Source organism: Actinomycetospora atypica (assembly GCF_042653685.1).
Taxonomy (GTDB): domain Bacteria; phylum Actinomycetota; class Actinomycetes; order Mycobacteriales; family Pseudonocardiaceae; genus Actinomycetospora; species Actinomycetospora atypica.
Map to the genome: position 1 here is coordinate 113,460 of NZ_JBHSIV010000009.1, position 55,122 is coordinate 168,581.

59 protein-coding genes and 1 riboswitch (1 of these 60 cut by a window edge) are annotated in these 55,122 nt (G+C 74.2%); of the genes, 20 read left to right on the top strand and 39 right to left on the bottom strand.

The genetic code is table 11. From position 1 onward, the window contains the following. Positions 1-332, bottom strand: the beginning of a protein-coding gene (locus ACFPBZ_RS11030; protein WP_378036090.1) for a glutathionylspermidine synthase family protein. Its footprint begins 835 nt before the window's first position; only the first 332 of its 1,167 coding nucleotides appear in the window; its start codon is at positions 330-332; the stop codon falls past the left edge of the window. Positions 333-336: 4 nt separating this feature from the next. Next, on the bottom strand, positions 337-1,107 hold the full coding sequence (locus ACFPBZ_RS11035) for a hypothetical protein (RefSeq protein WP_378036091.1): 771 nt from the start codon (positions 1,105-1,107) through the stop codon (positions 337-339). Between the two features lie 85 nt (positions 1,108-1,192). Between ACFPBZ_RS11035 and ACFPBZ_RS11040 the strand changes: the two genes are divergently transcribed. Both ACFPBZ_RS11040 and ACFPBZ_RS11045 read left to right on the top strand, forming a co-directional pair. Next, complete coding sequence (locus ACFPBZ_RS11040; protein WP_378036092.1) at positions 1,193-2,419, top strand: septum formation family protein; 1,227 nt, start codon at positions 1,193-1,195, stop codon at positions 2,417-2,419. Further along, positions 2,420-2,767 (top strand): metallopeptidase family protein, encoded by a 348-nt coding sequence (locus tag ACFPBZ_RS11045; RefSeq protein WP_378036093.1) that lies wholly within the window; start codon positions 2,420-2,422, stop codon positions 2,765-2,767. A gap of 8 nt (positions 2,768-2,775) precedes the next feature. Here ACFPBZ_RS11045 and ACFPBZ_RS11050 read toward each other — a convergent pair whose 3' ends face one another. From ACFPBZ_RS11050 to ACFPBZ_RS11060, 3 genes are read right to left on the bottom strand one after another with little or no spacing between them, the layout of a single operon-like run. Further along, a complete protein-coding gene (locus ACFPBZ_RS11050; protein ID WP_378036094.1) occupies positions 2,776-3,423 on the bottom strand; it encodes a histidine phosphatase family protein in 648 nt (215 codons plus the stop codon). An 11-nt stretch (positions 3,424-3,434) separates the two neighbouring features. Then, positions 3,435-4,385 carry a prephenate dehydratase gene (gene pheA / locus ACFPBZ_RS11055; RefSeq protein WP_378036095.1) on the bottom strand — a complete coding sequence of 317 codons (951 nt, stop codon included), beginning with the start codon at positions 4,383-4,385 and terminating at the stop codon, positions 3,435-3,437. Positions 4,386-4,388: 3 nt separating this feature from the next. Continuing rightward, positions 4,389-5,351 (bottom strand): hypothetical protein, encoded by a 963-nt coding sequence (locus ACFPBZ_RS11060; protein WP_378036096.1) that lies wholly within the window; start codon positions 5,349-5,351, stop codon positions 4,389-4,391. A 123-nt stretch (positions 5,352-5,474) separates the two neighbouring features. Here ACFPBZ_RS11060 and ACFPBZ_RS11065 point away from each other — a divergent pair, with 123 nt between their 5' ends. Continuing rightward, a complete protein-coding gene (locus ACFPBZ_RS11065) occupies positions 5,475-6,290 on the top strand; it encodes a DUF2470 domain-containing protein (RefSeq protein WP_378036097.1) in 816 nt (271 codons plus the stop codon). A gap of 20 nt (positions 6,291-6,310) precedes the next feature. Here ACFPBZ_RS11065 and ACFPBZ_RS11070 read toward each other — a convergent pair whose 3' ends face one another. Both ACFPBZ_RS11070 and ACFPBZ_RS11075 read right to left on the bottom strand, forming a co-directional pair. Continuing rightward, positions 6,311-6,652, bottom strand: coding sequence for a DUF3817 domain-containing protein (locus ACFPBZ_RS11070; RefSeq protein ID WP_378036098.1), 342 nt, complete (start codon positions 6,650-6,652; stop codon positions 6,311-6,313). Continuing rightward, entirely contained in the window at positions 6,649-7,113 is a 465-nt protein-coding gene (locus tag ACFPBZ_RS11075) for a hypothetical protein (RefSeq protein ID WP_378036099.1), read from the bottom strand. Before ACFPBZ_RS11075 ends, ACFPBZ_RS11070 begins: the two co-directional genes overlap by 4 nt. 116 nt (positions 7,114-7,229) lie before the next feature. Here ACFPBZ_RS11075 and ACFPBZ_RS11080 point away from each other — a divergent pair, with 116 nt between their 5' ends. From ACFPBZ_RS11080 to ACFPBZ_RS11090, 3 genes are all read left to right on the top strand, one after another. After that, entirely contained in the window at positions 7,230-8,039 is an 810-nt protein-coding gene (locus ACFPBZ_RS11080; RefSeq protein ID WP_378036100.1) for a CPBP family intramembrane glutamic endopeptidase, read from the top strand. A gap of 93 nt (positions 8,040-8,132) precedes the next feature. Beyond that, positions 8,133-9,317, top strand: a complete 1,185-nt coding sequence (locus ACFPBZ_RS11085) for an arginine deiminase (protein ID WP_378036101.1) — start codon at positions 8,133-8,135, stop codon at positions 9,315-9,317. A gap of 231 nt (positions 9,318-9,548) precedes the next feature. Continuing rightward, positions 9,549-10,487, top strand: a complete 939-nt coding sequence (locus ACFPBZ_RS11090) for a DUF5914 domain-containing protein (protein ID WP_378036168.1) — start codon at positions 9,549-9,551, stop codon at positions 10,485-10,487. Here the strand turns inward: ACFPBZ_RS11090 and ACFPBZ_RS11095 are convergent, their stop codons facing one another. Then, positions 10,488-11,225, bottom strand: coding sequence for a class I SAM-dependent methyltransferase (locus ACFPBZ_RS11095; RefSeq protein WP_378036102.1), 738 nt, complete (start codon positions 11,223-11,225; stop codon positions 10,488-10,490). 225 nt (positions 11,226-11,450) lie between these two features. On the opposite strand from ACFPBZ_RS11095, the gene ACFPBZ_RS11100 reads away from it, so the two are divergent. Together ACFPBZ_RS11100 and ACFPBZ_RS11105 are read left to right on the top strand one after the other, a co-directional pair. After that, positions 11,451-12,815, top strand: coding sequence for a ferric reductase-like transmembrane domain-containing protein (locus tag ACFPBZ_RS11100; RefSeq protein WP_378036103.1), 1,365 nt, complete (start codon positions 11,451-11,453; stop codon positions 12,813-12,815). 21 nt (positions 12,816-12,836) lie between these two features. Next, positions 12,837-13,397 (top strand): ferritin, encoded by a 561-nt coding sequence (locus tag ACFPBZ_RS11105; RefSeq protein ID WP_378036104.1) that lies wholly within the window; start codon positions 12,837-12,839, stop codon positions 13,395-13,397. Between the two features lie 4 nt (positions 13,398-13,401). On the opposite strand, the gene ACFPBZ_RS11110 is transcribed toward ACFPBZ_RS11105, so the two are convergent. From ACFPBZ_RS11110 to ACFPBZ_RS11225, 24 genes are all read right to left on the bottom strand, one after another. Beyond that, entirely contained in the window at positions 13,402-14,319 is a 918-nt protein-coding gene (locus tag ACFPBZ_RS11110) for a DUF4328 domain-containing protein (RefSeq protein ID WP_378036105.1), read from the bottom strand. A 7-nt stretch (positions 14,320-14,326) separates the two neighbouring features. After that, positions 14,327-14,647, bottom strand: a complete 321-nt coding sequence (locus ACFPBZ_RS11115) for a rhodanese-like domain-containing protein (protein WP_378036106.1) — start codon at positions 14,645-14,647, stop codon at positions 14,327-14,329. A 72-nt stretch (positions 14,648-14,719) separates the two neighbouring features. Then, entirely contained in the window at positions 14,720-16,369 is a 1,650-nt protein-coding gene (locus ACFPBZ_RS11120) for a solute symporter family protein (protein ID WP_378036107.1), read from the bottom strand. Next, positions 16,366-16,725 carry a DUF485 domain-containing protein gene (locus ACFPBZ_RS11125; RefSeq protein ID WP_378036108.1) on the bottom strand — a complete coding sequence of 120 codons (360 nt, stop codon included), beginning with the start codon at positions 16,723-16,725 and terminating at the stop codon, positions 16,366-16,368. The genes ACFPBZ_RS11120 and ACFPBZ_RS11125 overlap by 4 nt, the downstream gene beginning before the upstream one ends. Before the next feature lie 158 nt (positions 16,726-16,883). Next, entirely contained in the window at positions 16,884-18,602 is a 1,719-nt protein-coding gene (locus tag ACFPBZ_RS11130) for a sodium/solute symporter (protein ID WP_378036109.1), read from the bottom strand. A 4-nt stretch (positions 18,603-18,606) separates the two neighbouring features. Next, positions 18,607-19,443 (bottom strand): DUF485 domain-containing protein, encoded by an 837-nt coding sequence (locus ACFPBZ_RS11135; RefSeq protein ID WP_378036110.1) that lies wholly within the window; start codon positions 19,441-19,443, stop codon positions 18,607-18,609. Continuing rightward, a complete protein-coding gene (locus tag ACFPBZ_RS11140) occupies positions 19,440-20,300 on the bottom strand; it encodes a LytR/AlgR family response regulator transcription factor (protein ID WP_378036111.1) in 861 nt (286 codons plus the stop codon). Before ACFPBZ_RS11140 ends, ACFPBZ_RS11135 begins: the two co-directional genes overlap by 4 nt. 131 nt (positions 20,301-20,431) lie before the next feature. Beyond that, entirely contained in the window at positions 20,432-20,770 is a 339-nt protein-coding gene (locus ACFPBZ_RS11145; protein ID WP_378036112.1) for a hypothetical protein, read from the bottom strand. 17 nt (positions 20,771-20,787) lie between these two features. Further along, the gene (locus ACFPBZ_RS11150) at positions 20,788-21,534 is read right to left on the bottom strand and encodes an ESX secretion-associated protein EspG (RefSeq protein ID WP_378036113.1); all 747 of its coding nucleotides are present in this window, start codon (positions 21,532-21,534) and stop codon (positions 20,788-20,790) included. Then, positions 21,531-22,802, bottom strand: a complete 1,272-nt coding sequence (locus ACFPBZ_RS11155; protein WP_378036114.1) for a hypothetical protein — start codon at positions 22,800-22,802, stop codon at positions 21,531-21,533. Before ACFPBZ_RS11155 ends, ACFPBZ_RS11150 begins: the two co-directional genes overlap by 4 nt. A 32-nt stretch (positions 22,803-22,834) precedes the next feature. Further along, positions 22,835-23,761 carry a S49 family peptidase gene (locus ACFPBZ_RS11160; protein WP_378036115.1) on the bottom strand — a complete coding sequence of 309 codons (927 nt, stop codon included), beginning with the start codon at positions 23,759-23,761 and terminating at the stop codon, positions 22,835-22,837. A 23-nt stretch (positions 23,762-23,784) separates the two neighbouring features. After that, positions 23,785-24,987 (bottom strand): histidine kinase, encoded by a 1,203-nt coding sequence (locus tag ACFPBZ_RS11165; protein WP_378036116.1) that lies wholly within the window; start codon positions 24,985-24,987, stop codon positions 23,785-23,787. An 85-nt stretch (positions 24,988-25,072) separates the two neighbouring features. After that, positions 25,073-25,933 carry an Fpg/Nei family DNA glycosylase gene (locus ACFPBZ_RS11170; protein ID WP_378036117.1) on the bottom strand — a complete coding sequence of 287 codons (861 nt, stop codon included), beginning with the start codon at positions 25,931-25,933 and terminating at the stop codon, positions 25,073-25,075. Positions 25,934-25,951: 18 nt separating this feature from the next. Further along, positions 25,952-26,410 (bottom strand): hypothetical protein, encoded by a 459-nt coding sequence (locus ACFPBZ_RS11175; protein WP_378036118.1) that lies wholly within the window; start codon positions 26,408-26,410, stop codon positions 25,952-25,954. Between the two features lie 19 nt (positions 26,411-26,429). Further along, positions 26,430-27,275, bottom strand: a complete 846-nt coding sequence (locus ACFPBZ_RS11180) for an alpha/beta fold hydrolase (protein ID WP_378036119.1) — start codon at positions 27,273-27,275, stop codon at positions 26,430-26,432. A gap of 5 nt (positions 27,276-27,280) precedes the next feature. Continuing rightward, positions 27,281-27,694 carry a helix-turn-helix domain-containing protein gene (locus tag ACFPBZ_RS11185; RefSeq protein ID WP_378036120.1) on the bottom strand — a complete coding sequence of 138 codons (414 nt, stop codon included), beginning with the start codon at positions 27,692-27,694 and terminating at the stop codon, positions 27,281-27,283. Positions 27,695-27,708: 14 nt separating this feature from the next. Then, a complete protein-coding gene (locus tag ACFPBZ_RS11190) occupies positions 27,709-27,999 on the bottom strand; it encodes a hypothetical protein (RefSeq protein WP_378036121.1) in 291 nt (96 codons plus the stop codon). A gap of 94 nt (positions 28,000-28,093) precedes the next feature. Continuing rightward, positions 28,094-28,306 (bottom strand): hypothetical protein, encoded by a 213-nt coding sequence (locus ACFPBZ_RS11195; protein WP_378036122.1) that lies wholly within the window; start codon positions 28,304-28,306, stop codon positions 28,094-28,096. A gap of 193 nt (positions 28,307-28,499) precedes the next feature. Then, positions 28,500-30,278: a PHA/PHB synthase family protein gene (locus ACFPBZ_RS11200; RefSeq protein WP_378036123.1), complete on the bottom strand. Its 1,779-nt coding sequence runs from the start codon at positions 30,276-30,278 to the stop codon at positions 28,500-28,502. A 127-nt stretch (positions 30,279-30,405) separates the two neighbouring features. Beyond that, positions 30,406-31,287 (bottom strand): methyltransferase domain-containing protein, encoded by an 882-nt coding sequence (locus tag ACFPBZ_RS11205; RefSeq protein WP_378036124.1) that lies wholly within the window; start codon positions 31,285-31,287, stop codon positions 30,406-30,408. A gap of 223 nt (positions 31,288-31,510) precedes the next feature. After that, positions 31,511-32,128: a hypothetical protein gene (locus ACFPBZ_RS11210; protein ID WP_378036125.1), complete on the bottom strand. Its 618-nt coding sequence runs from the start codon at positions 32,126-32,128 to the stop codon at positions 31,511-31,513. 72 nt (positions 32,129-32,200) lie between these two features. Next, complete coding sequence (locus ACFPBZ_RS11215; protein ID WP_378036126.1) at positions 32,201-33,229, bottom strand: aldo/keto reductase; 1,029 nt, start codon at positions 33,227-33,229, stop codon at positions 32,201-32,203. Between the two features lie 28 nt (positions 33,230-33,257). Continuing rightward, positions 33,258-34,625: a purine-cytosine permease family protein gene (locus ACFPBZ_RS11220; protein ID WP_378036127.1), complete on the bottom strand. Its 1,368-nt coding sequence runs from the start codon at positions 34,623-34,625 to the stop codon at positions 33,258-33,260. A 16-nt stretch (positions 34,626-34,641) separates the two neighbouring features. Further along, positions 34,642-34,737: riboswitch (TPP riboswitch) on the bottom strand. Between the two features lie 73 nt (positions 34,738-34,810). Beyond that, positions 34,811-36,142 carry a DUF1996 domain-containing protein gene (locus ACFPBZ_RS11225; RefSeq protein WP_378036128.1) on the bottom strand — a complete coding sequence of 444 codons (1,332 nt, stop codon included), beginning with the start codon at positions 36,140-36,142 and terminating at the stop codon, positions 34,811-34,813. 448 nt (positions 36,143-36,590) lie between these two features. Between ACFPBZ_RS11225 and ACFPBZ_RS11230 the strand changes: the two genes are divergently transcribed. Continuing rightward, positions 36,591-37,202 (top strand): response regulator transcription factor, encoded by a 612-nt coding sequence (locus ACFPBZ_RS11230; protein WP_331628612.1) that lies wholly within the window; start codon positions 36,591-36,593, stop codon positions 37,200-37,202. A gap of 161 nt (positions 37,203-37,363) precedes the next feature. On the opposite strand, the gene ACFPBZ_RS11235 is transcribed toward ACFPBZ_RS11230, so the two are convergent. From ACFPBZ_RS11235 to ACFPBZ_RS11255, 5 genes are all read right to left on the bottom strand, one after another. Then, on the bottom strand, positions 37,364-37,579 hold the full coding sequence (locus tag ACFPBZ_RS11235) for a hypothetical protein (RefSeq protein ID WP_378036129.1): 216 nt from the start codon (positions 37,577-37,579) through the stop codon (positions 37,364-37,366). A 109-nt stretch (positions 37,580-37,688) separates the two neighbouring features. Next, positions 37,689-38,579: an alpha/beta hydrolase gene (locus ACFPBZ_RS11240; protein ID WP_378036130.1), complete on the bottom strand. Its 891-nt coding sequence runs from the start codon at positions 38,577-38,579 to the stop codon at positions 37,689-37,691. Positions 38,580-38,628: 49 nt separating this feature from the next. Beyond that, positions 38,629-39,294 (bottom strand): peptide-methionine (S)-S-oxide reductase MsrA, encoded by a 666-nt coding sequence (gene msrA / locus ACFPBZ_RS11245; RefSeq protein ID WP_378036131.1) that lies wholly within the window; start codon positions 39,292-39,294, stop codon positions 38,629-38,631. 19 nt (positions 39,295-39,313) lie between these two features. Beyond that, positions 39,314-40,105, bottom strand: a complete 792-nt coding sequence (locus tag ACFPBZ_RS11250; RefSeq protein ID WP_378036132.1) for a PIG-L deacetylase family protein — start codon at positions 40,103-40,105, stop codon at positions 39,314-39,316. A 21-nt stretch (positions 40,106-40,126) separates the two neighbouring features. Then, on the bottom strand, positions 40,127-40,966 hold the full coding sequence (locus ACFPBZ_RS11255) for a hypothetical protein (RefSeq protein WP_378036133.1): 840 nt from the start codon (positions 40,964-40,966) through the stop codon (positions 40,127-40,129). Positions 40,967-41,202: 236 nt separating this feature from the next. Between ACFPBZ_RS11255 and ACFPBZ_RS11260 the strand changes: the two genes are divergently transcribed. Then, positions 41,203-42,483, top strand: coding sequence for a class I SAM-dependent methyltransferase (locus ACFPBZ_RS11260; protein ID WP_378036169.1), 1,281 nt, complete (start codon positions 41,203-41,205; stop codon positions 42,481-42,483). A gap of 142 nt (positions 42,484-42,625) precedes the next feature. After that, positions 42,626-43,384, top strand: a complete 759-nt coding sequence (locus ACFPBZ_RS11265; RefSeq protein WP_378036134.1) for an SDR family NAD(P)-dependent oxidoreductase — start codon at positions 42,626-42,628, stop codon at positions 43,382-43,384. Here ACFPBZ_RS11265 and ACFPBZ_RS11270 read toward each other — a convergent pair. Next, positions 43,344-45,161 carry a TM0106 family RecB-like putative nuclease gene (locus ACFPBZ_RS11270; protein WP_378036135.1) on the bottom strand — a complete coding sequence of 606 codons (1,818 nt, stop codon included), beginning with the start codon at positions 45,159-45,161 and terminating at the stop codon, positions 43,344-43,346. The two genes, ACFPBZ_RS11265 and ACFPBZ_RS11270, sit on opposite strands and share 41 nt — an antisense overlap. 160 nt (positions 45,162-45,321) lie before the next feature. On the opposite strand from ACFPBZ_RS11270, the gene ACFPBZ_RS11275 reads away from it, so the two are divergent. The 8 genes from ACFPBZ_RS11275 (at position 45,322) to ACFPBZ_RS11310 (ending at position 53,118) form a co-directional block, all read left to right on the top strand. Next, the gene (locus tag ACFPBZ_RS11275) at positions 45,322-45,984 is read left to right on the top strand and encodes a DUF6474 family protein (RefSeq protein WP_378036136.1); all 663 of its coding nucleotides are present in this window, start codon (positions 45,322-45,324) and stop codon (positions 45,982-45,984) included. Positions 45,985-46,336: 352 nt separating this feature from the next. Further along, on the top strand, positions 46,337-47,332 hold the full coding sequence (locus ACFPBZ_RS11280) for an IclR family transcriptional regulator (RefSeq protein ID WP_378036137.1): 996 nt from the start codon (positions 46,337-46,339) through the stop codon (positions 47,330-47,332). After that, a complete protein-coding gene (locus ACFPBZ_RS11285) occupies positions 47,329-48,015 on the top strand; it encodes an ABC transporter permease (RefSeq protein ID WP_378036138.1) in 687 nt (228 codons plus the stop codon). Before ACFPBZ_RS11280 ends, ACFPBZ_RS11285 begins: the two co-directional genes overlap by 4 nt. A 10-nt stretch (positions 48,016-48,025) precedes the next feature. After that, positions 48,026-49,090, top strand: a complete 1,065-nt coding sequence (locus ACFPBZ_RS11290) for an ABC transporter ATP-binding protein (protein WP_378036170.1) — start codon at positions 48,026-48,028, stop codon at positions 49,088-49,090. Further along, entirely contained in the window at positions 49,087-49,890 is an 804-nt protein-coding gene (locus ACFPBZ_RS11295; RefSeq protein WP_378036139.1) for an ABC transporter permease, read from the top strand. Before ACFPBZ_RS11290 ends, ACFPBZ_RS11295 begins: the two co-directional genes overlap by 4 nt. Positions 49,891-50,003: 113 nt before the next feature. After that, the gene (locus ACFPBZ_RS11300) at positions 50,004-51,023 is read left to right on the top strand and encodes a glycine betaine ABC transporter substrate-binding protein (protein WP_378036140.1); all 1,020 of its coding nucleotides are present in this window, start codon (positions 50,004-50,006) and stop codon (positions 51,021-51,023) included. 129 nt (positions 51,024-51,152) lie between these two features. Then, on the top strand, positions 51,153-52,112 hold the full coding sequence (locus ACFPBZ_RS11305; protein ID WP_378036141.1) for a glycine betaine ABC transporter substrate-binding protein: 960 nt from the start codon (positions 51,153-51,155) through the stop codon (positions 52,110-52,112). Positions 52,113-52,140: 28 nt separating this feature from the next. Next, positions 52,141-53,118: a glycine betaine ABC transporter substrate-binding protein gene (locus tag ACFPBZ_RS11310; protein ID WP_378036142.1), complete on the top strand. Its 978-nt coding sequence runs from the start codon at positions 52,141-52,143 to the stop codon at positions 53,116-53,118. A gap of 36 nt (positions 53,119-53,154) precedes the next feature. On the opposite strand, the gene ACFPBZ_RS11315 is transcribed toward ACFPBZ_RS11310, so the two are convergent. Continuing rightward, positions 53,155-53,868, bottom strand: coding sequence for an NAD(P)H-binding protein (locus ACFPBZ_RS11315; RefSeq protein ID WP_378036143.1), 714 nt, complete (start codon positions 53,866-53,868; stop codon positions 53,155-53,157). A gap of 165 nt (positions 53,869-54,033) precedes the next feature. Between ACFPBZ_RS11315 and ACFPBZ_RS11320 the strand changes: the two genes are divergently transcribed. After that, on the top strand, positions 54,034-55,062 hold the full coding sequence (locus ACFPBZ_RS11320; protein WP_378036144.1) for an NAD(P)-dependent alcohol dehydrogenase: 1,029 nt from the start codon (positions 54,034-54,036) through the stop codon (positions 55,060-55,062). Positions 55,063-55,122 lie beyond the last annotated feature (60 nt).

The window sequence follows — 55,122 nt, forward strand, 5'->3', positions numbered from 1 at the left end:
CCGTCGTAGCGCAGGTCGAAGCGGCCGTAGAGGTGCGGGTCGTGCCGCCTCCACGAGGCCGCGACCTGCTCCCAGCACCACTCGGGCAGGGCGAAGTCGCGGAACCGCTCGGTGGTGACCACGTGGTCGACCGCCTCGAGACACATCGAGTGCAGCAGTTCGACGTCGGCCTCGAGCGAGAGGACCTCGGCCATGTCGAACACGTAGTGCACCGACTCGTCCCAGTAGGGGCGGACGCCGTTGCGGCCGGGGGCGGGCGTGCCGAAGACGAGTCCCTGCTCCTCGGTCTTGCGGCGCCAGTCGGGGCGGGGGGTCGAGCGTTCCCGGTGCATCCCCCTAGCTTCCCGACGAGCTGGAGCCGCCGGACGAGGACCCGCCGGAGGACGACCCGCCGACCCCGAGGCCGCCGCGGCTCACCGTCCCGGACGACGACGTGCTGCCGATGCTGGAGCCCGAGGTGCCCCGCAGGCTCGTCCCGCTGGCCGGCGGAGCGACGGTGCCGCCGCGCGCGACGCTGCCGACGGGCGCGTTGGAGCCGTAGTTGTAGTGGTACTGCCCGCCGCCGAACCCGCCGAGGAAGATCGGCACGAACGTCCCGCCGGAGTAGTAGCCGCCCTGCTGCACCCCGGTCGAGCACTGCTCGTCGGGGACGACGACGCCGGCCTGGTCGACGCACTGGGCCGTGGTCTCGTCGTCGCCGGAGGACGCGGCGTAGGCGATCGCGACGACCGCGACGATCCCGACCGCGACCCCGCCGCCGATCAGGAGGCGCTTGCGGGTCTTGGACTTGCGCTGCGCGGCGGCCGCGGCCGCCTCCTCCTGGGCCCGACGGCGGCGCTCGGCCTCGTTGCGCGCGCGCTTCTCGGCGACCGTGGGCTCGCGCGGCGTCGTGGTCTCGGGGTCCTGGTAGCGGATGCCGCCGCGACGCTTCTCGACCTCGGCGGCGTCCTGGTGGACCGTCGGGTCGTCGGGGGTGTCGCTGCCCCGGGCCCACTCGGGCGAGGTGGAGCCGGCCCCGGACTCCGTCGGCGTGCCCGCGGGCGGCGTCGGGGCGTCCCCGTCGGCAGCATCGGGCCGGCGGTGCGACCCGCCCGTCTCGTCACTCATGGTCCCTCACTCCTCCATGACACCACCGGTCCCGTCGTCCCCCCGTCAAGGGACGAGTTCCGGCACGCGGCATGATGTCAGGACCATGCTCGTACGGGAACGTCAGTCCTCCGGGGGAGGACGCCGCGACGACAACGATCCGGACGCCGGCCGGCGCCTGCTGGCGCGGCGCGGGGTGGTCGGTGTCCTCGTCGGTGCCCTGATCATGCTCCTCGCCGCGACGGCGCTCGCGGCCACCGGCACCAACCTGGGCTTCCTGGGCCTGACCGCCGACGAGGGCGCCAGCGGCGGTGGCGGCGGCCTGCTCGGCGGCGCGAGCACCGGCGCGGCCGCCGACCGCGACGAGCTGCCGACCACGCCCGGGTCCTGCCTGACCTGGTCGGCGGCCGACGGCTCGGACGTCTCCGGCGTCGCCTGCGCCCAGCCGCACCTGTTCGAGACCGCGGGCCCGGTGCAGGCCGTGCAGCCCGAGGGCGCCCCGTTCCCGCCCGACGAGGCCTGGCAGCAGCTCGTGACCACGCAGTGCGCCCCGCTGGTCCAGGGCTACCTGGGCCGGGCGCTCGACCCCACCGGCCGCTACAAGGTCGGCGCTCTCAAGCCGACGCAGACCGCGTGGGACGACGGCGACCGCACCGTCCGCTGCGGGCTGCAGGCCCCGGGCCGCTCCGGCGCGCTGTTCTCCTCCACCGGCAAGGTCGCCGACGCCGACCAGGCCGTCGTCTTCGCGCCCGGCACCTGCCTCGGGCTCGCGGGCAAGGAGGTCTCCGACCCGGTGTCGTCGTGCACGCGGACGCACGCCGCCGAGGTGGCCGGGACCGTCGACCTGGGGACGAAGTTCGCGAACGCGCTGCCCTCGGTCGACGACCAGGACAACTTCCTGCAGCCCGAGTGCACCCGGGTCGCCCAGGAGGCGGTCGGCGCGCAGAAGCTCGCCGATTCGAAGCTCACCGTCTACTGGACGAACGTCAACCAGGCCTCCTGGGACGCGGGGACGCGCCGGGTCAGCTGCAACATGGGCTCGCTGCTCGCCGACGGCTCCGGCTTCGCCCCGCTCACCGGCGCGGTGAAGGACGGCGTGACGATCGGCGGCGAGGCCCCGGCCACCACCGACCCGCTGCCGCCGCCCGGGGCGCCCGCCGAGGCCCCGGCCTCGTCGTCGGCCGCCGCCCCCACTACTGACGCCCCGGCCCCGGCCGCGCCGGTGCTCCCCGTGCAGCCGAACCTCCCGGTCCCGCTGCCCCTGCCGGGCCTCGGCGGGCAGCAGTCGCCCGTGCCGAGCACCGCGCCGCCGCCCGCCGCCGCCGAGAACTGAGTGGACGGGGTCGACCCGCAGCGCTTCGAGGAGCTCGTGGGCGAGGCCCTCGACGAGCTCCCGGCCGAGCTGCTGCGGGCGATGGACAACGTCGTCGTCCTGGTGGACGACCGCCATCCCGACGACCCGGAGCTGCTCGGGCTCTACGAGGGCGTCGCGCTCACGGAGCGGACCAGCGACTACGGCGGCGTGCTGCCCGACCGGATCACCCTCTACCGCGGCGCCCTGGTGGCGATGTGCGAGGACGAGGACGACCTGCGCGAGGAGGTCGCGGTGACCGTCGTGCACGAGATCGCGCACCACTTCGGGATCGACGAGGCGACCCTGCACCGGCTGGGCTGGGGCTGAGCCCGGGGTCAGCCGCCGCCGGTGGCGTCGTGGGACGAGGCGAGCCCGCCCGGGGCCTCGCGGCGCCACGCCAGCAGCCGCCACCCGTCGGGGGTCGCGGCGAACTCGAGGCGCCCGCAGTTGTCGAGGTGGTCGTCGCCGTCGGGGGTGTCGGCGTCCGGCCCGGCCAGGGCGTGCCCGACGAGGCGCAGCACCGCCCCGTGGCTGACCAGGACGGTGGTGCCCTCCGGGGCGCGGTCGCGGAGCTCGTCGAGCGCGGGCAGGTAGCGGTCGAGGACGTCGCGCCCCGACTCGCCGCCGGGCATGCGGGCGTCGAGGTCGCCGTCGCGCCACGCGTCGTAGACGTCACGGAAGACGCCCACCGAGGCCTCGTCAGAGAGCCCCTCCAGGTCGCCGACCTGCACCTCGTGCACGCCGGCGACGGTGCCGACCTCGAGGCCCAGGACCGTCCCGACGATGCCCGCGGTCTCCTGGGCGCGCCGGGCCTCGGAGGCCACCAGGGTGGTCACCGGGCCGTCGTGGGCCAGTTCCTTGCCCAGCGCCTCGGCCTGCAGCCGGCCCAGGTCGGTGAGCCCCGGACCGGGGAGCACCGTGTCGAGGGTCCGGGCGACGTTCGCCGGGGTCTGTCCGTGGCGGGCCAGCACCAGTCGCAACACGCCCTCCACCCTTACCCGATCGCGGGCGGTTCCGGGGCCCGCAGTGCGTCGAGCCACGCCGCGGCGGCCTCGTAGTCCGCCGCGCCCTGCCCGGGAACCGGGGCCCCGACGGGCGGGGACGGCGCGGTCGAGGAGGCCGGCACCTCCGCGCGCGGGTAGGAGCCGAGGTAGCGCAGCTCGGTGCACCGGCGGTGCAGCGCGGCGAGCGCCTCCCCCATCGCGGCCTCCGCGACGTGCCCCGCGCCGTCGAGGAAGAACCAGTAGGTGCCCAGCCGGGCCTTCGAGGGCCGCGACTCGATGCGGGTGAGGTCGACGCCGCGGATCGCGAACTCGGTGAGCAGGGCGAGCAGCGACCCGGGCTCGTTGACGGTGGTCGCGGCGATCGACGTGCGGTCGGCCCCGGTCGGGGCGGGGGGCACGCCGCCGGCGCGGGCGACGACGACGAAACGGGTCACCGCGTCGCCGGTGTCGTGCACCCCGTCGACCAGCACCTCCAGGTCGTAGTGCGGGGCCGCCACGGCCGCGCAGACCGCGGCGTCGACCTGCCCGTCGGCGACGGCGGCCGCCGCGGCCGCCGTGGAGGGCGTCATCCGCACCTCGGCGCCCGGGAGGTTCGCCGCGAGCCAGCGCCGGGTCTGCGCCTCCCCGTGCGGGTGGGAGGCGACGGTGCCGACGGACTCCGCGGTGGTCCCGCGCCGCACGAGCACGGCGAAGCGCACCGGCAGCAGGATCTCCCGGACGATCACCAGGGGCGGGTTCTCGACGAGGCCGTCCATCGTCGCGGGCACGGCCCCCTCGACCGAGCTCTCGATCGGCACGCACGCGAGGTCGACCTCGCCCGCGCGCAGGACGTCGAGGGCGGCGGTGGTGCTCGCCGCGGGGCGGAGCTCGGCGTCGAGGTGCAACGAGCGCAGCGCCTGCTCGCAGAACGTCCCGTACGGGCCGAGGAAGGCGATCTCCACGTCTCAGACCAGGCCCAGCCGGGCCATCTCGGCCCCCTGGTCGGCGGGCGCGGTGGACCCGAAGGACGAGAGGTGGGCCCGGACGCGGCGGGCGGTGGCCTCGTCGACGGCCGCGACCTCGCCGGCGAGCGCGGTCGCGTCGGTGGCGTCGAGGGCGTCGCGGACCGCGTCGACGAGGTCGGCCGGGTCGACCTCGTACGGTCCGTCCCCGCGGCGCTCCGTGTCCCCCTCGGACGTCGTCGTCTCCGGGACCGAGCGCAGCGCCCGGGTCACGGCCACGAGCAGGTTCAGCCAGCCGTGGTGGGCGAAGCCGGTCGCGGGGTCGGTGTGGCGCACGGCCGACTGCAGCCCGATGCTCGCGGTGAACGACCGGCCCGACGCCGCGACCACCGCGAGGAACCGGGACACGTCGGTGACCCCGGGGAAGGCGCCGGCCCGGTCGCCGCCGCAGCGCAGCTTCGGGCGGCAGCCGTGGCCCACCACCCGCTTCACGCCGTCGATCCAGTCGTCCGAGCCGTCGGCGTCGGGGCGGCGGGGCTCCACGACGGCGACGACGTCGTCGGGCACGAACTCGGTGACCCGCTCGAGCCAGACGGAGTCGACGTCGTGGGGCGCGGGCATCTCGACCGTGCCGGTGGCGAGCAGGGCGGCCCGCGCCGAGGTCAGCGACAGCGCCTTCGGCACGCCGCCGAGCCCGGTGTCGACCGAGAGGGCGATCGGCAGGGGCTCCGGCGGGCGGCGGCGGACCAGGTCGGCCACGAACTCCTGCAGCCGGGACACGGGGACCACGAGCGCCCCGACCAGCTCGCCGTGCTCGCCGCCGCGGGCGTCGAGGTAGGCCCCGACCGCGTCGGTCATCTCCCGCCGCGGCCCCGGCGAGACGAGGGCGGCGTCGTCGAGGATGCGCGCGAGCAGCGGGGGCACACCGTCGACCGGTGCCCCACCGGCCTGGGGGACGGTGGACACGAGGGGAACGGTAGCGGGCGAGGAGGGCCGTCTCCCGCACCGGGCGGTCGAGGGCTTGCCCCGGAGGCAGCTGGTTCGGTTAGGCTCACCTAACCCGCGTCGGTCTGTCATGAGGAGTGCGTCTTGGCCAGGAGCTGCCCGCACCAACCGCCCGTCCCCAGCCCGGCCGAGCGCGCCCGGGCCACCGCGGTCCGGGCGGGGGCGGCGGCCCTCATCACCGGCGACCCCGACGACCGCGACGACCGCGACTCCGGCGACGTGCTGCGGGTGACCCCGACGCTGCACCACGTGCCCGCCTCCGGGGCGGCGACCCTGCAGATCGCGGCCGACCACCCGCTGGTCGCGCGGACGCGCACCCGGGAGTACCTGCCGGTGATGCTCGAGCTCACCGACTCCGCCCCCCTGCCGCTGCGCCAGCCCGTGCGCGGCCTCGTCTGGGTCTGCGGGCGGGTCCGCGTGCTGCCGACCCGCGTGGCCCGCCGGGCGGCCCTGCGGATCGCCGCCGACGCCCCCGACGAGCGCCTCCTCGACGTGGGGCATTCCGACGTCCTGCTGCGCCTCGACCCGGCCTCGGTGGTGCTCTCCGACGCCGAGGGCACCGGCTCGTTCACCCCGGCCGAGGTCGCTGCGGCGCCGGCCGACCCGTTCACCGAGTGCGGGGACGCCTGGCTCGCCCACCTGGCCCGCGCCCACTCCTCGCTGGTCGCGGGCCTCGCCCGCCACCTGCCCGCGACGCTGCGGCGCCCGGAGCACACCCTCGTCCCGCTCGCCGTCGACCGGCTCGGCCTGCGGCTGCGCGTGGAGACCGACCGGGGCGACCACGACGTCCGGCTCGGCTTCGCCTCCCCGGTGACGTGCCCCCGGGTGCTCGGCACCGAGGTGCGCCGCCTCGCGGGCCTCGGGGCCGCGCCGGACGGGGACTACGCCGTGGGGCGCTGACTACGTGGTGGGGCGCTGACCTACGTGGTGGGGCGCCGGCGCAGGGGGGCGGTGACCTTGCGCTCGGCGATGAACGACACGAACGGGATGGTGCCCGCGAGGGCGACGCCGACGACCTTCGCGACCGCCCACCGGCCCTTGACCGCGAGGTCGGCGGTCAGCGCCAGGTAGGCCATGTAGAGGAAGCCGTGGATGGGGCCGACCACCGCGACGAGCAGCGGCTGGTCGGCGAGGTACTTCAGCGGCATCGCGACGAGCACGAGCACCAGGAGCCCGACGCCCACCACGTAGGCCCCGACGCGGTAGCGCTTCATCGCGGCGACGACCTTCGGGGACAGCTCGGTGGTCGGTGCTGCGGTCACGGGATCTCCCGGTCGGTGCTGGTGTCGGGCCTGGTGTCGGTGGCCTCGCGTCGGTTCAGCTCGGCGAGCATGGCGTTGTAGTCCTCACGCGCCCGGCCCTTCGCGGCGCGGCCCTGCCCGGCGCCGGGCTCCATCCCGGCGGGGCGGGGGGTGAAGGGGGTCGGCCCGTCGGCGGCCGGCTCCGGGGCGAGCTCCGCGGCGTCGTCGGGAACGTCCTCGGCCCGGATCTCGGCGAGGATGTTCGCCTCGGAGTGCAGCATCCGCCACCACAGGGCGGCGAAGAACACCCCGAACAGCGGCCACTGCAGGGCGTACCCGGCGTTGAGCAGCGTCCCGGTGGAGGACTCCGCGCGGATCAGCTGCCAGTAGGCCATCCCGCCGCAGACGATCACCGCGCAGACGGCCAGCACGGTCCAGCCGACCCACCTCGGGGTGGCGAGCACGCGGAGGACCTGTCCCACGTCCCCGAGGCTACCGACGAGTGCGGTGTGCACCGCGTCGTGTCAGCACTGCGGCCATGCTGACACTGGACGTCACAACCGCGGGAGGTACGGCCCGGCCCTAGGGTGACCCGACGATGAGCACCCTGCGCGCGTGGCTCGCCCCGCCGCGGCCCGACGTCGAGGTCGTGACCGGGCGCGAGCGGCGCCTCGTCGTGACCGAGATCCTCGTCGTCGCGACCGTGACGCTGGGCCTGTCCGGGCTGCGCTCGCTGATCTCGCTGCTCGACTCCCTCGCGGCGCCGACCCCGCTCTCCCAGCGCCAGGTCTCGATCGACCGGCCGCTCGCCACCGACGCCTGGGTCGACCTCGCCGCGCAGCTGGCCTCGTCCCTGCAGCTCGTCGCCTGGGGCGGACTGGGGCTCTACCTGCTGCTGCGCGCCGGGTCGGGGCCGCGCGGGGTCGGGCTCGACGGGCGCTCCCCCGGCCGGGACCTGCTGCGCGCCTGCGGCCTCGCGGCGCTCATCGGTATCCCCGGGCTGGCCTTCTACCTGGTGACGCGCGCGATCGGGCTCAACCTCACCGTGGTGCCCTCGGTGCTCGACGACCACTGGTGGCGCCTGCCGGTGCTCGTCCTCTCGGCGCTGGCGAACTCGTGGGCCGAGGAGGTGCTCGTCGTCGGGTGGCTGCTCTCGGCGCTGCGCCGGCTGGGACTGACCGAGAACCGCTCGCTGCTGGTCGCGGCGCTGCTGCGGGGGAGCTACCACCTCTACCAGGGCTTCGGCGGCGGGGTCGGCAACCTCGTCATGGGGCTGGTGTTCGGCCGCTACTGGCAGCGCACCGGCCGGCTCTGGCCACTCGTCGGGGCGCACGCCCTGATCGACGTCGTGGCGTTCGTGGGGTCGGCGCTGCTGGCGGGTCGGGTGTCGTTCCTGCCTGGTCCCTGAGTGTCAGCGATGGCACGTCGCTGACACTGGACGGCAGGATCGGCACACCGTCGACGGCAGGAATGGGACACCGCCGATCTAGGGTCGACGCCCATGACGCCCCGCGTGGACACCGAGGTCGGCCCGCTGCGCACCGTCGTGCTGCACCGCCCGGGGCCCGAGCTGCAGCGGCTCACCCCCCGCAACGCCGACCGGCTGCTGTTCGACGGCATCCCGTGGGTCGAGCGGGCCCAGCTCGAGCACGACCGGTTCGCCGCGACCCTGCGCTCCCACGGCGTGGAGGTCCTGCTGCTCACCGACCTCCTCGTCGAGGCCCTGCACGACGACGCCGCGCGCACCGCGGGCATCGACGACGCCGTCGACGAGCGGGTCCTCGGCCGGGAGCTGGGCGCGGCCGTGCGCGGGCAGCTCGCGGGGCTGGGCCCGGCCGAGCTGGCCGACGCGCTGACCGGCGGGCTGACCTTCCGCGAGCTCGGCGACGGGGAGAACTCGCTGGTGCGCCGGATGCACGGCGCGGACGACTTCGCCGTCGACCCGCTGCCCAACCTCATGTTCACCCGCGACTCGTCGATGCGGGTGGGCGAGCGCGTGGTGGCGGCGGTGATGGGGATGCCGGCCCGCCGCCGGGAGGCCTCGCTGGTGGCCCTCGCGCACGCCGGGCGCCCGGCCCTCGGCGGCGTCGCCCACACCGACCCCCGCGACCCGTCGCCGGTCGAGGGCGGGGACGTCCTGCTGCTGGCGCCCGGGGTGCTGGCGATCGGGGTCGGCGAGCGGACGAGCCCGGCCGGCGCGGAGTCCTTCGCCCGCGCGATGTTCGCCGACGGCCTGGCGCACACCGTCCTCGCGGTCCCGATCACCCAGCGGCGCGCGACGATGCACCTCGACACGGTCGCGACGATGGTCGACGTCGACGCGATGGTGGTGTTCCCCGACGTCCTCGACGGGCTCGAGGCCTGGACGATCACCCCGGGCCTGCACATCTCGGGCCCCGAGCCGTTCCGGCCCGCCGCGGCCCGGGCCATGGGGATCGACGAGCTCCGCGCCCTCGACACCGGGCCGGCCGGCGTCGCGGCCGAGCGCGAGCAGTGGGACGACGGCAACAACACCCTCGCGCTCGCCCCCGGCCTGGTCGTCGCCTACGAGCGCAACACCACGACGAACGAGCGGATGCGCGACGCGGGGATCGAGGTCGTGACGATCGAGGGGTTCGAACTGGGGTCGGGACGCGGCGGCCCGCGGTGCCTGTCGTGCCCGTGGGAGCGCGACCTGCCGTCGTGACGGCGGCGATTGTGTCGTCCAGTGTCAGCATGGCCGCAGTGCTGACACCACCCGATCGGGCACACCGGGACACGTTCGTCGCAGCGGGACGTGCATCCGGCCACAGAGCGCGCCGCCCCACTGCAGCGACACCCGCCCCGTCCTAGCGTCGCGACCGTGCTCGAGAAGCGCCCCGAGGCCCGCAACCCGGCGAACCCGCTACGCCGTCTGTCCGGTGAACGCTGGGAGGCCATGGAGCCGACCTGGCGCGACGCGAAGCCGGGGATCATCAACGCCGCCCTCGAGCGGGCGAAGGCGCGCGCCTCGGGCAACTGGTTCGTCGTCGCCCCCTCCCGCGACGTCCGCGTGGGCACGCCGTTCGGCACCACGGTCGCGGGCGTCGAGCTCGTCGTGTGGCGCGCCCCCGACGGCGGGCTGCACGCCGGTCCCGGCGCCTGCCCGCACCTCGGCGCCGACATGTCGACCGCGCAGCAGTCGGGCTGCGAGCTGATCTGCCGCTGGCACGGTCTCGCGCTCGGCCCGGCCGGCCGCGCGGGCTGGCGCACGATGCCCGCCCACGACGACGGCGTCCTCGCCTGGGTCCGCCTCGACGCGGTGGGCGGGGAGGAGCCGACCGACGCGCCGATCCTGCCGGTGCGCCCGCCGCACACCGAGAGCCTGGTCGCGGTCGCGTCGATGGTCGGCACGTGCGAGCCCGACGACGTCCTCGCCAACCGGCTCGACCCGTGGCACGGCGCGTGGTTCCACCCGCACTCGTTCGCCGACCTCCGCGTCGACTCGGCGCCGGGGCGGACGGCCTCCGAGGACGAGGACCACTTCGACCTGCACGTGGCCTTCCGGCTCACCCGCACCTGGGGCATCCCCGTCGAGGCCCGCTTCACCTGCCCCGACCCGCGGACGATCGTCATGCACATCACCCGCGGCGAGGGGGCGGGCAGCGTCGTCGAGACCCACGCGACCCCGCTGGCCCCGCACCCCGACGGACGGGCCCGCACCCTCGTCACCGAGGCCGTCCTGGCCCACTCGCAGCGCGAGGGCTTCGTGCACGCGAAGAAGGCCCAGCGCCTCGTCCGCCCGCTCATGGAGTTCGCGGCCAGGCGGCTGTGGGTCGACGACATCGAGTACGCGGAGCGCACCTACGCGGTGCGCCGCCGGCGCCTGCAGCCGTAGCTACACCGGGCGCAGCCCCAGGACGGTGTGCACGATCCCGCGCTGCCAGCCGTCGACCGGCTCGACGCGCACGCCGTCGAACCCGGCCGCGCGCAGCCGGCCCGAGAGCCGCTCGATCCCGTCGAAGTGCAGGACCGACTTCCACAGGTAGCGGTAGAGCGACGCGTCGCCGGTGACCCGCCACCCGAACGGGATGATGATCGCCCAGCACACGGCGGTCCACGTGGCCCTCGCGCGCGGGGAGTCGGCCACCGAGTACTCGTGCAGCGCCAGCGGCGCCCCGGGCGCGAGGAGGTCGCGCAGGTCGGCCACCCCGGCGTCGATGTCGGGCAGGTTGCGCAGCAGGTAGGCCGCGAGGATGCCGTCGAACGGGCCGGCCACGCCGTGCGCGGCGAGCTCCTCGGCGCGCGAGTGCACGAAGCGGACGTTCTCCGGCCACGCCTTCGCCCGGGCCTGCGCGAGCATCTCGGCCGACGCGTCCGCCGCGACGATCTCGGCCTCCGGGTAGGTCTCGACGAGCGCCCGGGTCGACAGGCCGGTGCCGCAGCCGATGTCGAGCAGCCGCAGGCCCTTGCCCCGCCCGGGCAGCGCGAGGCGCTCCGCGGACAGGCGCAGGTGGTCGAGGTAGCCGGGGTTGGCACCGACCAGGCGGTCGTAGGACGTGGCGTCCTGGTCGAACGCCGCGGGCACCACGGCGGCCTCACGGGCGCGGTCGAACTTCTGGGAGCGGGACGTCACGGGTGCGCATCCTGCCGTGGATGTGCGAGTGGCGCCGTTCTGACGTCAGGTGTCAGCACTGAGCCAGTGCTGGCTCCCAACCTGAGAGCCGCTCCGGCGAACGGCCCAGCCACCCGCCCGTCACCGACCGATCCCGGTCGATCACCGCGCCCCGGGCCCCCGGGTTCTCAGACTCGCCGGGCCCCCGGTCGCCGCCCCCTAGCTTCTGCGCCCGTGCGGAAACGGATGACGACCCTCGCCTGGTCCGGCGTCCTGCTCGTGATGACCCTCGTGCCGCTCGCCCTGTCGGCCTGGCGCGGCCACTCGACGCGCGGCGGCGCGATGCTGTCGGTGGGGCTCGGGGTGCTGGGCCTCGCGGCCCTCGTCGTGGTGGTGCTCGTCCCCAGCCGCATCCGCACCCTCACCCGCGCCTTCGGCGTCGACCGCGTGATGGGCCTGCACCGCTGGCTGGGGACGATCGCGCTGGCCGCGGTCGTCCTGCACGCCGTCGTCGCGATCTGGAACCACCCGGAGCTGGCCGACCCGCTCGCCGCCCGCGCCACCGCGAAGGTGGGCTGGGGCTCGCTCGTCGCCCTGCTGGCGGTCGGCGGGGTCGCCGCGGCCGGGCGCCGCCCGGGGGCGCGCTACGAGGTGTGGGCCCGCCTGCACGTCGGCCTCGCCGCCGCCGGGCTCGCCCTCGCCGCGCTGCACGTGATCTGGCTCGACCACCTCGTCGCCGACCCGGTGATGCGGGTCTGCCTGCTGGTGCTGGCCGGCGCGCTGCTCGCGGTGCTCTCGCACCGCTGGGTGTGGCGGCCGCTGTTCTCCCGGCAGGGCGCCTACGTGGTCTACGGGGTGCGCCGGGAGGGCCCGAGCGTCTCGACCCTCGTCCTCGCGCCGGTCCACCTGCGCCGCGGCGGCCTGCGCTTCGACCCCGGCCAGTTCGTGTGGCTGCGGCTGCGCCGCGCCGTGGTGGGCACCGAGGAGCACCCTTTCACCATCGCCTCGTCGGCCAACGTCACCGGCCGCCTCGAGCTGACCGTGCGCGCGCAGGGCGACTTCTCCCACCGGGTCGCCGCGCTGCGCCAGGGCCAGAAGGTGTGGCTCGACGGCCCGCACGGCTCGTTCACCGCCGAGGAGCACGGCGGCCGGGCCGGGCTGGTGCTCGTCGCGGGCGGAGTGGGTATCACCCCGATGATGAGCATGCTGCGCACGCTCTCCGAGCGCGGCGACGGGCGCCGCCACCGCCTCGTCCTCGCCGAGCGCGGCGCGGAGCCGCTGTTCGCCGACGAGCTCGAGGTCCTGCGCCGGCGCCTCGACCTCGAGGTCACCCGCACCGCGGGGCGCCGCGTCGACGTCGCGCTGCTGACCGACGTCCTGCCGGGGCGACCCGAGCGCGACCACCTCGACTACTTCGTCTGCGGCCCGCCCTCGCTGCTCGCGGGCACCCTCGCCGCGCTCGAGCAGCTCGCCGTCCCGGCCGCCCGCGTGCACTGCGAGCAGTTCGGCTGGACCGGCCCGATGCCGGTCGACGCCGGTGGCACGACGACGGGCCGTCCCCGGCCGCGGACCCGGACCGCCGGGCGTGGCCGCCACACGTCCGTCCGCTGACGCGCGTCCTACACTCGGCGGATGGCCGACGCGACGCAGCTGCCCTTCCACGAGCTCATGCGCGACCAGATCCGCAACGAGTTCACCGCGTCGCAGCAGTACACCGCCGTCGCCGTGTACTGCGACGACGAGGACCTCCCCCAGCTCGCCGCGCACTTCTACGCGCAGGCGCTCGAGGAGCGCAACCACGCGATGGGCATGGTGCAGTACCTGCTCGACAACGACGTGCACGTCCGCATCCCGGGCACCGACGAGGTCCGCAACGACTTCAAGTCGGTCGAGGACGTCGTGGAGCTGGTGCTCGACCAGGAGAAGCGCGTCACCGACCAGATCACCGTGCTCGCCCGCACCGCGCGCGACCAGGGCGACTACCTCGGCGAGCAGTTCATGCAGTGGTACCTCAAGGAGCAGGTCGAGGAGGTCGCCTCCATGACCACGCTGCTGCGGATCGTGCGCCGCGCGGGCGACAACCTGTTCCACGTCGAGGACTTCGTGGCCCGCGAGATGAGTGCCGTCGCGGGCGCCGACCCGACGATGCCGCCGTCGGCCGGTGGCATCGCCACCCTCGCCGCGGGCGCCTGAGCCCTCAGCCGGCCACCACGTAGCTGCGGCCCGAGGCCCGCAGCACCGGCGCGAGCAGCTCGGTGAGGTGCTCGACGACGCGGACGGTCAGCCAGCAGGTCACCACGGCCACGACGTCGACCCAGAAGTGCAGCACCACCCCGTCGGCGAGGGCCTGGGTGCTCGTCGCGAAGCCCTGCACCACCGTGGCGAGGCCGAGCAGGACGCCTCCAGCCCAGGCGACCCACCACGCGAGGACCGGGCGCGACGGCACGGGGCGGTCGTCGGGATCGAGGCCGGAGGCGGCGTGCTCGATCTCGGCCAGCGTCGCGCCGGGCACGGTGAGGGTGAACGGCGGGAGCACGCAGCCGAGCAGGAGCAGCCGCGTGCTGCGCCAGGGCCGGGTCCCCGAGACCTCCGCGGCGATCGTGCGGGCGACGAGCAGCCAGCGCAGGAACACCACCGCGGTGGCGAGCGCGGCGAGGGGCGAGAGCCAGCCGAAGATCCCGACGACCGCGTCGGACCAGCCGAGCAGCACCCCCGAGAGCGCGCGGTCGCGGCTGAGGAGCAGGAGCACGTAGCGCAGGACCTCGCCGAGCGCCGCGACCCCGGTGAGCAGGGCGGTGGTGACGGCGAGCCGGCGCAGGAACCCGGCGGTGCCGCGCAGCACCTCGGGCGGCTCCCCGGGCTCCCGCGGGGCCAGCGGGCCGTCGGGGCCGCCCGGGCGCGGACGCTCGGCCCACGGCCAGAGGCTCCAGCGGGGGACGTCGCGGTAGCGGGGCGGCCCGCCGTAGCGGGCTCGCCGGGGGCCCTCCGCGCGCGGCCGCAGCGCGTCGGGCGTCGTCGCGATCCAGCGCACGCCGGTGAGCACGCGGCCGCAGTGCACGCAGAAGCGCCCCGAGGCGCCGGGCGGCTGCTCCCGACCGCAGCGCGGGCACGTCATCGCGCGGTCACACCACCTGGGCGGGGCCGGGACCGTCGGCGACGACCGGCCGGCCCGCGGCCTCCCAGGCGAGCATCCCGCCGGTGACGTTGACGGCGTCCCGCCCCTGCCCGACGAGGTAGGCGGTCACCTGCGCCGACCGGCCGCCGACGCGGCACACCACGGCCAACGGCCCGTCGGGCACCTGGTCGAGCCGCTCGAGGAAGGCCGACATCGGCACGTGGACCGCGTCGGGGGCGTGCCCGGCGACCCACTCGTCGTCCTCCCGGACGTCGAGCAGCGTCGCCCCCTCCGGGACGTCGGTCACGGTCACCGTCGGCACACCCATGGTGACCATTGTGCGCTCCGCGCCCGTGTGCGCTTCGTGGGGTGATGGCCCCACGAAGCGCACACCGGCACGTCAGTGCACGGACGCCGTGTTCGACGATCCGGCCCCGGTCATCGAGCGGACCTCCATCTCGGCGGCCTTGCGCTCGTGCTCCTCGCGCTCCTCCGGCGTGCCCTTGTTGGCGCCGATGAGGGTGCCCACGATGCCGAGGAGGAAGGACAGCGGGATCGACACGATGCCCGGGTTGGACAGCGGGAAGATCGAGAAGTCGGTGTCCGCCCCGAAGATCGCCGTCGCCGAGCCCGAGACCACGGGCGAGAAGATGATCAGGACGACGCAGGACACCAGCCCGCCGTAGATCGAGAACATCGCGCCGGTGGTGTTGAACTTCTTCCAGAACAGCGAGTACAGCAGCGTCGGGAGGTTCGCCGACGCGGCCACCGCGAACGCGAGCGCCACGAGGAACGCCACGTTCTGCCCGTTGGCGAGGATGCCGCCGAGCACGGCCACGGCGCCGACCACCAGCGCCGTCCGGCGGGCGACCTTGACCTCCGACCCGGGCTCCGGCTTCCCCTCCTTGAGCACCGACGCGTAGACGTCGTGCGCGAAGGACGCCGCGGCGGTGATCGTCAGGCCGGCGACGACCGCGAGGATCGTCGCGAAGGCGATCGCCGAGACCACGCCGAGCAGGATCGTGCCGCCGAGCTCGAAGGCGAGCAGCGGGGCGGCGTCGTTGACGTTCTTCGACGACAGCAGGTTCGCCGGGACCAGCGCGGCCGCGCCGTAGCCGATGACCAGGGTGAACAGGTAGAAGATGCCGATGATCCAGATGGCCCAGTTCACCGACCGGCGCGCCTCCTTGGCGGTGGGCACCGTGTAGAAGCGCATCAGCACGTGGGGCAGACCCGCGGTGCCGAGCACCAGGGCCACCGCGAGCGAGAGGAAGTCGATCCGGCTCGTGATCGTCTTGCCGTACTGGTTGCCGGCGTTGAGCAGGTTGGTCGCCGAGCCCTCGTTCGCGGCGCCGAGCAGGGCCGAGAGGTTGAACCCGTAGAGGCCCAGCACCCAGACCGTCATCACGGCCGCGCCGATGACGAGCAGCGTCGCCTTGATGATCTGCACCCAGGTGGTGCCGCGCATGCCGCCGTAGAGGACGTACACGATCATGACGAGGCCGACGAGCGCGATCACGATCGACTGGCCGTCGAAGATCGTGCCCGGCGTGTTGCCGATCCCGAGCAGCAGCGAGATCAGGCCGCCGGCGCCCGCCATCTGCGCGAGCAGGTAGAAGAACGAGACGACGAGCGTCGACACGGCCGCGGCCGCGCGCACCGGACGCTGCTTCATCCGGAAGGCGAGGACGTCGCCGAGGGTGAAGCGGCCGACGTTGCGCAGCAGCTCGGCGACGAGCAGCAGCGCGGTCAGCCACGCGACGAGGAAGCCGATCGAGTAGAGGAAGCCGTCGTAGCCGTTCACCGCGATGGCCCCGGCGATGCCGAGGAACGACGCCGCGGAGAGGTAGTCGCCCGAGATCGCGACGCCGTTCTGCGGGCCGGTGAACGAGCTGCCGGCGGCGTAGTAGTCCGACGCGGTGGTCGCCGACCGGCTCACCCGGTAGACGATGAGCAGCGTGACGACGACGAACGCCAGGAAGATCCCGATGTTCAGGTAGGGGTTGCCGAGCTGGGCCGTACCGCCCTGGGCCGGCAGGAGGGTCCTCACAGCTTCTCCTCCACCTGCGCGCGCAGCGCCTCGGAATCGGGGTCGATGTTCTTCTCGGCGAACTTCGCGTAGAGCACCGCGATGAGGAACGTTGAGACGAACTGCAGCAGGCCGAGCAGGAGGCCGACGGTGAAGTTGCTCCCGCCGATCCGGGCGTTCACCACGGAGGGCGCGAAGTCGGCCAGCAGCACGTAGACGAGGAACCAGCCCAGGAACAGGCCGCTCATCAGGAAGATGTACCGCCGCCAGCGGTTGCGCAGCGCCTTGAACTCCGGGCTGGCCTGCATCTGTTCGTACGGGGTCGGAGCCGCACCCGACGGGGACGACCCGCGGGGACTCTCGTCGGTCGCACTCATGGCGGTCAAACCCTCCGGGCGTGTACTGGATCAGCGCGTGCCGGTCATCCGACGGCCGAACCCTAGTGGCCCACACCACGTCCACAGTGGTTCTTTCGGGTGACCATGCCCGATACGTGCGGTTCCCGCGCGGTGCGCACGTGGGTGAATCGAGTCAGTCAGCGACTGACGCGCATCTCGCCGAGCCCGAGCCGCTCCGGGGCGTGCAGCCGGAGCAGCGTCCGGCCGACCTGCGCGGGGATCCGCGAGGCGGTCGCCCGGCTCACCGTCACCATGACGATCACCGCGGCGGGGACCGACACCGCCGCGGGCTGGGCCAGCAGGGTCCCGACGACGCCGTCGAGCCGCACCCCGGACAGCGTCGCGAGCGTCGCGCCCAGCGACAGCACCCCGCCCACGACGATGCCGGCGATCGCGCCGCGGTCGGTGAGCCCGCGCCACCAGATGCCGAGCAGCAGCAGCGGCGCGAAGGTCGACGCGGCCACGGCGAGGGCGAGGGCGATCGCCGGGGCGAAGTCGAGGCGGGCGAACAGCAGCGCCCCCACCAGGGGCACCACCCCGGCCACGTGGGCGGCGATGCGGAAGTCCCCGAGGCGCCCGGGCAGCACGTCGCTGGAGAGCACGCCCGCCACCGAGAGCAGCAGCCCGGCCGAGACCGACAGCAGCGTCGCCGCGACGCCGGCCGCCACGAGACCGCCGAGCAGGGCGCCGCCGAAGCCGCCGACCGAGAGCGAGGGCAGCAGCAGGATGGCGGCGTCGCCCTCCCCGGCGGTCAGCAGCTGCGGCGCGACGGTCCGGCTCAGCGCGCCGAGCACGATCGGCACCACGCTGAACGCCCCGAGCAGGCCGAGGACGAGCACGGTGGTGCGGCGCGCGGCCCGGCCGTCGGGGTTCGTGTAGTAGCGGACCAGCACGTGCGGCAGCCCCGCGGTGCCCAGGCACGTGGCGAGCAGCAGCGAGTACACCCACAGCGGGTCGCGCTGGCCGTCCCCGAACGGGGCGTCCCAGCGGGTGTCGTCGTCGACGGCGTCGCCCACCACGGGCATCCGGGAGCCCGCCGGGAACACCAGCACCGTGTCGCGCGGGACCGGCTGCAGGCCACCGGTCCAGGTCGCCGTGCGGATCGGGGCGCCTGCGGTGCGCACCTCGACGGTCACCGGCTCGCGGACGTCGAGCTCCACCGGGTCGTGGACCTGCACGGTGGTCGGCCGGTCGAAGACCACCGGGCCGCCGCGGTCGGGCGCGGCGGTGAGGCCCGAGCCGAGGAACCAGGCGACGAGCACCACCGCGGGCACCACCAGTGCGGTGGCCTTGAGCCAGAACCCGAAGGCCTGCACGAAGGTCATCGAGCGCATGCCGCCGAAGGTGACCGCCGCGGTGACGACGAGGCCCACCACCACCACGCCCACCCAGCCCGGCAGACCGGTGAGCACCATGAGGACCAGGCCGGAGGCCTGCAGCTGAGGGATCAGGTACAGCCAGCCGATGATCACGACGACGACGGTGGTCAGCGCCCGCAGCGCGGTGGAGTCGAGCCGCGTCTCGGCGAAGTCGGGGACCGTGTAGGCGCCGGAGCGACGCAGCGGGGCCGCGACGAACAGCAGCAGGACGAGGAAGCCCGCCGCGAAGCCCACCGGGTACCAGAGCCCGTCGACCCCGTGGCTGAGCACGATCCCCGCGAACCCGAGGAACGACGCCACCGAGAGCGACTGGCCCGCGATCGCCGCGGCGTTGGCCCGGCTGCGCACCGTGCGGGAGGCGGCGAGGAAGTCGTCGGTCGAGCGGGTGACGCGGACGCCGAGGGAGCCGATGGCGATGACCGCGACCGCGGCGAGGCCCGCGAGCACGAGCGCGACGACGGTGTCGACCCCGGACACGACCTCAGTCCTCGACGTCGTCGGCGAAGTCGAGCTCGTTGCGCTCGGCGGTGCGGGTGTAGAGCCACCCGAGGACGATCAGGAACGGGAACGCGAGGACGCCGAGCAGGATCCACGGCAGGGACACGCCGAACAGCTCCGTGCCGGACACCGCGGGCATCGTCAGGAAGACCACGGGCAGCGCGCCGAGGACGATCACGGCGACGACGGTGAGCCGTACCGCCAGCATCAGCTGGGAGCGCATGAGGTTCGACAGCAGCAGCTCACCGGTCGCGGTCTGCTGCTCGATCTCGGCGACCGTGCCCACCGCGCGGGTCGGCGACCGGCGCTCGGCCAGCACGATCCGCTGGCGGGCGGGCGGGACCAGCTCGGAGTCGCCCGTGGCCGGGTCCCAGCCGAAGATCGCCTTCTTGTCGTCGGTGGGCACCGTCTCGGACGCCGTGACGCCGGAGGCGGGGAAGGTCGAGGCGAGCGGGAGACCGCGCACCGGCGTGGGGTCGGCCAGCGCGGCCATCTCCGCGGGCGCGGCCGGCGTCGGGGGGCCGGGCGGCGGCCGGTCGCCGAACGACATCACCTCGGTCTCGGCGTCGGGCGCGGCGTGCCGCGGCCGGTAGCCGGGCGGCGGGGTGTACCCGGTGTGCTCGCCGTCGGGGCGCGAGTGGCGCCCGACGGGCCGCGCTCCCCCGGGGGGCACCGGCTCGAGCGCACCCGGGCCGCCCCGGGCCCGCACGCGCGCGACCGCCGGGCCGTCCCCGTCCCCGTCCGGCGTCGGCTCGGGACCCGACGGGTCGGACGGACCGGGGACGTCCCCGGTCCGGGTCCGCCCGTCGGTGGCGGTCACCGCCGGCCCCACGCCTGTTTCGTCGACCGGACGAGGCGGTCCTTGAGCTCACGGGTGTGGCGGCGGCTCACCGGGAGCTCCGCGACCTCGCCCGGCTGGTTGCCGTTGCCGAGGCGCACCACGTAGCCCGACCCCGCGAGGCGCAGCTCGGTGATCAGCGGCAGCGCGACGAGGTAGGACCGGTGGATCCGGACGAAGCCGGCGTCGGACCAGCGCTCCTCGAGCACCGACAGCGGGATGCGCACGAGGTGGCTGCCGTCGGTGGTGTGCAGGCGCGCGTAGTCGCCCTGCGCCTCCACCCAGCGCACGGTCGAGCGCTGCACCAGCTTCGTGGTGCCGGCGAGCTCGACCGGGATCACCTCGTCGTCGCCCTCCTCCTCGACGGCGGGCTCCACCGACACGGTGGCGCCCCGCGAGGAGAGGATCCGCGTCAGGGAGGCGTAGAGGCGCTCCGGGCGCAGCGGCTTGAGCAGGTAGTCGACCGCACCCACGTCGAACGCCTCGACCGCGCGGTCGTCGTGCGCCGTCACGAACACCACCGACGGCGGGATGACGTAGCGCGAGAGCACCTGCGCCAGTTCCAGTCCGTCGAGTCCCGGCATCCGGATGTCGAGGAAGAGCACGTCGACGTCGGACTGCTTCGCCGACGCCGATATGCCGCCCGGCGGCGTGCCGAAGCCGCCGATGTTCACCTGGTCCCCGCCGGTGAGGATCCGCAGGGCCGAGATGGAGTCGTTCGCCTTCAGGACCGTGGTGACGCGTTGGTCCTGCTCCAGGAGGTAGGCGAGCTCCATGAGCGCTGGTTCCTCGTCGTCGACCGCGAGGACGACCAGACCGTCGTTGTCGTTGGTAGTCACTGCTTCGCCATCCTGCCCAAGGGTCGGTCCCACGTCCACGATAGGGACCCCGCCGGTCGGGGGATCCCCCGGTGCGGCTCCCACGCGTCGTCGTACCGGACCTGACGTACGTGCTCACTCGAATGGAGGAATTACTGGTCGGGATCGACCGAATCGGAGATCGTCCGGTCGGCCTCCTCCCATGCGGCGGTGCCCTCGACGACCGCCCGGCGCACCGCGTCGAGCTGACGCGTGAGGTCCTCGGCGGCGGGCACGGTGTCGGTGACGAGGAGCTCCCGGTACCAGGACGCCATCTCGGCGTTCTCCTGGCCGGTCCCGGTGGCGAGCGGGTCCTCGGCGAGCCGCCGCAGCGCCTCGCGCGCCTCGGCGACGGTGCGCTCCAGGTCGTCGACCCGGCCGGCGAAGCGGCGCGCGTCCTCGGGATCGAGCGCGGCGAACCCGCGCTCGTCCGCGGGACCCGGTCCGCCCATGCCGTGCTCCTCCCCCCTCACCGCGCACCCAGCAGGGCCTCGAGCTCGGCCCGCACGCCGGGCGACGCGGTGTCGTCCGGCACGAGCCGGGCCGTACCTCCCGGAGCCTGCCCCGGATCGTGCCGCAGCCGGTAGCGACCGCGGGGCGAGTCGAGCCATTTCACGGCCGCATCGGCCCGCCGTGCCGGAGAAGTTACCTCGTCCGGAGCAGTGAGCACCCCGAGCTGGGTCCAGGCGGTGACCGACTCGAGCACGTCGCCCACCGCCAGCCGCATCCGTTCCCGACGACGGGTCTCGACCTCGGCCACGCCCGCGGGCACCGGCAGGGGCGGGCCCGGCGCGGCGGGCAGGCGCGGCAGGAGGGCCAGCGCGGCCGGGACCAGCTCGTCGGGGCGCAGGAGCCGCACGTGGACGTCGGCCCCGGCGTGGTCGGCCGAGGACAGCAGGGCCGCCCCGGTGTCGGCGCCCACCGCGACCGCGGCCAGGGGCGTCGTCGTGCTGCGCCGGACGAGGTCGAGCTGGCGCCGGCGGTCGCGCACCGCGGTCCCGACGGCGAGCAGCACCGCCGCCGGGGCGGGGTCGAGCAGCCCGCGGCCGGCGAGGGCGTCCTCGACCCCGGCGCGCGCGAGCACCGTCTCGTCCTCGGTGTCGGCGGGCCACGCCACCGGCGCCAGCGGGTAGGGCCAGTCGCCCGCGCCGCACTGCTCGAGGACCCACAGCAGCTCGAGGCGGCGCAGCGCGATCGGAGCCGGGGGCCGGGTCACCGCGGCTCCTCCCCGAACACGGGGGGCGCGACGCGGCGCCCGCCGGGGACGCCCCAGCCCGGCGGGTCGGGGTCGACGAGGTGGCCGGGGTGCCCGAGCGGCACGGCGGGCTCCTCGCCGGAGCGGCGGGTGCCCTCGTCGGGCGGGTCGGGGTCGGCCGCCGGGTCCGTCGTGGGCCGCCCGAGCCCGAAGCCCGGCCGCGCGGGGTCGCGGGTGGCCCCGGACCGGACGAACGGGCCGTCCGGCACCGGAGAAGGTGACGCGGGGGCCGTTCGTCCGATTGAGGCGACCCCGGGACGGCCCGCCGGGCCCGTCGACGGGGCGGCCGCGAGGGGCTCTGCCGTGGGAGCGCCCGCTGCAGGGGCGCGGACCGTGGGGACGCCGACCGTGGGAGCGCCGACCGGGCGGGGCGCACCGGGAGCGGGCGGGGCCGGGACGTCCGGGGCCGCCGGGACCGGTGCGCGGGACGTCCTCGGCGCCGTCGTCGGGCCCGCTGCGGGGCCCGGCATGCGCGTGGGGACGGAGGCGGGTGGCGCGGCGGGCCTCGTCGTCGGGACCCTGGCCGCGGACGGGGCGCCCGGGGCCGCCGCCGGCCTCGTCGGGAAGGCCCCGGGACCCCCGCCCGCGGGAGCGGGGCCCGCCACCGCCGCCCGCTGCAGGACGCCCGTCGGCGCACCCTGGGCTCCCGGGGCGAGCGGGGCCGGGGGCGGGGCGGGCGTGGCCGCCGGGCCGCCCCCGGTGGTGGGGACGGTGCGCGCCGCGGTGGCGGTCTCGGCCAGGTAGGAGCGGTAGGCCTCGCGGGCGGCGGCCTGGTCGGCCGCGGCGGCGCGGAACCCGGGGTAGCCGTCGGCGGGCCGTCCCGTGACCAGGGAGCGCAGCTCGTCGAGGACCGGGGTCACGCCGAGGCCGGGCAGCGCGGGCGGACGGGGAGGGCCGACGGCCGCCTGGACGCGCACCAGCGCCGAGCGCAGACCGTCGATGCCGCGGGCCTGCCCGCCGACGGTCTCGGCGAGCCGCTCCATCTGCGTGGCGAGCGCCCGGGTGCGCCCGCCCGCCGCGTCGGCGTCCCGCCCGGCCCACGTCGCCGACACCCCGCGCCGGGCGGACTCGAGGCGTCCCGCGGCGGTGCGCAGCTCGTCGGCGCGCGCGAGGTGGCGGTCCCGGGCGGCGGCGAGGGCCTCGGGGCTCGCGCCGTCGCGGGTCCAGCGGTGGATCTGCTCGTGGCTGAGCCCGGAGACGTCGCGCCCGTCCCAGCCGATCGCCGGCATCGCACCTCCGCCCGGGGCGCCGGTGGCGCGCCCTAGAGGCCGAACCGGCTCCAGTGTGCGCGGTCCTCGAGGTAGGCGAGGGCGCCGACGACGGCCCCGGCCGGGTCGGAAGCGGCCACGCCGAGCCCCGGCACCCCCCCGAGCACCCCGACCCCGAGGCGCGCGAGCAGCGGCTTGCGCGGCTCGACGGTGACCGGCTCGGCGTCGGGGAACCGCTGCGAGAGCACCTCACGCGCCGTGCCGATCCCGTCGATCAGGCCGAGCTCGAGCGCCTTGCGCCCGGTCCAGACCTCGCCGGTGAACAGGTCGGGGGTGTCGCGCAGCGTGTCGCCGCGGCGGGCGCGGACCCACTCGATGAACATCTCGTGCAGCTCGGCCTGCATGCCGAGCAGCCACTCGACGTCCTCGGCCTTCTCGGGCTGGAACGGGTCGAGGCGGGCCTTGTTCTGCCCGGCGGTGTGCAGCCGGCGCTCGATGCCGAACCGCTCGATGAGCCCGGTGAGGCCGAACCCGCCGCTGACGACGCCGATGGAGCCGACCAGCGACGTCGGGCACGCGAAGATCTCGTCGGCGGCGCAGGCCAGCCAGTACCCGCCCGAGGCGGCGACGTCCTCGCAGAACGCCAGCACGGGCAGCTCGTGCTCGGCGGCGAGCCCGCGGATGCGGTCGGCCACCAGCTGCGACTGCGTCGGCGACCCGCCCGGGGAGTTGATGACGATCGCGACGGCGACCGCGTTCTCCGCCTCGAACGCCCGGGTGAGGGCCGACTCCACGGCCGGGAGGTTGATCAGCGAGCGCGGCACCGGGCCGGAGGCCGAGGCGATCACGCCGCTGAGGCGGACCACCGAGACCGTGCCGCCCGTGACCTTCGACGCGAGCGCCCCGGGCAGGACCGAGGACACGGCCTGCGGGAGCTTCAGGGCCCCGAGTCTCACGGCCTGGGGGAAGCGGAGGTCCATGTCGCCCAGTTTGCCCTACCGGCCTAGACCCGCACGCCCGCCCGGAACTTCGGCACCCGCAGGCTGATCTTGGTGCCGGCCCCGCGCTCGGTCTCCACGACGAGGCCGTAGTCGGGCCCGAAGGCCGAGCGCATGCGGTCGTCGACGTTGCCGAGCCCCACGTGCGCGCCGGAGAGGTGGGCGTCGCGGTTGTCCTCGCGCAGCGCCTGCGGGTCCATGCCGACCCCGTTGTCCTCGACGGTGATGAGGCACTCGCTCGCGGAGTCCTCGGCGGTGAGCGTCACCGTCCCGCCCTCGACCTTGCCGGCCAGGCCGTGACGCACCGCGTTCTCCACCAGGGGCTGCAGCGCGAGGAACGGCAGCACCACCGAGAGCACCTCGGGCGCCACCTGCACCTTCACCGCGAGCCGGTTGCCGAACCGCGCCCGCTCGAGCATGAGGTAGCGGTCGATGTTCTTGAGCTCCTCGGCGAGCGTCGTGTACTCCCCGGCCTGGCGGAACGAGTAGCGGGTGAAGTCGGCGAACTCCATGAGCAGCTCGCGCGCCCGCTCCGGGTCGGTGCGGATGAACGAGGCGACGGTGTTGAGCGCGTTGTAGATGAAGTGCGGCGAGATCTGGGCGCGCAGGGCGCGGACCTCGGCGCGGTTGAGCCGGTCGCGGGAGTCGTCGAGGTCGGCGAGCTCGAGCTGGCTGGAGACGTAGCGGGCGACCTCGGCGGTGGCGCGCAGCAGCACCGGGCCCGGGGTCTCGCCGCTGACGGCCGCGAGCGTGCCGACGACGTTGCCGTCGACCTCGAGGGGCACCACGACGATGCCCTTGACCGGGCAGCGGTCGTCGCCGCACTCGATGTCGCGGCGGCTCGCCATCTGCTGGCGGCCGGTCTTCATCACCTTCTCGGCGTAGAAGCGCACGTCGAGGTTGTGGTGCTCGGCCTCGCCGTCCCACGCCAGTGGCACGCAGTCGGCCGCCGTCATGGAGAGCGCCTCGGTGTCGAGCAGGGTGCGCAGGTAGGGCACCGCGAACTGGGCGGAGGACTCGGAGAGGCCCTCGCGCAGCGCGGGCGCCGCCAGCGACACGGTGTGCAGCGTGGAGAAGGTCGCGCGCTCCAGCGGCGACGCGAAGGCGTGGCGGCGGCGGACCCGGCGGAACACGCCGACGGCCAGCGCCGCACCGACGAGGACCACGCCGACGACGACGAGGAACGTCGTGTTCGTCAACAGGGTCACGGGGCCATCGTCCGGTAGTCCACCCCGTCAGAGCAACGAGGTGCACCTCGGCGCGGCCGGGTGATCGCTCGTTCGGCGGTATCGGTCACTTGACGAGGCGTGAGAGTCGGCGGTCGGCCAACGGTTTGCCCTGGGTCTGGCAGGTGGCGCAGTACTGGAACGACCGCTCGGCGTAGGAGACCTCGCGGACCGCGTCCCCGCACACGGGGCACGGCAGCCCGGTCCGGGCGTGCACCCGCATCCCGGAGCGCTTCTCGCCCTTGAGCAGCGCGGCGTCCTGCCCCACGGCCCGGTCGACGGCCTCGGTGAGCACCGAGTGCATCGCGGCGAAGAGCCGGTCGACCGCGGCCTCGTCGAGCTTCCCCGCGGTGGCGAACGGCGAGAGCTTCGCGACGTGGAGGATCTCGTCGGAGTAGGCGTTGCCGATCCCGGCGATCGTCCGCTGGTCGACGAGCAGCGTCTTCAGCCGGGACGACACCCCGGAGAGCAGCTCCCCGAAGGCGGCCCGCGACAGTCCCAGGGCGTCCGGGCCGAGCGAGGCGATCCCGGGGACCTCCGACGGGTCGCGCACCACGTACACCGCGAGCCGCTTCTGCGTCCCCGCCTCGGTGAGGTCGAACCCCGGCCCGCCGACGGTCTCGAGGTGCACGCGGAACTCCAGCGGGCCCTTGCCGGGCCTCGGCGGCGTGGCGGAGGCCTGCTCGTGCCAGCGCAGCCACCCGGCCCGGGACAGGTGCACGACGAGATGGAGGTCGTCCAGGTGCACGTCGAGGAACTTCCCGATGCGCCCGGCGCCGGTGACGAGCCGGCCGGTCAGCGCCGAGACCGGCGGGTCGAAGGTCTTGAGCGCGGTCATGCTCGCGAGGTCGACGCGCGCGACCGGCCGGGCGAGCGCGTGGGTGCGCAGGTGCTCGGCGAGGGCCTCGACCTCGGGCAGCTCGGGCACGGCGTCTCCTCTCCCGGCCTACTGCGGCTGGAGCGGGCTGTTGGCCCGGGCCGGCGTGCCGCGGCGCTTGAGCGTCTTGATCGCCTGGTTGAACTCGGCGCGCGCCTCGGTCCGGCCCCGGATGTAGCCGCTCCAGGCCTCACCCATCGCGTCGTCCTCGTCGTCGTCGGGCCAGCGCCCGCCCTCGACGAGGAGCCGGCGCGGCCGGCGGATGACCCAGCGCCCGGGGAAGAACAGCACGAGACCGAGCAGCAGCAGGATCATCCACCAGGGGACCTGGACGACCGGGTACATCTCGACCGCCCAGGCCACCAGCGCGAACCACAGGAAGCCGAGCACGATGATCATGCCGATGACGGCGTTGCGGCCGCCCTCCTTCTCGTGCTCGAACTTCTCCGTGGTGTCGGTCCAGAGGATCGTCATGGTCACGAGCCACTCGCGTCCGTCGACGCCCTGGACCTGCTTCTTGACGCTCACGCGACCACTGTAGGGCCGGTCACGTCCGGTTCAAGAACTCCTCGACCACCGGCGCGAGGACGCGGGGCCGCGTGAGGATGCCGAGGTGCCCGCCGTCGTGCAGGTGCACCTCCCCGCGCGGGAGCAGCGAGCCCATCAGGTGGGCGTTCACCACGGGGATGACCGGGTCGCGGCGGCCGGCGAGGACGAGCGTGGGCGCCCCGATCAGCGGCAGCACCGGCAGGCTCGTCCAAGTGGTCAGCGCGAACAGCTGGTGCAGGTAGGCCTTCGCCGTCACCGGGCGCACCCGGGCGAACACGGCGTCGACGGCGTCGCCGTCCTCGCCGTGGTAGATCTCCCGCCCGGCGCTGCGGCGGTAGGTGGGGTCGTTGTAGCGGCGCGGGGTCAGCATGCGGGCGAGCACGCCGAGACGGGCCGGCACCATCATCACGCCGGTGCCGGTGCTGACCAGCACGAGCCGGCCGGTGCGCCGGGGGTACTGCAGCGCGAACTGCTGGGCGATCCCGCCGCCCCAGGACAGGCCGAGGACGTCGACGACCCCGTGCTTCGCGGCGGTCAGGCCGTCGAGCTGGTCGAGCAGGTCGGCGAGCAGGGTGGTGAGCGCCGCCATCGGCAGCGGCACCGCGGAGGCCTGCGAGCGCCCGATCCCGGGGACGTCGAACCGGACGACCTCGCGCCGCGGGTCGAGCACCTCGACGAGCGGCTCGAGGAGTTCGAGGCTCGCGCCGATGCCGTTGACCAGCACCAGGGGGCGCAGGGCGGGATCGGTGCCCGGACGCACGGCCACGCGGACGCGCCGGCCCGCGACGGACAGGATCCGCTCCGTCGACCCCTCCCGTGCACCCTCGACGGGGACGATCTCCATGACGCTCACCGTCCGGATCCGGGCTGGACGGGACGGTCCTCGGTATAGCTGCGGTACACGGCGATCAACGCCTCCTTCTGCGCCTGGGAGAGCCGACGGTCGGCCCGGACGGCGCGTTCGACGCCGGTCCCGGACCGTCGGTCGTCCGGATCGGCGTCGGTCCCGGGAGCGGCCTGCTCCCGGACGATCCCCGCCTGCTCGAGGAGGGTCTCGGCGGACAGGTCGAGCGCGTCGGCGATGGCCTGCAGCACGCGCACCGACGGCACGTGCAACCCGCGTTCGACCTGGCTGAGGTAGGGGTTCGAGATGTGCGACAGCGCCGAGAGCTGCCGCAGGGACAGCCGCGCGAGGCGCCGCTGGTCCCGGATGAAGGAGCCGAGCGCCCGGCGCTGCGCCTCCCACACGGTGTCCACGCCCATCGCGGGCCCGGCGCTCAGCGCAGACGCAGCGCGTCGAGGACCTGGTGCGCCACGGAGCGCTGCATCTCGAGGACGGCGATGCCCGTGTCGTAGCTGCGGTCGATCATCTCGCCGACCGACGGCATCGCGATCGGGAACGCGCCGGACTGCGGCACGGAGGTGCTCGCGCCCTCGGCGCCCTGGAACGCGGCGGACCAGAGCTTCGCGGCGCCGGTCGCGGCCTCGCTCATCGCCTGCTGGCCGCGGGCCATCGCGTCGGTGAACTGGTCGGTCATCGTGCCGGTGCCGTTCGACATCGTCGTCATCGGTTCTCCTCCGGAGCAGCCGGCCCGTCCTGCTCGACGGGCCGATCAACTGCAAAGGATACCGAGCACGGCGCCGCGACGCCCGTCGCGAGGGTCAGGGACGCGGCAGGGACGCGAGGATCTCGCCCCGCCGGCGGTCGACCGCGAGGGCGCAGTCGACGCAGCCGCACCGCGACTCCGCGGCGGTCAGGAGCAGGTCGAGGCGCAGGAACGCGGTGTCGTAGCGCGGTCCCACGGCGTCGTCGACGAGACGGCGGAGAGCGACGGAGGCCGAGCGCACGAGGCGGTCGGGAGGGCGGTGGTCCATGGCGGCACCCGTTCCGGCAGGGGGTGTGAGCGACGCGTGTTGCGCTTCTTGCACCACCGTCGCGCTCTACGCAACACGGTGCCCGCGCGGGTCGTCCGCGTCAAGACGCGCGACGGCCCGACCACCCGAGGGCGCCACACGGAACTCGTGTGACGTCGACCACTCGGGGGCCGGGCCGGTGTCGCGAGTGTCCTCAGCCCTCGCCGAGGACGTACTCCCCCGGGGCGTCGCCGAGCACGGGGTAGCGCTCCGTGCCGACCGGCGGCGGGGTGCGCATGTCGCCCCCGTGCTCGCCGATCCAGGTCGACCAGGTCTCCCACCAGGAGCCCTTGACCTCGCTGGAGCGGGCGCGCCAGCCGTCGGGGCCGGGGGCGTCGGAACCGGTCTCACCGACCGTGCCCACCCAGTGCTTCGCCTTCGGGCTCGGCGGGTTCACCACGCCGGCGATGTGGCCCGCCGTCGAGAGCACGAACGTGACGTCGCCGCCCAGCAGCTGGGTGGAGGTGAACGACGTGCGCCAGGGCGCGATGTGGTCGTTCTCCGCCGCCACGATGAAGGTGTCGGCGTGCACCGCCTTGAGGGTGAGCCGCTCGCCCTCGATCTCGAGCTGGTCGCGGGAGAGCTCGTTGTCGATGTAGAAGTGCCGCAGGTAGAAGGAGTGCATCGCGGCGGGCATCCGCGTGGAGTCGGTGTTCCACGCGAGGATGTCGAACGCCGGCGGCGCCTTGCCCTCCAGCCAGTTCGGCCCGATGTAGTTGAAGATCAGGTCGTTGGCGCGCAGCAGGTCGAACGTCGTGGCCATCGACTCGGCGGGCAGGTAGCCCGTCTGCTGCATCGACGTCTCGAGGCGCTCGACGATCTCGGGGCCGACGAAGGACGCGACCGGCCCGACCTCGGAGTAGTCGAGCATCGTGTTGAGCATCGTCAGGGAGTTGATGCGGTCGTCGCCGCGGCCCGCGGCGCGGGCGCTGAGCAGCGCGGCCATGAGCCCGCCGAGGCAGAGCCCCATCAGGTTGACCTTCTCGGCCCCGGTGATGTCGCAGACGACGTCGAGGGCCGCGGCCGGGCCGAGCTCGAGGTAGTCGGCGAACGTCGTCGACGCCATCGAGCTGTCGGGGTTGCGGTAGCTGATCATGAACACGGTGTGGCCGTGCTGCACGGCCCACTCCACGAGGCTGCGCTCGGGCGCGAGGTCCATGACGTAGTACTTGTTGATCCACGGCGGGCTGCACAGCAGCGGGATCGCGTGGACCTCGTCGGTCTGCGCCTCGAACTGCACCAGCTCCATGAGCCGGTTGCGGTAGACGACCTTCCCGGGGGTCGCCGCGAGCTCCTTGCCGACGCGCAGGCCGCTCTTGTCGACCTGGCGCGGCTTGCCGCCGTTGGTGGCGACGTCGTCGAGCAGGTTGCGCAGGCCCGCGACGACGCTCGCGCCGCCGGTCTCGAACGCCCGCTTGAGGGCGGCCGGGTTGCCGGGCAGCACGTTGGTCGGGGACACCATGCTCCCGACGAGGCCCATCAGCATGCGGGCCCGCTCCTCGGTCCTGGCGTCGAGCGCCGCGGCGCCGACGAGGTCGTCGAGCAGCGACACGAGCGCGAGGTACTCCTGGCGCAGCGCCCAGTAGGCGGGGTTCTCCACCCAGGTCGTGTCCTTGAACCGGCCGTCCTTGGAGGTCGGTACCGGCTCGGCCTTCGGGTCGTTCTCCGCGGTGCCCCCGGAGAGGCCGCGCAGGGCACGCCCGGTCGCGGCCGCCCCGATCCGGGCCGAGATCGCCGCGAACGACGACGCCGCGCGGCTGACCTCCCCGGGGTGGCTGATCCAGCCCTGGGCCATCTGGAGCACGGCACGTCCGAAGAGCGCCGGGTCGGTGCGGGCGAGCACCGAGTCGGGGACGATCGTCTCCACGGTCTTCGCGAGGTCGGGCGTACGCAGTGCAGGTAGCTGGGGTCCGGTCTCGTCACTGACGGCCATGCGATCTCTCCTCGTGGGGCCGGTCCCGCGCCCCGCGCCGGAGCGACCTCCGGGACCCGCCGTCCGCGTTCGTGTGTGCCCGTTCACACTACCCGGGGAAACGGACGGCGGGGCCCCGTCGGAGCTGTCAGGCCAGGGGTCCGCGCTTGCGCGCGACGATCCCCTCGTAGACCAGCGGGCTCGCGTCGGTGGCCAGACGGTGGCGGAACTTCTCGCGGCGGACCACGTCGAGCGCGCCGGAGGCCATGCCGTCGGAGATCATCCGGGCGAAGCCGGACGTGTCGTCCTCGGCCAGGAAGGCGTCCTTGATGGTCAGGACGACCCACCCGCCCTCGGCCACGTGGTCGTAGGCCGTGCGGAAGGCCTCGGGCGGGATGTCCCCGAACCCGAGGGCGGCGACCACGGCCAGCGCGGTCAGGCGGTGCTCGGTGAGGCGACGGGAGTCGCCGGCCCCGAGGGCCGTGAGGTCGGTCACGAGGTAGTCGGCGTAGAGGCCCGGGCGGTCGCGCTCGGCGGCCGTGCGCGCCTCGGGCAGGATGTCGACCCCCACCGAGTGCGCCACGCCGATCGTGGCGAGCTCCTCGGCCATGATCCCGTTGCCGGCGCCGAGGTCGAGCACGCGGACCGCGGAGGCGTCCTCGCCGGCGTCGGCGAGCGCGTCGGCGAGGAGGTTCACCATGAAGCGCGGGGTGTCGCAGCCGAGGACGTCGTAGAAGATCTTCTCGTAGAGCCCGGGGACGTCGAAGATCCGGTGGTAGTCGTGGAAGCGGATCTCGTCCCAGGCCCCGTCGGGCTGCTGGACGACGCACCACTCGTCGTTCTGGTCGTAACGGCTGCTCGGCTCGGGCAGCGCCACCCGCAGCGCGCTCCGTGCCGCGGCCAGCGTGCGGGGCCCGCGGTAGGCGCCCCGTCCCAGCCGGCCGTGCTCGCGCCGGGCGGTCTCCGTACCGAGGTGTCCCTCGTGACCCTGGGGGATTGCGGCTCCGAACCCGTTGACCGTCGACGTCATGTGACCACTCCTTCGGTCCCGCCCGTGGGCGCGACCAGCACGCGGACAGGCAGCAGGAATGATGTTGGCGCCCGGTCCGCAGGATCAGGACGGTCGATCGTCGTCAGGTCCGTCGTGGAGGGTCAAGCAGACGGCGTATCTCAGCGATGAGCCTCACGATCGCTTGATTAGGCGGCGGAGTGTGCACTCGCGATCACGATTCGTGACCTCTGCGGGGTTGACATCAGCGCCATTGGTCGCGCTGACCCCGCGGGTCGTAACGCTGCGTGCGATCGTCCGGACGGCCGTACGGGGCCTGCGGTCCGGGCTGCGGCGGGTACGGCGGCTGCGGCTCGTAGCCGCCGTACTGGGCGTCGTACCGGCCCTCCTGGCCGCCCCAGCCGCCGCGCTGGGCCGGCCGGACCGAGGTCGCCGACACCCCCGAGAGCATGGAGACGATCGCGATGCCGATAGCGGCGTAGAGGATCCCGGTGGCGATGTGCGCCGAGATCGAGCCCTCCGCGAGGAACACCTGCAGGATCAGCACGACGATCACGAGCACCGCGATCGCCGAGAAGAACGACGCGGGCCGCGGCGTGGTCAGCAGCAGCAGGTGCAGCAGCGCCGTGCTCGCCAGCGCCGCGATCGCCGCGGCCACCGGGATGACCGTCGAGGCGTCGTCGACCAGGGCGCCCGAGCGACCCGCGGTCTGGATGCCGACCTCGAAGATGCTGTTGATGATGAGGACCCCGACGAAGGCGATCCCCGCGGCGACGAGGGCCGTGGCGACCCCGCCCGCCCACAGGCGCTTCGCCACGACCTCGACGTCGCCGTCGTCCCAGGAACGCTGCGGGTAGTTCACGGTCCGATCCTCCCCGATGGGTACGGGATGGTTGTACCGCACCGCGAGCACGTTCGGCTGACGGCCGGGCCGTCAGGCGGCCGAACGCTCCCCGGCGGGGCGGCGACGGAGCCCCGCGTGCTCGATGGCGGGCGGCGCGTAGGACACGTCGCCTGGGTCGACGTCGGTGCCCGGCGGGACGATCTCGTCGATCCGGTCGAGGACCTCGTCGTCGAGCGTGACCTCGGCGCCCGCGAGCAGGTCGTCGAGCTGCTCGGCGGTGCGCGGGCCGATGATCGCGCTGGTCACGCCCGGGTGGGCCACGGCGAACGCCATCGCCAGATGGGTCATCGACAGCCCCGCCTTCTCGGCGAGCGGGACCAGCTCCTCGACGACGTCGAGCTTGCGCTCGTTGGTCAGGCGGCCCGCGGCGAACGACATCCGCTTCGAGTCGGTCTCCTGGCCCTTGCGGTAGCGCCCGGTCAGCAGGCCCATGCCCAGCGGGCTCCACACGAGCGTGCCCATCCCGTAGCGCTCGCAGACCGGCAGCACCTCGCGCTCGATGCCGCGGTTGACGATCGAGTACGGCGGCTGCTCGGTGCGGAACCGCTCGAGGCCCCGCCGCTCGGAGATCCACTGCGACTCGACGATCTCCGAGGCGGGGAACGTCGAGCAGCCGATCGCCCGGACCTTGCCCGACCGGACGAGGTCGGTGAGCGCCGACAGCGTCTCCTCGACGTCGACCGACGGGTCGGGCCGGTGGATCTGGTACAGGTCGATGTGGTCGGTCTGCAGGCGCCGCAGCGAGTTCTCGACCTCGGCGACGATCCAGCGCCGCGAGTTGCCGGCCCGGTTCGGGTCCTCGCCCATGCCGCCGTGCACCTTCGTGGCGAGCACGACGTCGTCGCGACGGTCCTTCAGGGCCTTCCCGACGATCTCCTCCGACTCGCCCTGGGCGTAGACGTCGGCGGTGTCGACGAAGTTGATCCCGGCGTCGAGCGCCGTGTGGATGATCCGGATCGAGTCGTCGTGGTCGGTGTTGCCCCAGGCGCCGAACATCATGGCGCCCAGGCAGTAGGGGCTGACCTTGATGCCGGTGCGGCACAGCGTGCGGTACTTCATGCGGGGTCGTGCCTCCTCCGTCGACTGCCTACGGAGTAGCCGCCCCCGCGGCGGTCGAAGCACGCGGAGCGCTCCGGCGCGGCTCGAGGGCCGCGAAGGCCGCCGCGACGAGTCCCGCCACGAGGAACGAGGTCAGCGAGGCCGAGAGCCAGGACGGCGGGGCGAACCCGATCGCCTCGCGCAGCGCGCTCCAGGCGTCCGACCACACGGGCGCCCCGCCGGGGTTGATCAGCTGGTAGACGACGAGGCCGACCACCCAGGCCAGCACCATGAGCGGGCGCGACGGCGCCCACCGCGAGAGGTCCATCGCGCGGCCGCGGCGGTGCGCCACGAGCGCCTCCCCGACCCCGACGCCCAGCAGCGGCACGAACACCGACCCGATCACGGCCAGGAACACCGCGTAGTCGTCGATCGTCACGCCGAGCGCGAGCACCGTGATCAGCGCGCCGATCGCCAGGCTGAGCACCCGCCGGTCGGCTCGCGGCACGAGGTTCTGCGCGGAGACCGCCGTCGAGTAGACGTTCGCGAACGACTGGTCGGTCTCCCGCACCGTCAGGACCAGCAGGGCGAGGACCCCGAGCGGCGCGGCGAGCATCGGGGCGAACACCGCGTCCCCGTCCCCGCCCACCAGCGACAGGGCGGCGAGCCCGACGACGAAGCAGAGGACCTGGGTGACGCCGTACCCGATCGTCGCCGAGGTGAAGGCGGTCGAGACCCGCTTCGAGTGCCGCGAGTAGTCCGACGCCACGGGGATCCACGAGACGGCCACGGCGATCGCCGCGTCGGTCCCCGCCCAGAAGCCCGACCACGACCCGCGGTCGCCGAGGTCCGCCCCGGTCGGGCGGGTGAACAGCCACCACGCGAGGTAGGCCACCGAGATCGCGACCAGGATCGTCACCACCCGGCGCAGCAGCCGGAGCATGCCCAGCGGCCGGAGGGTCAGCAGCGTCGTCACGACGCCGGCGCCGACGACCCACGCCCACGTCGGCCCGCCGAGGGCGAGCGTCCCGGCCTGGGCGATGACGACGAGCTCGAAGGTGCCCCAGCCGATCAGCTGCACCACGTTGAGCACCGACGGGATCCACGAGAGGACCCCGCCGAACAGGTCGCGCAGCACCACCATCGCGGGCGCCCCGGTGCGCGCCCCCGGGATCGCCGAGAGACCCACCATCGCGCTGCCGATCGCGGTGCCCACCACCGTCGCGACGACCGCGGCGGCCACGGTCAGCGGGGGTGCCCCCGCCGGCTGGAGCACGGCGAGCACCCCGGCGAAGCCGAGCAGGCTGACCCCGAGGTTGGCCCAGAAGGCGCCCTGGTCGAGGAAGCCCAGGCTGCGCGGGACCGGCCCGTCGAGGGTGGGGGCGACCTCGTCGCGCTCGGATGCGGACACGGCCATACGGCGACCTCCTGGTTCCCTGCGCCGGCATGATCCGGATCAGGTTCGAACGGTCGGGACCGTTGCCGCCTCGCGGCCAGGTCCCCTCTCAGCCCGTCTCCCGGACTCCCGTGGGACGCACGCGCGCCCCGTGCCCCGACCGTATGTCGTCGGGGCACGGGGCGCGACCGTGCGGTGGAGCGGACCTACACGTTGATGCAGGTCTTGTTCGCGTTGATGCAGTCCGCCCCGGCGGAGTTCTGCGCCTCGGTGGCGAAGTTCTCGTAGTCGGAGTGGTCGGTGCTCGGATCGTGCTGGTTGTCCGGGAACGAGTCGATCGCGAACGACCGCCCGGCCGGCTGGTCGTAGGTCAGCGTGATCCGCAGGGCGGGGACGGGCGTGAAGCCCTCCTCGCAGTTGCCGCGCTCGTCGGCGAAGGCCATGTGCGAACGCAGGTCCTTCGACTCGAGGTTCTGGCCGTCCCAGCAGCTCGGGTAGTCGAGCAGCCGGACCAGGTTCGAACCGCGCGGGCAGATCGGGTACTGGTCGGTGACCCGGTCCTCGAAGCCCGTGCAGGTGTACTTGGCGTTGGCGTTCTTGCCGTCCTGCGCCTTGGCCTTCGCGTTGCCCATGATCATCATGAGGTGGGCGGGCAGCGGCTCGATCTTCTGGTCGCCGTGGCCCCGGAAGGTCAGCTGGGCCTTCTTCGGGGTCAGGATCCTCCCGACGTTGCCGTCGAGGCTCCCGCCGTCCCGGCCGACGTCGTCGCCGGTGCCGTTGAGGTCGCGCAGGACCGGCCAGAAGAAGGTGCTCTTGTCGCCGTTCCTGCACGAGGTCCCCGCGGCCTCCAGCGAGTCGTCGCTCGAGTTGCCGTTGGTCGACGTGTTGCCCACGTAGTCGTGGACGTGCTGGGCGCCGTTCCGCTTGCCCGGCGCGGCCATGTAGTTGTCGGAGTTGTTGTGGTCGCTGACCCCGCAGTCGACGGAGTAGCTGCCCTTCGAGAACACGCCGCCCTCGCCGATGTTGCCGTTCTTCTCGACGTCGCGGATGTTCACGTAGGACTCGGCGCCGGCCGCCTGCGCCTTGTCGCGGCCGGGGAAGGGGTCGTCCTTCTTCTGGTCGGCCTTCTTCTTGGCCTCGTCGGGGCTCTGGTCCTTGCCCCCGTCGGGGTTGCCGTCGCCGTCGTGACCGGTGCCGCCGGACTTGGCGTCCTTCCGGTCGTCCTCGCCGTCCTTCGAGTCCTTGCCGGACCCGTCCTCCCGGCCGTCACCGGACCCGTCCTCCTGGCCGTCGGACGAGCCGGAGTCGGAGTCGGAGTCCTTGCCGTCTCCGGACTCGTCGTCCTGGCCGTCTCCGGAGTCCTCGCTCGACGAGCCGGTGAGCGCGGAGAGGATGCTGCTGCCTCCGGAGCCCCCGCCGTTGTCCTCCGCGAGTGCGGACCCGCCCAGGACGACGGCGGTGCCGCCGACCAGGAGGGCCGCGACCGCGGCGATCAGACGGAGTGGGAGCCGGGTGCGATGTCGTCCACGTCGGGGCATGGGCGAACGACCTCCTGACGATCTCGGTCCCGGGCCGTGGGGAGCGCGGCCCGGGTGCGGAGGCGGCGTCCGGTCGGCCGGAGCTCGGGGTGTTCGGCCGGGGGAGCCCGGACGTCGCCGCCGTGTGGGGGGAGCGAGCCGGAACGCTAGGAGCGACCCCGTTCACCGGACCGTGATCTGAGAGCACGGGGGCAGCAGTGCCGCTCGCGGGACGCCCGGACGCGCCGAACAGCAGGAGTACTGCTCCGACCGGAGCAGTGTTTGCGACACTCGCCGGTGATCGCTCTCAGGAAGCCGTTAGTCGCCCACGCCACGTAGCCGTTCGGCGCCGGGCGATTGAACTCGCGCTCGGCGCACGGCACTGTGGTCCGCGATGCAACCCAATCGTTATGCGGACGCGGAGCGGGGCCGCGTGCTGTGTGTGGCTCCTCCCCACCGCACAACGAGCGTGCTCGTCGGTGCGTTGCGGTCCAACGGCTTCGAACCGCAACTCCTGCGGGAGAGCTGGAGCGTCGGTGCCGCGGCCCGGGCCGGCGGCGCCCGCGCCGTCGTCCTCGACGTCGAGATGAGCGGCCTGCGCCCGGTCGAGGTCCTCGCCGACCTCCACCGCGAGAGCCCGCGCACGCCGGTCATCGCCCTGACCTCGGCCGAGGCGCGCGACCGGACGGTCTCCACGCTGCGCGCGAGCCACGACGACTACCTCGTCACCCCGTTCCCCATGGAGGAGCTGCTCGCCCGGCTGCGCCTGCGTCTCGGCGACGACCGGCCGACCGCGCAGCTCTACCTGCGGCGGGGCGAGGTGATGGTCGACACGGCGCTCGAGCAGGTGTTCGTCGAGAACAAGCCGGTCAGTCTCTCGCGGACCGAGTACGCGGTGGTCGACGCGCTCATCCGCCACCCGCGGGGTCAGGCGATGTCGCAGGACGAGCTCGTCACGCGGGTCTGGGGCGGTCCGCCGACCTCGAACATCGTCGAGGTCTACATCGGCTACCTGCGCCGCAAGCTGGGCGCGGAGCGCATCCGGACGATCCGGGGCCGCGGGTACGTGCTGGAGGGCTGATCCTCCGGCCCTCGTGGGGGCCTGCGTGGCAGCGATGGCACATCGCTGACATCGAGTGTCAGTCAGGCGCCATCCTCGGTGCCGGGGCCGGCCGAGCCGGTGGCAGCGATGGCACATCGCTGACGCTGGGCGTCAGGCAGGCGCCACGCTCGATCGTCGGGTCAGGCGTCGATCATCGAGGCGAGGGCGACCTGGCGGGCGCGGCGCTGGGCGTGGGCGACCTGCACGGCCTGGGCCTGCGCGGCGGCGGCCTCGGCGCGGGCGGTCCGGCGGGCGCGCCAGCCGCGGGGCTCCGGGACGACCGGCGTGCGCTCCGGCGAGACCCGCGGGGCGGGGATGACGACGGCGGGCTGGCTGGCGGTGACGTGGCGTCCCATGGCTGTTCTCCCCCGAGAAGTGCGGGCCGGGCGGCTCGCTGATGACGGGGATATCGCTGGGGTCGCGGAAGTGTTTCGGCCCGGCTCGGGGACCACTCGGATGGGTGTCCTAGAGCGAACGGAGGAACCCGATCTGGCGCTCGATCGACGTCGCGAACGGCTCGCCGAGATAGATGTCGAAGTGCCCGCAGTCGATCTCGAGCGTCTCCACGGGCCCGCCCGCGGTGACCGCGGCGCGGCGGACGGCGGCCGGAGGGGCGATCGAGTCGGACGCCGCGACGACGAACAGCATCGGGCACCGCACGCGCGGGGCGGCCGTGACCGGGCGGTTGAACGGGATCGTGAGGATGCCCCGCGCCGGCATGTCGTTGATGAACGACGGCCCGATGATCGCGCCGTAGCCGGGCGCGGCGTCGGGCGCGGTGATGGCGGCGACCGACCCGGGCGGGCCGTAGATCGCGACGCGGTGGTCGGGCCGGCCGAGCGCGTGGCCCACGGCGTCGAGCAGCGCGTGCGCGGAGACCTTCAGCAGCTGCCACGGCCCGGCGTAGCGGAGGATCTCGACGAGGGCGCCCCGCCCGTCCATCGCCGCGCCCTGCGAGATCACGCCGGCGATCCGGGGGTCTTCGGCGGCCACCGCGACCACGTGCCCGCCCGCGTACGACGAGCCCCAGAGCACGATCCGCTCGGGGTCCACGCCGTCGAGGAGCCGGGCCCGGGCCACGGCCGCGTGGTAGTCGCGCCGGTGGACCCGGTGGTCGACCATGCGGCGCGGCTCGCCCTCGGAGTCGCCGAAGCCGCGGTAGTCGACGAGCAGGACGTCGGCACCGGCCGTGGTGAAGGCCTCGGCGAACGGGAGCAGACCGGAGTCGCGGGTGGCGCCGAAGCCGTGCGCCATGACGACGCACGGTCGGCCGCCCGCGCCGGCGAGCGACTCGTCGTCGGCCCGCAGGTACGTGGCGGCGAGGCGCCGGCCCTCCGCCTCCACAGTGATCTCCATGGCGCCGGAGTGTGTCAGGGCGAGCGGAGCGACGGGGAGGGCCGACGGCTCACTGCTGCTCGGCGGGGACTCCCAGTCCGGTGGGGCAGGAGACCCCGGTGCCGGTCATACTGCAGTAGCCGTTCGGCACCCGGTACAGGTACTGCTGGTGGTAGTCCTCGGCGTAGTAGAAGGCCCCGAGCGGGGCGATCTCGGTGGTGATCGCACCCTTCCGAGCCGCGGTCAGCGCCTGCTGGAACGCGTCGCGCGAGGCCTCGGCCTGCGCCCGCTGCGTCTCGTCGGCGTAGTAGATCGCCGAGCGGTACGTGGTGCCGACGTCGTTGCCCTGGCGCATCCGCTGCGTGGGGTCGTGCTCCTCCCAGAACAGCGTCAGCAGCTGCTCGTAGGTGACCACGCTCGGGTCGAACACCACGAGCACCACCTCGGCGTGCCCGGTGCGGTTGGTGCAGGTCTCCTCGTAGGTGGGGTTCGGCGTGTAGCCGCCCGTGTAGCCGACGGCGGTGGTCCACACGCCGGGCGTGTTCCAGAACAGCCGCTCGGCGCCCCAGAAGCAGCCCATGCCGAAGACCGCGGTCTGCAGGCCCTCCGGGAACGGCGGCTTGATCGGGCGCCCGGACACGAGGTGGCGCTCGAGGGTCGGCAGGGGCCTCGACCGGCCGGGGAGGGCGTCGGACGGGTCGACCATCGTGCGCTTGTCGCTACCGAACCAGCTCATGGTCCCGACGGTACGGGCGTCAGGCGAACAGCGTCGTCGTGAAGGACGGCCCGCCCTCGGGCTCGCCGACCCGCCGGAACCACTCCGTCCCGAAGACCGCGGCGAAGGCCTCGTCGGGAAGGGCGAGGAAGAAGGACTCGGGCGTGATCTGGCTGGCGTGGGCCCGCATCGCGGCCCGCTTCGCGTCGAGCCACCCGGTGACGTCGACCCGCGTGGTCAGCCGCTCCTGCGGCGTCCCCATCGACTCGATGTCGCGCTCGGACGGACCGTCCCCGTCGCCCATGCCCATCTCGCGGGCGAGGGAGAGCAGGCGGCGCATCTCGTCGCGGTTGGTGGTCGCCTCGTAGACCCGCGGCGTGCCGGCGACCTCGGCCGCGCGGGCGCCGACGTGGTGGACCTGCACGTGGTCGGGGTGGCCGTAGCCGCCGCGCTCGTCGTAGATCGTCAGGACGTCGGCGTCCTCCTCGCGCAGGATCACCGCGAGTCGCTCGGCGGCCTCGTCGACGTCGGCGGCGGCGAACGCGCCGTCGGCGGTGTTGGTGGGAGTGTCGACCATCCCCGAGTCGAGGTAGCCGAGGAACTCCGTGCGGGCGGCCCCGAGGATGCGGGCCGACTCGAGGGTCTCGGCGTACCGGCGCTCGGCGAGCGTCTCGCCGGGCGCGAGCGGGTCCGCGAGGACCTCGCCGAGCTCACCGCCCGTGGCGATCACGAGCACGACCCGGTGTCCGGCGTCGGCCGCGGCGCGCATGACGCCTCCGCAGGCGATGCACTCGTCGTCGGGATGGGCGTGAAAGGTCACGAGCGTCGCCACGGCGCCGGAGCGTAGACCGCCTCAGCCGAGGGTGAACGACAGCACGAGGACCAGCAGCACCACGACGACGACCGCGACGGTCCCGAGGGTCGAGGAGAGGTCGCGTCGCCGGCCCAGGAACACGTCGGAGCCGGCGATCCCCGACGACGGCCGCTCCCGCTCGGTCCACGGCGGGACGGTGTGCGCGGCCGGGACGGGCGGGGAGGGCCGGCGGCCGGCGAGGGCGCCGGGCACCACCTGGGTGCGCTCGGGCGGCATCCCGAACGACGGCGGGTGGAACGACGACGGCACGGGCGCTCGCGGGACGACCTGCGTGGCGTCGGGCGCGTCGGGGACGACCTGTGTGACCTCGGCCTCGACCTCGGCGGACCCGGTCGGCGCGGGGTCGTCCCAGCGGAAGGGCGGGGGGAAGGGGTCGGCGACCGACCGGACGGGCGGGGGCCGGACCGGCGGGGGCTGGACCGGCAGGGCCTCGGTGACCGGCGTGGGGTCCGGTGCCGGGAGGGGGTCGGGCGGTGCGGCGGACGCGGTCGGGGCCGACGCGGTCGTCGGGAACGGGGCCGGCTCGGGCGGCGACGCGGGCTCCGGCTCCGGGGTCGGCGCCGGCTCCGGGGTCGGCGCCGGGTGTGCAGTAGGCGCCTGCGGGGCGGCCGCCGCCGTGACCTCTGCCACCTGCTCCGCCGCCGGCACGACCGGCGGCTCGGCGGCCGGCGTCGTCGTCCCCCCGACCGGGGTGGCCGCCTGCTCCTCGCGGCGCCGGGCCAGGAGGACGTCCCGCCGACGGCGGTAGGCCGTGGCGTCGACCCGGCCCGCGGCCAGGTCGGCGTCGAGTCGCGCGAGCTCGTCGTCCGCGTCCGTCACCGTCGTCCCCTCCGCCGGGCGGTGTCACGAACCCGGACGGATCACCCGTCCGGGTCCCGGTCGCCGCACGGTAACCGACCGCGCGCACGGCCGTCGGGGGACGAGATCCCCGCCGCACCCGTCCGGTCGCGCGCGATCGATCGAACGATCAGTGCGGCTGTCGCGAAGGTGCTGCCGACGGACGCCCGTCACCAGCCACGTCTTCACGTCGAGAGGACCCGACCGTGTCGTCCACCATGCCGCCCCCCGAGCAGACACCCCTCCGCGCGGAGCGTGTCGTCCCTCGTCCCGCGGAGGGGGTGTGGCCGGGGCTGCAGGACCCGGGCGAGAACCGACTCCGCATGACGATCGCCCGCGGCCTGCTCCGGGCCGCCGTCCGGCGGATGCCGATGCGGCTCGTGTGGCCGGACGGCACGACCGAGGGCGGCGGCGACGCGACGAGCCCGGACATGCGGCTCATCCGTCCCGAGGCCTGCTTCACCCGGCTCGGGACCGAGGGCCTCATCGGGCTGGGCGAGGGCTGGATGGTCGGCGACTGGGACTCCGACGACCTCGTCGGCGTGCTGCGGTGCTTCACCGACCACATCGAGGACCTCGTCCCGCGGCCGCTCCGCAAGCTGCGGCGCCTGTACGACCGCGGGCAGCCGCACGAGGAGCGGGCGGAGGACGCGGTGGTCTCGCAGGAGAACGTCCACCGGCACTACGACCTGTCGAACGACCTGTTCCAGCTCTTCCTCGACCCGTCGATGATGTACTCGGCGGCCTGGTTCTCCGGGCCGGTCGACGCCGAGGGGCAGCACGCGGAGTCGTTGACCACGGCCCAGCACCGCAAGGTCGACGGGATCCTCGACCTCGCCGGGGTCCGGGAGGGCTCGCGCGTCCTCGAGATCGGCACCGGCTGGGGCGAGGCCGCCATCCGCGCGGCCCGGCGCGGAGCCCGGGTCACCACGCTCACGCTCTCGATCGAGCAGGCCGAGCTGGCCCGCGAGCGCGCCGAGCGGGCCGGGGTCTCCGACCGCATCACGATCGACGTCCGCGACTACCGGGACGCGGTCGGCGAGTACGACTCGATCATCTCGATCGAGATGATCGAGGCCGTCGGCGAGCGCTACTGGCCGGAGTACTTCCGCACGGTGGACCGGCTCCTCGCGCCGGGCGGGCGGTTCGGGCTGCAGGCCATCACGATGCCCCACCACCGGATGCAGGCGACGAAGGCGTCGTACACCTGGATCCACAAGTACATCTTCCCGGGCGGCATCATCCCCAGCGTCGAGGCGATCGAGCAGACCCTCGCCCGCCACACCACGATGCACGTCGACGACCGCCGCTCCCTCGGGCCGGACTACGGCGAGACGCTGCACCGCTGGCGCGACACGTTCCTCGCCCGCGAGCCGGAGGTCCGGGCGCTCGGGTTCGACGAGACCTTCGTCCGGATGTGGGACTTCTACCTGGCCTACTGCGAGGCCGGGTTCGTCTCGCGCTACCTCGACGACTGGCAGTTCGGCATCACCCGCTGACCGCCCGGTCGTGTGACGTGTGCCCCGTCGTGGCCCGGCCCGATCGCCCGCCCTGGGACAGTCACCGCTGACTGCCCGGGCGCGGCGACCGGTGGAGGACCTCCGCGCCCGGGCCGACACCGACACGAGGAGCGCATCCCCCATGGACACGACCGACGTCGCCGCGATCGTCACCGGAGGGGCGTCGGGCCTCGGCGGGGCGGCCGTCCGCCGGCTCGCCGCCGACGGGGCGCACGTCATCGCGATCGACCTGCCGAAGGCGATCGACACGGCCGAGAAGCTCGAGCGCGTCGACTACATCCCGGCCGACGTGACCGACGGCGACCAGGTCCAGGCGGCGGTCGAGGCCGCCGTCGGGACCGGGCTGCCGCTGCGGATCGCGGTGAACTGCGCCGGGATCGGGACCGCCGGGCGCCTGCTCGGCAAGAAGGGCCCGCACGACCTGGCCGTGTTCAACCAGGTCGTGGGCGTCAACCTGGTCGGCACCTTCAACGTCATGCGCCTGGCGTCGGCCGCGATCGCGCAGACCGAACCGCTCGACGACGGCGCCCGGGGCGTCGTGGTCAACACCGCGTCGGTGGCCGCCTTCGAGGGCCAGATCGGCCAGATCGCCTACGCCGCCTCCAAGGGCGGCGTGGTCGGCATGACGGTGCCCGCGGCCCGCGACCTCGCCCAGTACGGCATCCGGGTCATGACCGTCGCGCCCGGCATCATCGACACCCCGATGCTCGCGGGGGTCGAGGAGTCGTTCCGCGCGAAGCTCGCCGAGGGCGTGCCCTTCCCGCAGCGGCTCGGCCGGCCCGACGAGTACGCCCAGCTGGTCGCGATGATCGTCGAGCACGACTACCTCAATGGCGAGGTCATCCGCTTCGACGGGGCGCTGCGGATGCAGCCCCGCTGAGCTCCAGGGTGTCGGCCGGGCCCGGACGCAGGTCGTCCAGGTGCGGCACCTCCAGGACGGCGTCCGAGGTCATCCACGTCCGCAGGGCGTGGGTGGCCCGCACGTCGTCCTCGTTGTAGACCAGCAGCCGGTCGCGCATCGCGGGCTCGGGCTCGTCGCCGTCGAGCCCCACCGCGCGGCGGTACCAGCGCATGGAGTTCTCGCCGCCGGCCTCCGGGTCGCGCCACGCGAAGCCCGCCGACGGGGCGACCCGCTTGAGCCCCTTGCCGTGCGGACAGAGGAACGACGTGCTGACGGCCGGGAAGAGGTCGATCCACTCGTCGGAGGCGATGAAGGCCTCGACCTCCGCGGCGTCGGGCATCCCCGGCTCGCTGGCGAAGCGCTGCACCGATCCGCGCAGCCAGCGGTTCTCCGCCTGCTCGTTGTAGCAGTAGGAGCGGAACGACAGACCCTGCTGCGCGGCGCGTCGACGCACGTCGGAGAGCCAGGTCCAGAACGCGGCGAATGAACGCGCCTCGTCGCGGGTCGGCACCGGGTCCCACGTCGCGAAGCCCCGGTAGCCGTGCTCGAGCCCGATGTCGGCGCCGGAGAGCAGGACCCCCCACAGGTAGGCGCCGTCCTCGCCGAGGCTCTCCATGTCGACGTCGACCTCGACGGCGCCCCGCGGCACGTCGGGCCGCGCGATTCGCCGCACCAGCGGCACGTCGGCCCGCCAGGCCCGCGCGAGCGCCACGGCCTCGCGCAGGTCGACCGACAGCTCCCCCGGCTCGGCGACGGCGTCCTCGCCCGCGTCGGGCAGGCCCTGGCGCGGGTCGAGCGCCGCGAGCGCCCGCACGGTGGTCACGCCGCGGCCCCGCAGGCGCAGCGCGTCCTCCCCGCGGACCACCAGGCTGACGTCGTCGGTGCGCCGCAGCGCCGCCTCGCACACCGGCCACCACGGGCAGCGCCGGCACTCGGTGATCCGGGAGGGCTCGGCCAGGGCCGGGCCGCCCTCCTGCGCCGTGCGGGCGACGGCCAGCCGGTCGGCGAACCGCCGGTCGTAGGTCTCCAGCGGGCTGCGGCCCGCCTCGTCGCCCCGCGCGGCGGCGAGGTCGGTCCAGACCACGCAGTCGGCGTCGAGCCCGACGACGCCGCCCCAGGCCCGGGCGGCCGCGAGCCCGGCGGCGTGGAGCATCCGGTGCAGGTGGGCCAGCCGGAGCACGTCGCGCGCGACGGCCCGGACCTTCCGGTCGGCGTCGGGGGCGGCCGCGTCGGGGTGCGGGCGGCCGAGCGGGGAGGTGAGCGCGCCCGTGCCCGGGTCGGTCACGCGGTGCCGGACGACGATCACCGGGTACCAGCCGCCGGCGCCCCGGACCAGCAGTTCGGCGTGCCCGCGGCGCCCGTCGCCGGGCGGGAGCTCGGCGGCCCCGACCGCCGACAGCTCCGGGTCGGCGAGCAGCGCAAGCGTGGCCTCGACCCGCTCGGTCCGCGCACCGTCGGGCACCCGCCGGTAGGCCGCCCCGAGCAGGTCGGCGAACCGGGCGTGCAGCGCCGCCCGGTGCTCCGCCGCGTCGGCCACCCGCATCTCCACCCCGGGATCGGGCTCGGGCAGGACCGCCTGCCGGGCCCCCTCGACCTCCGTGGCGCCCGCGGCGCGCCCGGCCGTCGGATCGTGCTCCAGGTGGACCCGGCGCCGGCAGCGCGTGGTGACGGCGGCGTCGAGCAGCAGCGTGCCGGCCGACCCGGCGCGCTCGGGCCGGGCCGGCACCGACCCGTCGACCGGTTGTGCGCTGCTCATGGCAAGAGCGTCCCACGACCCCCCGACAGCCACCGGGAGACGTCGCGGCGCGTCCGTACTCCCGCCCACACCCGGACGGGCCCCGTTAGGGTCCGGCCCCGGAGGGGAACCAGGCCCCCCAGAGACGTCCCGGGTTCCCGGGGAGGAGCGGGGAGGCCCCATGGCACGCCGGAACAAGTACACCCTCGAGCTCGGCGACGGCACGGACGGCACCGACGGTGGCGGGGGTGTGGTCATCTACAGCCGCAAGGCGGCGAAGCAGGCCGCGAAGGCCGAGAAGCAGATCGCGAAGGCGGCCAAGGCCGACCGGGCGGCCTCGAGGACCGCCGAGCGGCTGGCCGAGGCCGAGGCCGAGGACAAGGGCGTCAGCGACCCGATGACCGGCATGAAGGTCAAGCGCTACCTCGGGATCGCCCGGATCGTCGTGCCCGTGGCGGCCCCCATCGTCTACCAGGCGGTCGGCGCCGCGCGGGCGCGCATCGACGACGTCCGCGCCCGGCGCCTCGGCGTCGCGCCCGGCGAGCTGACCTCGTTCTCGGGGCGCGGCACGGCGCTCTACGCCCGCACGCACAACCTCGCGAACTCCGTGCGCGAGCTCGCGAACCGCCGGGGCGACGACAACGACGTCCGGTCGTTCGCCCAGGACGCCCGCGAGCGCCTCTCCGACCTCGAGGCGGCGGTGCGCTCCGCGGAGCAGATGCCGGCGGCCCGGCGTCGTCGCGCCCACCTCGCGGTCTCCGGGGAGCTCGACCGTCTGGAGGCCCGCCTGCTCACGCTCTGGGGCCTCGACCGCTCGGACGCGCTGCCCTCCGGCGAGCGCTGAGCCACCCTCACGACCCCCGATTCCTGCAACCGTCGGGGGCGTGGGGCGCTCCGGGACCTGCCCTCTCGGGCTTTTCTCAGGAACTCACGCACGGTGATGTGCTGCCCCCGGACCGTTCACTCGTCCGGCGCCACAGGGCCCTGAGCAGGGCATCTGCCGACGTCCGGTGCCCCCGGCCGACGCACCGTCACCACGGTCGGCCCCGGCATCAGGTCGGGAAACGACCTGCGAGCACCAACTTCTGGGTGACAACCGGGTGGCCACCCGCTTAATCTCCTCCAAGCCGTTGCACAGATGGCAACGGTCGTTGTCCCTCACGCTCCCGGCGTCAGGGCGCCGGGAGGGGGAATCGATGAGTCCGCGGGCCTCGCGACGCTCGGATCCCGACGGCGTCTCCCCCGTCGAGCCCGTCCCCGCCCGCGCCGCGACCGACGCCGGCGGACAGGTCCACCGGGCCCTCGCGATCCTCGAGCTGCTGGGCGACCCGGAGTCGCGCGGGCTCGGCGTCGTCGGGGGCCCCGAGGCGCCCACGTCGTTCGGCGTCGTGGAGATCGCCCGGACCCTCGGGCGCGACAAGTCGCAGGTGTCCCGGCTGCTCCGCCTGCTCGCGGACGCGGGCTTCGTCGAGCGCGAGTCCGGGACGCTGCGCTACCGCATCGGGACCCGGCTGTTCTCGCTGGGCGTGCGCTCGGTCGGCCGCCGCCTGCGCGACGAGGCCGACGCCCTCGTCGAGCGCGAGGCCGCCCTGCTCGGCGAGCGCGTCGAGGTCTGCGTCCGCAGCGGCGGGTCGGCGATGACGGTCAGCACCGCGGCGCCCGAGAGCGAGCTGCGCGCGGTCGGCTGGGTGGGGCGCACCGTGCCGCTGTCGTGCACCGCCGGCGGCCGGGCCCTGCTCTTCGACCTCGACACCCCGGCGGTCGCCCGGCTGATGGTCCCCGAGGGCCTCGCGCAGAACGGGCCGGGCGCCCCGCGCTCGCTCGACGAGCTCGTCGTCCGGATCGGCGAGGACCGCGCGCGGGGCTGGTCGCTCGCGCGCCACGAGATGGACCGGGGCCTGGAGTCGGTGGGCGCGCCCGTCCGCGACGCGGCCGGCGCCATCGTCGCCGCCGTGACCGTCTCGGGCCCCGACTCCCGGATCGACCCCGTCCTCGCCGAGGTCAGCACCGGCGCCCTCCGCGCGGCCGGGGACCTGTCGGCCGCCCTCGGCTGGGGCACCGGGCCGACGTCGCCCCCGGCCACCGGACCACCGTCCCGGCCACCCCGGCAGCGTCGCCCCCCCAACCCCCCGGCCGCCACTCCCGCCCGCCCACCCACCGCACCTCCGAGCAGAAAGGAAGGAGTGTCGTGAACGTCTTCCAGTACTTCGCCGCGAATTCCGAACAGATTCAAGCACTGACCCTGCAGCACGCCCTGTTCGTCTTCTACTGCGTGTTCGCCGGCTCGGTCATCAGCATCGTGATCGGCCTCGTCGTCTCCACCGGCGAGCCGAACCCGAGGAGGTTCAGCTTCGACTGGTGGGCCACCGGTGTCCGCGAGGGCGCCCTGCTCGTCACCGCCGCGGTGCTGACGGTGCCGTCCCTGGCGCTCTTCGTGCTCTTCCTGCCCATCACCGGGCTGGGCGAGACGACGGCGATCATCGTGCTGACCGTGTACACGCTCTACACCGTCCTGCGGAACACGGTCGCCGGCCTGACCTCGGTCGACCGCGCGATCCTCGAGTCCGCCCGCGGGCTCGGCTACGGCCGCCTCCGCCGGCTCCTGACGATCCAGCTCCCGCTGGCCTGGCCCGTCATCCTCAACGGCATCCGGGTCACCACCCTGATCTCGATCTCGATCGCGGTGGTCGCCTCCATCGTGCAGGGACCGGGCCTCGGCAAGCTGCTGCTCACCGGCATCACCCGCATCGGCGCGGCGAACGCCTTCCCCCAGGTCCTCATCGGCACGTTCATGTGCCTCGTGGTGGCCGCCGTCTTCGAGATCATCTTCGCCATCGTGCAGCGCCTGACCATCCCGAGGGGCATCCGTGTCTGAGACCGAGAACATGATCGTCCTGGAAGCTGTCGAGAAGCTCTACCCGGGCTCGGAGTCCCCCGCGGTGGAACGCCTCGACATGACGATCCCCAAGGGCGAGATCGTCATGCTGATCGGCCCCTCGGGCTGCGGCAAGACGACGACCCTCAAGATGATGAACCGCCTGATCGAGCCGACGTCCGGCCGCATCATCCTCGACGGCGACGACGTCACCGACGTCAACGGCGACCAGCTCCGCCGCAAGATCGGCTACGTCATCCAGCAGGGCGGCCTGTTCCCGCACTTCTCGATCTCCGACAACATCGGCGTCGTCCCGAAGATGCTGGGCTGGGACAAGAACAAGATCAAGGAGCGGGCCGACGAGCTGCTCCACCTGGTCGGGCTCGAGCCGTCCATGTACCGCGACCGCTACCCGCGCCAGCTCTCCGGCGGTCAGCAGCAGCGCGTCGGCGTCGCCCGGGCCCTCGCGGCCGACCCGCCCGTCATGCTCATGGACGAGCCGTTCGGCGCCATCGACCCCATCACGCGTGACCGCCTCCAGGACGAGTTCCTCGAGATCCAGCGCACCGTGGGCAAGACGATCTGCTTCGTCACCCACGACCTGCAGGAGGCCGTGAAGCTCGGCGACCGGATCGCCGTCTTCGGCACCGGCGGCAAGCTGCACCAGTACGAGGCCCCCGACCGCGTGCTCACCACCCCGGCCGACGACTTCGTGTCCGACTTCGTCGGCGGCGGCGCGGCGGTCCGCCGGCTCTCCCTGCTCGAGCTCTCCCGCCTCGAGCTGCACCCGATCGAGACCGACGCCGCCGCCGTGGGCAACCGCAACGGCACCCCGGTCGCCGAGGTCGACGGGTCGGGCCGCCCGGTGTCCTGGCGCCACCTCCCCGACCGCGACGCCGCCGGCATCACGCTGGTGACCGTCCCGCTGTCGGGCACGGTGTACGACGCGGTGGACGTCATGCTCGACGGCGCGGTCTCGCTGGTCGCCGTCGTCGACGAGCAGGGCCTGCCCCAGGGTGTCCTCCACTGGAACGACCTGGTGGCGGGACTCAAGACGCGGGAGCGTGGCGCGTGACCGCGGTCGACATCCAGCCGGGGGTCCCCACCCCGGCCCAGAAGGCCGCGAAGAGCAGTGGCGGCGGGATCGTCGGCACGATCAAGGCGAACTACGACCTGCTGGTCGCGCCGGTCATCGTCGTCATCCTGCTCATCGTCATGCTGGTCTACGTCGGCAGCCGGACCCTCGACACGATCGAGCAGCGGGCCCTGGAGCCCGCCAACGTGTTCGGGCAGCTCGGCCAGCACCTGCTGCTGACGCTGTACTCCACGGTCCTCGTCCTGGTCATCGCGGTGCCCGTGGGCATCCTGCTGAGCCGTCCGAAGGCCCGGCGCATCCAGGGCTTCGTGCTCGCCCTGGGCGGGTTCGCCCAGGCCCTGCCGCCCTTCGGCGTCCTGCTGCTCCTGGGCTTCTGGGAGTTCGGCGTCCGCAGCGCGGTGATCGGCCTGACCCTCGCGGCGCTGCTCCCGGTGCTGCGCAACACCGTGGTCGGCCTCGCGCAGGTCGACCAGTCGCTGATCGAGGCGGCCCGGGGCATGGGGATGTCCTCGCGCCAGACCCTGTTCAGCGTCGAGATCCCCCTCGCCGTCCCGGTCATCGTGGCCGGGCTGCGCGTGGCGCTCGTCCTCAACGTCGGCACGGCCACCCTGGCCACCTACATCGGTGCCGGCGGGCTCGGCGAGCTCGTCCAGCAGGCGCTGCGGCTCAACCGCATCAACCTGCTGTTCGTCAGCGGTGCCATCATCGCCGCCCTCGCCCTCCTCATCGACTGGCTGGCCGGCGTCGCCGAGCGGGCCATCGTCGCCCGGTCGGGCTGACCGCCGCTCCCGCGGCATCCGGGCCGACGGCGACCCCGTCGCCCCGGAGCGGTCACCGAAGAACCCCCACGAGTCCCCACACCGGGGCCTCACTAGAGAAGGAGACACGACCAGTGCAGTGGAAGACTCCGGGCGGCACGAGCCGCCTGCGCGGGTGGAAGGCCGGCGCCGTGACGCTGGCCGCCACCGCCCTCCTCGCTGCGGGCTGTGGAGGCCTCTCGGGCAGCGGCCAGCCGGCCGCCACCGGTGGCAGCCTCGCCGCCAGCGGGATCAACCTCGCCGGCCAGACCTTCACGGTCGGCGGCAAGGACTTCGACGAGCAGCTGTTCCTGTGCAAGGCACAGGTCGCGGCCCTGCAGTCGGTCGGCGCGACGGTCAACGACCGCTGCGGCATCCAGGGTTCCGCCGCCGCGCGGGCCGCCCTGGTCAGCGGCCAGGTCGACATGTACTGGTCCTACACCGGCACCGGCTGGATCACCGACCTCAAGCAGTCCGAGGTCATCAAGGACTCGCAGGCGCAGTACGTCGCCACGCGGGACCTCGACAAGCAGCAGAACAACATCGTGTGGACGGACCCGACGCCGTTCAACAACACGTACGCGATCGCCACCACCAAGACGTTCGCGGACCAGAACAACATCCGCACCACGACGGACTGGGCGAACTTCATCAACTCCGGCAACCCGAACGCCACGCTCTGCGTGGAGCCCGAGTTCGCCGGGCGCGACGACGGCCTCCCCAACCTGCTGCGCACGTACGGCGTCACCAAGCCGTACAGCTCGCCGCCGGCCGTCACCACGCTCGACACCGGCGTCGTCTACCAGGCGACCGCCAACGGCAACCCCTGCAAGTTCGGCGAGGTGTTCACCACCGACGGCCGCATCCCGGGTCTGAACCTGGTCGCGCTGCCCGACGACAAGAACTTCTTCCCGATCTACAACGCGTCGAACACCATCCGTGGTGACGTCGCGCAGCGGGCCCCGCAGGTCGTCCAGGTCTCGAACGAGATCGCCAAGCGCCTGGACTACAACACCATGCTGAGCCTCAACGGCCAGATCTCCTCGCAGGGTCAGGACCCGGCGCAGGTGGCCCAGCAGTGGCTCCAGCAGCAGGGTCTGATCGGTCAGTCCTAAGGGCACACCGCCTCCGGGCGGGCGGTACGGCGGGGAGGTCCTCCGGGGCCTCCCCGCCGTCGTTCCCATCCCCGGGTGCTCCGGCTCCGGAGCACCTCCCCACCACCCGTGTCGAGACCCCGGAGCGAGATGCGCCGTCCCCGCGTCACCGCCGCCCTCGCCGTGGTGCTCGCCGTGCTGCTCGCCGGGTGCTCGGGCGACCCGGCGCCGCGGGCCACGGCGCCCGGCAGCTTCGCCCGTGACGTCGACCTGACGGGCCGGACGTTCACCGTCGGCTCGAAGGAGTTCGCCGAACAGCTCCTGCTCTGCCGCATGACGATCGCGCTGCTGCAGTCGGCGGGGGCCACGGTCGTCGACCGGTGCGACACCAAGGGGTCCGAGAACGTCCGGTCCGCCCTCACCACGGGCGCCATCGACATGTACTGGGAGTACACCGGGACCGCGTGGCGGACCTACCTGCGCCAGGAGTCCCAGCTCACCGACCCGGAGGAGCTCTTCGAGGCCGTCCGCTCGGCCGATTCCGCGAACGGCGTCTCGTGGTTGCGCGCGGCCCCGTTCGACGACACCTACGCGATCGGGGTCGCCGCGGCCACCGCCGACCGGCTCGGGGTCCGGTCGATCTCCGACCTCGCGCGCCTGGCCGCCTCGGGGTCGCCCGACGCGACGCTGTGCATCGACCAGGAGTTCACCGGGCGCGAGGACGGGCTCGTCGGGCTCCTGCGCACCTACCGCTTCCAGATCCCCGCCGGCTCGCTCTTCACCCTGGATCTCGACGAGATCTACCCGGCGGTCGCGGACGGGCGCCGGTGCCGCTTCGGCGAGGTCTTCGCGACCGACGGCCGCCTGAACGCCCTGCGGATCAACACGCTCGCCGACGACCTCGACTACTTCCTGCCCTACCAGGCCGCGCTCACGGTGCGCTCCGACGTACTCACCCGCGCCCCGCGCCTCGCCCTGCTCTCCGAGCGGCTCGCCCCCATGCTCACCGACCAGGTGATGCGCGAGCTCAACGCCCGCGTCTCGGTGGGCCGCCGCTCCCCCGACGACGTCGCGCGCACCTTCCTGCGCGAGCAGGGGCTCACCGGATAGGCGCGGACCGGGTTGCGATGATGCCCGCGTGCGACTCCTGCCGACCGCGCCGGCACCGGCGGTACCGGCCGTCGTCGTGCCGCTGGTCCTGCTGGCGGTCGTGGTGCTCGGCGGGTGCGGCGCCACCCCGCTGCGCTCGCCCGACGCGAGCGGCGGCCTGTTCGCCGGGCGCGCCGACCTGCGCGGGGCGGGCTACGTCGTCGGGGGCGGCCCCCGCACACCGCTGCGCCTGCTGTGCCAGATGACGATCGCGGCGGTGCAGGCCGCCGGCGGGAACGCCACCGACGAGTGCGGCAAGGTCGGGGGCGCCGACGTGCGCCAGGTCGGGGAGAGCGACGTCGACACCGGGTGGGCCTCGTTGCGCACCCTGGGTCCGGATGGCTCGCCGACGGTCGACGGCGAACCCGCCGACCCGCCCGCCGACCTCGCGGTGGTCCGGGCCAGGGACGCCGCGCGCGGCGTCACCTGGCTGCCTCCGACCGCGTTCGGAGACACCGACGTCGTCGTGGCCCGCACGCCCGGCCCGCTGTCGGGTCTCGCGGCGTCCCCCGTCCCGACGACGCTGTGCGCGCCCCCGCGGGCCGTGCCCGGCACGGCCGCCACCCCGGGGACGGGCGCGGTCCTCGCCGCGTACGGCCCGTGGACGACGACCGTGCTCCCGATGGACACGGCCGCCGTCCTCGCCGGGGTGGCTACGGGCCGCTGCACGGCGGGGATCGTCCCCGGGTCGTCCGGCCGTGTCCCGGCCCTCGGGCTCGCGGTGCTCGACGACGACCGCGGGGCCCTCACCGGGGCGCCGCCCGGACCCCGCGGCTACGCCCCGCTGCTGCGCACCGGGCTCCTCGAGGGACGCCCCGCGATGGCCGGGCTGCTCGGCGAGATCACGCGGCGCCTCGACGGGCCGGCGATGCGCGGGATGGTGCGGGAGGTGGAGGTCGACGGCCGCGACCCGCGTGACGTGGCCCGCCGCTGGCTGCTGGCCCAGGGGCTGATCGCGACGGGCTGATCGCGCGGGGCTGATCGCGCGGGGCGTCGCGGCGGGCTAGCGGTCCCCGGCGAGCTCGTCGCCGTGCACGGACGGGCCCGTGGCGCCGCCCAGCGCGTCGACCGCCGTCCCCAGCGGCACGGTGCCGTTGATCAGCTCGAGCACGAGCCCCGCGGTCTGCGGCGCGTCGAGCAGGGCGATCAGCGTCAGGGCCGTGTCGGCGCGGGTCACCTCCTCGTGACCGACCTTGTCCTCCTGCAGCGAGACCCGGCCGGTGGCCGGCTCGTCGGTCAGCCGGCCGGGGCGCAGCACCGTCGCGTCGAGGTCGCCCTTCCGCGCGAGGACGCCCTTCTCGGCGTCGGACTTCGCGCGCAGGTAGGTGCCCCACACCGAGTCGTCCTCGGTCTCCGACGGCGGGCCGTCCGCGCCCATCGACGACACCAGCAGGTAGCGCCGGACCCCGGCGGCGATCGCGGCGTCGGCGAGGAGCAGGGCGGCGTCGCGGTCGACGGTCCGCTTGCGCTCGGCCCCGCTGTCCGGCCCCGCCCCCGCGGCGAAGACGACGGCGTCGGCCCCGGCCAGGTGCTCGGCCAGCCGGTCGGGCGTGGTGCCCTCGAGGTCGACCTCGACCGGCTCCGCCCCGGCGGCGCGGACGTCGTCCGCGTGGTCGGGGTTGCGGATGAGTCCGACGGGCGAGTCCCCCCGCTCCGCGAGCTGCTCCGCGAGCAGCAGGGCGATCTTCCCGTGGCCTCCGGCGATGACGACGCGCATGTCGCCCGCCTACCCGTCGGGGCCTCGTCGTACGCGACGCTGTCCGTTTCGTCCGTTTCGGCGCTGGATGAAATACGGGCCCTTGCATCTAAGGGCGCCTCGTCGTGTGATGGGAGCCGCTCCCAGAAGAGTGTCCGCCACCACTACCCCTGGAGGTTTCGCCCGGTGAAGGCCGTCCGCGTCCACGAGTACAAGTCGGACCCGTCGCTCGACGACATCGCGGAGCCCACGCTCCAGGGCCCGCTCGACGTCATCGTGAAGATCGGCGGGGCCGGTGTCTGCCGCACCGACCTGCACATCATCGACGGCGACTGGGCGGCCATCCAGGAGCCGACGCTGCCCTACGTCATCGGGCACGAGAACGCGGGCTGGGTGGCCGAGGTGGGCGACGCGGTCACGAACGTGAAGGTCGGCGACACCGTCATCCTGCACCCGCAGCCCTCGTGCGGCCTGTGCCTGGCGTGCCGCGCCGGGCGCGACATGCAGTGCACCGGCGACGCGTTCTTCCCCGGCCTGTCGAACAACGACGGCGGCATGGCGGAGTACCTGCGCACCACCGCCCGGGCCTGCGTGAAGCTCAACGCCGACACCAACCCCGCCGACGTCGCCGCGCTCGCCGACGCGGGCATCACCGCCTACCACGCGGTCCGCAAGGCGGTCCCCTACCTCTACCCGGGCACCACCGCGGTGGTGCAGGGCGCGGGCGGGCTCGGCCACATCGGCATCCAGGCCCTCGCGGCCCTCACCGCCACCCGCATCGTCGTCGTCGACAAGAACCCGGCCGCGCTCGAGCTCGCGAAGCAGATCGGCGCCGACGAGACCGTGGTCGCCGACGGCGACCACGTCGCCGCGGTGCAGGACCTCACCGACGGCGGCGCGACGGTCGTGTTCGACTTCGTCGCCGAGCAGGGCGCCGAGAACGACGCCTGGCAGATGACCGCGCCGGCCGGGTACGACTTCGTGCTCGGCTACGGCGGACAGTTCCGCGCTCCCACCCTCGATTTCGTGGCGGGCGAGAAGAACGTCATCGGCAACATCGTCGGGACCTACAACGACCTCGCGGAACTGATGGTTCTGGCCCAGGCCGGGAAGGTCACCCTCCACACCCAGCAGTACCCGCTCGACCGGGCGCTGGACGCACTGCACGACCTCGACGCGGGCACGGTGCGCGGCCGGGCGATCCTCGTTCCCTGATTCTCCTTCCACCACCACCACATGAAGCGCGGTCGTACGACCGCGCGCCCAGGAGGAACT

Coding starts and splice junctions, on each gene's coding strand:
- ACFPBZ_RS11035 (WP_378036091.1), bottom strand. CDS start 1,107: ATGAGTGACGAGACGGGCGGGTCGCACCGCCGGCCCGATGCTGCCGAC.
- ACFPBZ_RS11040 (WP_378036092.1), top strand. CDS start 1,193: ATGCTCGTACGGGAACGTCAGTCCTCCGGGGGAGGACGCCGCGACGAC.
- ACFPBZ_RS11080 (WP_378036100.1), top strand. CDS start 7,230: ATGAGCACCCTGCGCGCGTGGCTCGCCCCGCCGCGGCCCGACGTCGAG.
- ACFPBZ_RS11085 (WP_378036101.1), top strand. CDS start 8,133: ATGACGCCCCGCGTGGACACCGAGGTCGGCCCGCTGCGCACCGTCGTG.
- ACFPBZ_RS11090 (WP_378036168.1), top strand. CDS start 9,549: ATGGAGCCGACCTGGCGCGACGCGAAGCCGGGGATCATCAACGCCGCC.
- ACFPBZ_RS11100 (WP_378036103.1), top strand. CDS start 11,451: ATGACGACCCTCGCCTGGTCCGGCGTCCTGCTCGTGATGACCCTCGTG.
- ACFPBZ_RS11105 (WP_378036104.1), top strand. CDS start 12,837: ATGGCCGACGCGACGCAGCTGCCCTTCCACGAGCTCATGCGCGACCAG.
- ACFPBZ_RS11110 (WP_378036105.1), bottom strand. CDS start 14,319: ATGACGTGCCCGCGCTGCGGTCGGGAGCAGCCGCCCGGCGCCTCGGGG.
- ACFPBZ_RS11115 (WP_378036106.1), bottom strand. CDS start 14,647: ATGGGTGTGCCGACGGTGACCGTGACCGACGTCCCGGAGGGGGCGACG.
- ACFPBZ_RS11125 (WP_378036108.1), bottom strand. CDS start 16,725: ATGAGTGCGACCGACGAGAGTCCCCGCGGGTCGTCCCCGTCGGGTGCG.
- ACFPBZ_RS11145 (WP_378036112.1), bottom strand. CDS start 20,770: ATGGGCGGACCGGGTCCCGCGGACGAGCGCGGGTTCGCCGCGCTCGAT.
- ACFPBZ_RS11155 (WP_378036114.1), bottom strand. CDS start 22,802: ATGCCGGCGATCGGCTGGGACGGGCGCGACGTCTCCGGGCTCAGCCAC.
- ACFPBZ_RS11160 (WP_378036115.1), bottom strand. CDS start 23,761: ATGGACCTCCGCTTCCCCCAGGCCGTGAGACTCGGGGCCCTGAAGCTC.
- ACFPBZ_RS11180 (WP_378036119.1), bottom strand. CDS start 27,275: ATGGAGATCGTCCCCGTCGAGGGTGCACGGGAGGGGTCGACGGAGCGG.
- ACFPBZ_RS11185 (WP_378036120.1), bottom strand. CDS start 27,694: ATGGGCGTGGACACCGTGTGGGAGGCGCAGCGCCGGGCGCTCGGCTCC.
- ACFPBZ_RS11190 (WP_378036121.1), bottom strand. CDS start 27,999: ATGACGACGATGTCGAACGGCACCGGCACGATGACCGACCAGTTCACC.
- ACFPBZ_RS11195 (WP_378036122.1), bottom strand. CDS start 28,306: ATGGACCACCGCCCTCCCGACCGCCTCGTGCGCTCGGCCTCCGTCGCT.
- ACFPBZ_RS11200 (WP_378036123.1), bottom strand. CDS start 30,278: ATGGCCGTCAGTGACGAGACCGGACCCCAGCTACCTGCACTGCGTACG.
- ACFPBZ_RS11205 (WP_378036124.1), bottom strand. CDS start 31,287: ATGACGTCGACGGTCAACGGGTTCGGAGCCGCAATCCCCCAGGGTCAC.
- ACFPBZ_RS11215 (WP_378036126.1), bottom strand. CDS start 33,229: ATGAAGTACCGCACGCTGTGCCGCACCGGCATCAAGGTCAGCCCCTAC.
- ACFPBZ_RS11220 (WP_378036127.1), bottom strand. CDS start 34,625: ATGGCCGTGTCCGCATCCGAGCGCGACGAGGTCGCCCCCACCCTCGAC.
- ACFPBZ_RS11225 (WP_378036128.1), bottom strand. CDS start 36,142: ATGCCCCGACGTGGACGACATCGCACCCGGCTCCCACTCCGTCTGATC.
- ACFPBZ_RS11235 (WP_378036129.1), bottom strand. CDS start 37,579: ATGGGACGCCACGTCACCGCCAGCCAGCCCGCCGTCGTCATCCCCGCC.
- ACFPBZ_RS11240 (WP_378036130.1), bottom strand. CDS start 38,579: ATGGAGATCACTGTGGAGGCGGAGGGCCGGCGCCTCGCCGCCACGTAC.
- msrA (WP_378036131.1), bottom strand. CDS start 39,294: ATGAGCTGGTTCGGTAGCGACAAGCGCACGATGGTCGACCCGTCCGAC.
- ACFPBZ_RS11260 (WP_378036169.1), top strand. CDS start 41,203: ATGCCGCCCCCCGAGCAGACACCCCTCCGCGCGGAGCGTGTCGTCCCT.
- ACFPBZ_RS11265 (WP_378036134.1), top strand. CDS start 42,626: ATGGACACGACCGACGTCGCCGCGATCGTCACCGGAGGGGCGTCGGGC.
- ACFPBZ_RS11270 (WP_378036135.1), bottom strand. CDS start 45,161: ATGAGCAGCGCACAACCGGTCGACGGGTCGGTGCCGGCCCGGCCCGAG.
- ACFPBZ_RS11275 (WP_378036136.1), top strand. CDS start 45,322: ATGGCACGCCGGAACAAGTACACCCTCGAGCTCGGCGACGGCACGGAC.
- ACFPBZ_RS11280 (WP_378036137.1), top strand. CDS start 46,337: ATGAGTCCGCGGGCCTCGCGACGCTCGGATCCCGACGGCGTCTCCCCC.
- ACFPBZ_RS11290 (WP_378036170.1), top strand. CDS start 48,026: ATGATCGTCCTGGAAGCTGTCGAGAAGCTCTACCCGGGCTCGGAGTCC.
- ACFPBZ_RS11305 (WP_378036141.1), top strand. CDS start 51,153: ATGCGCCGTCCCCGCGTCACCGCCGCCCTCGCCGTGGTGCTCGCCGTG.
- ACFPBZ_RS11315 (WP_378036143.1), bottom strand. CDS start 53,868: ATGCGCGTCGTCATCGCCGGAGGCCACGGGAAGATCGCCCTGCTGCTC.